The sequence below is a fragment of the Halomonas sp. OfavH-34-E genome (genome assembly GCF_024124525.1).
Classification (GTDB): Bacteria; Pseudomonadota; Gammaproteobacteria; order Pseudomonadales; family Halomonadaceae; genus Halomonas; species Halomonas litopenaei.
In genome coordinates this window covers 1-56,762 of the sequence record NZ_JAMXRY010000029.1, presented here as the reverse complement: position 1 = coordinate 56,762, position 56,762 = coordinate 1, and the positions used below count along the sequence as shown (strand labels likewise).

The window sequence follows — 56,762 nt, the reverse complement described above, 5'->3', positions numbered from 1 at the left end:
TTGATGAACTCGACGTCGTTTTCATCGAACCAGGCCACCGCCGCGTGCAGATCCGGCACCGCAAAGCAGATATGACCAAAGCCCTGGGGCTCGGCGTTGCCGTCGTGGTAGATCCGCCCTTCCTGCTCCTCGCTGCCCCAGTTGTGGGTAAACTCGAGCAGTCCGCGCTGCTGAAAGGTCCAGGTGGAGCGGGCGGCGGCGTCCTCGGGAACCTGATCATCCGCCTCGAGGTTGGCGAGAAAGTACAGCGAGAACTGCATTTCCTCGAAGTCCAGGCGCCTCAGCACGCTCATGCCGAAGACCCGCGAATAGAACGCCAGGGACACCTCGGGATCCTTGACCCTCAGCATGCTGTGATTGAGGCGAAAACCGCGCGTGGCCTCGGGGGCCGGCTCCACGCCGGGGTGCTGTTCGCCTTGGAAATTGTCGTGCATCTCGGTCTCCTTGGATGAGGGGTCGATTGTCGTTCAGGGGTCGTCAGATCGCCTGCTCGGCCATCTGCTGCGCGATATATTCTGCCTGACGCAGGGCCAGCGAGACGATGGTCAGGGTCGGGTTTTCCGACGCCGAGGTGGTGAACTGACTGCCATCGGAGATGAACAGGTTCGCCACCTCATGGGTCTGGCCGTAGCCGTTGCAGACGCCGTCCTCGGGGCGCTCGCTCATGCGGCAGGTACCCAGGTTGTGGGTCGAGGGATAGGGCGGCACCTCGTAGACATCCCGCGCCCCCACCGATTCGTACAGCGCCTTGCCCTGCTGATACCCGTGCTGCCTCATGGCCACGTCGTTGGGGTGATCGTCGTAGTGCACGTTGGCCACCGGCAGGCCGAAACGATCGGTCACCTCCGGGTTCAGGGTGATGCGGTTGCTGGCCTGGGGCAGATCCTCCCCCACCAGCCACATCCCGGCCATATGATCATACTGGTCCATCGCGCCGGCGAAACGCTCGCCCCAGGCGCCGGGATCGAGGAAGGCAGCCATGAACGGCAGCCCCAGCGACAGCGTCTCCATCTCGTAGCCACCGACAAAGCCCCGCGACGGATCATGGCGCGCCTCATCGGAGATGATGCCGGCCATGGTGGTGCCGCGATACATGTGCACCGGCTCGTCGAAGGTGGCGTAGACCGACCCCGTCATATGGCGCATGTAGTAGCGTCCGACCTTGTCTGCCCCATTGGCAAGCCCCTTGGGGAAACGACTGCTCATGGAATTCAACAACAGCCGCGGCGTCTCGATGGAGTTGCCGGCCACCGCCACCACCCGGGCCTTCTGTCGCTGTTCGCGGCCCTCGCTATCAAAGTAGACCACCGCCTTGGCACGACCCTCGTCGTCATGCTCGATACGCGCCACATGCGACTCGGGCCGCAGCTCCAGGTGTCCGGTGGCGATGCCTCTGGGCAGCTCGGTATAGAGCGTCGACCACTTGGCCTGGGTCTTGCAGCCCTGGAAGCAGAAGCCGCGCTGCTGGCAGGGCGCCCGGCCATCGCGGATCTCGCTGTTGATGGCCATATGGCCGGTGTTGCAGGAATAGCCGAGCTTCTGCGCCCCGGCGTACATCACCTTGAAATTGTTGTTGCCCGGCAGCCCCTTGTTGTCGTGGGTGCGGGTCACCCCCATGCGCGCCTCGGCACGATCGTACCAGGGTGCCAGTTCCTCGTAGGACAGCGGCCAGTCGAGCAGGTCAGCGCCGTCCACCGCGCCATAGTGGCTCAGCGCTTCGAACTCGTGGGGCTGGATGCGCAGGCTGGCACCGGCCCAGTGCACCGTGGTGCCGCCCACCGACTTGACGATCCAGGCCGGCAGGTTGGGAAAGTCCCGTGCCAGCCGCCAGCTTCCCGACGTGGTCCTCGGGTCCAGCCAGGAAAGCTGGTTGAAGGCACCCCACTCGTCGGCCAGAAAGTCCGAGGTGGTGTGCAGCTTGCCCGCTTCCAGTACCACCACGTCGATGCCCTGCTGGGCCAGTTCGTTCGCCAGGGTGCCTCCACCGGCCCCCGAGCCGATCACTACCACCACACTGTCATCGTCCAGCGCAAAGGTCTTCTGACTGTCGGTCATGGCCATGACGACGTCTCCTCATCGGTCCGTATTGTTCGTTGTTGTCTGTTGTTATCTGTAGCTGGCTGTTGTTGTCCGTGGCTGTGGCCAGCTCGCAACGACGCTCGTCTCACCCGGCGCCGCGACAGCGTCAGCCCGGTACTTCATGGGGCAGGTAGCCGCCCTCGGGCCGGGGCGGATCCGGCAGCCAGTCCAGGTCATTGAAGCCCTTCGTCAGGTAGCCGGGATTGCCCGCCTCACCCTCGTAGCCGAAGTGGGCGTAGGCCAGATCGTTGTCATAGAGCGAGACGACGGCGTCGCCGCGCACCAGTTCGAAGAATGGCGAGCCGGCCCGCGCTTCCAGCAAGGCGAAACGCTCGCTCGGCGACAGCGATAGCCAATCACCACCCGCCTCACGGTCGAGCACATCGATACCTTCGGCTACCAGGGCCGCGACCTGGGGATCGGCGGCCTTGGTGTCCAGACTCTTGACCACCAGGGCGTAGACCGCGTCTTCAAGGTCTGGGTGAGGGAAGATGTGACGCGTCATCGCCAGCAGCACCTGGCCCTGGCGACTGGTCAGGGTTTCAAGGGACATGGCCCAGCTACGACTGGGCGCCAGCAGGGCGATGGGACCGGAGGCCATCGCCAGTGTGCCCATCAGCACACCACCGCTGGCCTTGAGAAAGACACGACGAGAAAAAGCGCTACCCTTCATAGCAGGACTCCTTGCCCCAGGCCGTAGAATTCAGATTCGACAAGCGCCACATGCGACACTGCGTCTCTCCAAAGCCTATGTCGCCTCCGCCTACGGCGGGTAACACTGGGGTACTACGTCGACCATGGTCTAATGCTCCTTGACGCAAGAGCCAGGCAGGGTCAGAAGACGGCATCATCGATAACGACCGGACGCCAGCGAGAGGACCACGCCATGTGCCATATGTACGCCTCCACCGACCCTGCCAAGTACGAGTGCACCACCCGTTCCATCCGCCTGCAGGGCTCGGTGACCAGCGTCAGACTGGAAAACGAGTTCTGGGATATCCTCAACGAGATCGCCGCCGGCCAGAATCTGACCACGGTTCAGTTCATCAGCGAGCTGCATCAGGAGGTGATCGAGATCCGGGGTGAGGTGCCTAACCTGGCATCGCTGTTGCGGGTGGCCTGCGCCATCCACCAGCAGAATGCCATTCAGGAGAATGTCATCCAGGGGAATGCCGCCCAACAGAATGTCGCCCAACAGAATGCCGCCCAACCCGCTGTCGAACGCCTGTCTCGGGCATCGCTGGGCATAAACTGAAACGGCGCCGGGTAAAGGGGCTCACCGACACCTCGTTCGGCCTCACATGTCTGGCCTGAGGCGCCATTGAGAACAGCACCTTTCTTGATGCGACTAAAGTCTATATCTTTTTTCTCGAAAACTACGCCTTATCTCAATCTTTTCTCTACGCTCCTTGTCATACGCGGCAATTCGTGAAGAATGGCCTCCGCATTCCTACCCAATGGACAATTTGACATGGATTCCATCGCCACCTGGTTCAACGATGCCGTCTCCGTCGGCAACGGCCTGATCTGGGGTAAACTGCTCGTTTACCTGTTGATCGGCGCCGGTCTCTACTTCACCGTCATGACCCGCGGCATCCAGTTCCGCTTCTTCGGCCATATGTTCGCCCTGCTCAAGGGATCCCGTGATGGCGGCGAGGGCATTTCCTCCTTCCAGGCCCTGTCCACCAGCCTGGCGGCCCGCGTGGGTACCGGCAATCTGGCGGGTGTCGCCGTGGCCATCTATCTGGGCGGCCCCGGCGCCATCTTCTGGATGTGGATGACCGCGCTGGTCGGCATGGCCACCAGCTTCGTCGAGTCCACCCTGGCCCAGGCCTACAAGGTCGACCACGGCGACAAGACCTTCCGCGGCGGCCCGGCCCGCTACATCGAGCGCGGGCTCGGTCAGCGCTGGATGGCCATCGCCTTCTCGATCTGTCTGATCATCGCCTTCGGTCTCGCCTTCAACAGCGTCCAGGCCAACTCCATCGCCCAGGCCATGGAGCAGGCATTCAACATCCCGACCTGGATCGTCGGCATCGCCCTGCTGGTGGGGGTTACCCCGATCATCTTCGGCGGCCTGCGCTCCATCGCCAAGGTGGCGGAGCTGATCGTGCCGCTGATGGCACTGCTCTACCTGATCCTCGCTCTGGTGGTGGTGGCGCTGAATATCGATGAGCTGCCGAGCGCCATCGCGTTGATCTTCAACAGTGCCTTTGGCCTCGAAGAAGCCGCCGGCGGTGCCGTCGGCTACGCCGTGGCCCAGGCCATGATGCAGGGCATCAAGCGCGGCCTGTTCTCCAACGAGGCCGGCATGGGTTCCGCCCCGAACGTGGCCGCCACCGCCAGCACCCGACCGAACCATCCGGCGGCCCAGGGCTTTATCCAGATGCTCGGCGTGTTCTTCGACACCCTGGTGATCTGTACCGCCACCGCCGCGGTGATCATCCTGTCGGAGCCGGCGCTGCAGAGCGGTGATGCGCCCAACGGCATCCAGCTGACCCAGGTCGCGCTGTCCGAGCACGTGGGTGACTGGGGCGGCATGTTCGTGGCCATCGCCATCCTGCTGTTCGCCTTCACCTCGCTGATCGCCAACTACTCCTACGGTGAATCCAACATCGAGTACCTGGCGGGCTCGCGTCGCTCTGCGGGCGCGGTGTTCATCTATCGCCTGGCGGTGCTGGCGATGATCATGATCGGCTCGATCGCCCAGCTCGGCACCATCTGGAACTTCGCCGACCTGTCCATGGGCATGATGGCACTGATCAACCTGACCGCCATCCTGCTGCTCTCGCCGCTGGCCTTCGCCCTGTTCCGCGACTACGAGCGTCAGCTCAAGGCCGGCCAGGAGCCGACCTTCAACCCGGACGAGTTCCCCAAGCTCAAGGGCAAGGTGGACCCGAGCGCCTGGCCGAGCTTGAGCAACAAGGCCTCGCAGGCCTCCTCCTCTGAAGCGCCCAAGGGCAGCGGAAAGGACGCCTGATCAGGCGCTGGACCAGCAAGACCGCAGGGGCCGCTTGAGCCCCGGCACCAACAACGCCACGGCCCATGCCGTGGCGTTGTCGTTTCCGACGGCCGGACACGGGCCGTCTCGTCAGGCCAGGCACCGTTGCGCCCCGATCGTCCCTACGCCCTGGGCAGCGGCGCGTCCTCCTCGTCCAGGGCACCGTCGAGAAAGTCGAGCAGTGCCCGTACCGACGGTAACTGTCCGCGGCGGCTGGGGTAGACCGCGTGGATCAGTCCGGCCCGAGGCTCCCAGCCCGGCAACACGTCCACCAGACGCCCGGCGCACAGATCGGCGCCCGCGGCCACCAACGGCAAGCGTGCCACCCCCTGGCCATCGAGCACCGCCCGGTGCAAGAGCCCCACGTCGTCGGTCACCAGCCGAGGCCGATGCTCGATGATTCGCTCCTCGCCGCCGGGACCGTCCAGGCGCCAGCGATGGCGCCGGTCCGGTTCCTCGAAGTCGAGACTGGGCCAATCGCTCAAGGCTTGCGGCGCTTCCGGCATCCCCAGGCGCGCCACCAGATCCGGTGATGCCAGCAGCCGCTGGGGGCTGCGCGACAGCCTGCGCATCACCAGTTCGCTGTCTTCCAGCGGCGGATAGCGTACCCGGATCGCCAGATCGAAACCTTCTCGCACCACGTCGACGCGGCGACTGGTCGCCACCACGTCCAGGTCGATGCGGGGGCAGCGACGCAGGAACTCGGAAAACAGCGGCGTGAACAAGGTGGCGAGAAGGCTCGGCGGACAGCTCAGGCGAATGCGCCCGCGCGGTTCGGCCTGGTGGCGCTCGACCACCTCCACCGCCGCCTCGGCCTGCCACAGCATGGCCTGGCAATGCTGATAGAAGGCCTGGCCCAGTTCCGTGACCACAAACTGACGGGTGGAACGCTGAATCAGGCGGGTATCGAGGCGTGCCTCCAGCGCCGCGATACGTCGGCTGAGCCGTGACTTGGGCAGCCCCAGGGCGCGGCCCGCCGGAGCAAAACCGCCGTGGTCCACCACCTTGACGAAATAGAAGAAGTCGTTGAGATCCTGCACGGCTCGGGTCCTGTCGAGGGTGATTAAGCGCACCATCGTTCCACATATGCAACGATGCGTCCGAATTTTGCCTACTACCGCCTACATCGTCTCGATTCTATGCTGTCACCATGACGGATCGCCAACGATCCTTCCATGACAGGAGGTGTCCCATGAAGACCATCAACGCCGTACACGCTGCCCCTCGCGGTCACTGGGTGGGCGACGGCTTCCCGGTGCGCTCGCTGTTCAGCTACGACCGCCTTGGCGCCGAGCGCATCAGCCCCTTTCTGCTGCTGGACCACGCCGGGCCTCACCACTTCGCGCCCAGCGAGCAAAAGCGTGGCGTCGGCGTGCACCCCCATCGGGGCTTCGAGACGGTGACCTTCGTGCATCGCGGCGAGGTCAGCCACCGCGATTCCTCCGGCGGGGGCGGCACCATCGGCCCGGGCGACGTTCAGTGGATGACCGCAGGCGACGGCATCCTCCACGAGGAGTTTCACTCCGAGGACTTCACTCGCCAGGGCGGCGACCTGGAGATGGTCCAGCTGTGGGTCAATCTGCCGGCGCGCCACAAGACGACCCCGGCGGCCTACCAGAAGCTGACCCGTGACGAGATCCCGGTGGTGACACTGCCGGGCGAGGCGGGCCAGCTCAGGGTGGTGGCCGGCGAGTACCTGGAGACACGTGGCCCGGCGCGGACCTTTACCCCGATCAACGCCTGGAAGCTGGCATTGAACGAGGACGCTGAAACGACCTTGTCGCTACCCAACGGGCACACTAGCCTTCTGGTAGTGCTCGACGGCACCCTGCTGGTACAGGATCAGGAGGTCGTGCGCGGTGGCAGCGTGGTCGAGCTGTCCCGCGATGGCGAGACGCTGGCCCTGGCCGCCAACACCGCCGCCCGGCTGCTGGTGCTGACCGGTGAACCGATCGACGAGCCGGTGGTAGGTCATGGCCCCTTCGTGATGAACAGCGAGGCCGAGATCCACGCCTCCATCGACGCATTTCGGCGTGGCCGGTTTGGCCGACTCGATACCCAGAGTGTCGGCAGCTAGAAACAGGTTGCTGGCGGCTAGGCGTCTGCCCCTGCCGACTCACCCCTTCTCAATGCTTGGCAACTTCCCGGCGGCAGTCGCCGCCGGGACCCCACCTCCAGGCTGGATGCCGGAGGCATCTCCCAAGGAAGGTTTCCCCTGACAGGAGGAGAAACCCCATGACTCGCCCCTATGTTCGTCTCGACAAGGATGACGTCACCGTACTATTGGTCGACCACCAGGCCGGCCTCTTGTCGCTGGTGCGCGACTTCGAGCCCGACGCCTTCAAGAACAACGTGCTGGCCCTGGCCGACATGGCGAAGTTCTTCGAGCTGCCGACCATCCTGACTACCAGCTTCGAGGACGGCCCCAACGGCCCCATGGTCCCCGAACTCAAGGAGATGTTCCCGGACGCCCCCTATATCGCTCGCCCCGGCCAGATCAACGCCTGGGACAACGAGGAATTCGTCGCCGCCATCGAGAAGACGGGACGCAAGCAGCTGCTGATCGCCGGAGTGGTCACCGAGGTCTGCGTGGCCTTTCCGGTGCTGTCGGCCATCGAGGCCGGCTACGACGTCTTCGTCGTCACCGACGCCTCCGGCACCTTCAACCCGGTGACCCGCGAGGCCGCCTGGGATCGCATGAGCCAGGCCGGCGCCCAGTTGATGACATGGTTCGGGGTGGGTGGCGAGCTGCATCGCGACTGGCGCAACGACATCGAAGGCTTCGGTGGCCTGTTGGCGTCCCACCTGCCGGCCTACGCCAACCTGATGCAGAGCTATTCGCAGCAGACCCAAGGGTGAGCTTCAGGCCTGGGCGTACTGCGCCCAGGTCTTGTTCTTTCTGTCGATCCCAGCCAGGTACAGCCAAACCAGGTCTAGCCATAACCGCCCAGGAGGCCACCATGAGCCTGCACGAAACGCCCCATCGCCCATCATCTTCTTTGGACTGCCCGGTGGTCGATGGACGCCGTTGTATCCAGCGCATCGGTTCCCGGGAGGCCGACGTCGGCGGCCTGCCGATCCACCGCGTACTGCCCACCCGCGAGCGCCGCCTGATCGGCGCCTGGTGCTTTCTCGACCACGCCGGCCCCAGCATCCTGCGCGAGGGCCAGGCCATGCGGGTCGGCCCCCACCCCCACACCAGCCTGCAGACCTTCACCTGGATGCTTTCCGGCGAGGTCCACCACCGGGATAGCCTGGGCAGCGACCAGGTGATCCGACCGGGTGAGGTCAACCTGATGACCGCCGGCCACGGCATCAGCCATACCGAAGAGAGCCTGGCGGAAACCGACAGCCTGCACGCCGCCCAGCTATGGATCGCCCTGCCCCAGGACAAGGCCGACACCGCGCCACGCTTTGATCACTACGCCGAGCTGCCGCGCTGGCGCCGCGACGGCGCCGACTTCACCCTGCTGATCGGTGAAGCCGAAGGCCACCACGCCCCCACCCTGAGCTTTTCGCCGCTGGTGGGACTCGACGTTCAGGCCAGTGACACCACGAAGCTGGCGGTGCCCCTGCGTCCTGACTTCGAATACGGCGTGCTGGTGCTGGAAGGCGGCCTCGAGCTGGATGACGAGGCCTTCGCGGTGGACGAGCTGGGGTATCTCGGACGTGGGCGAGACAGCCTCGAGATGTCGCTGTCGGCGGGCAGCCGGATCCTGTTGATCGGCGGCGAGCCGATGCAGGACGAGATCCTGATCTGGTGGAACTTCGTTGGCCATTCGCGGGAAGCGATCATCCAGGCCCAGCACGATTGGGAAGCCGCCAGCGAGCGCTTTGGTGACATCCCCCAGTGGCAGGGAGCACGCCTGGAGGCGCCACCGCTGCCCTGGTCTTCCTGAAGGCCGCCTTGCCGACAGGCAAGGCATTCATCCAGACACCTTGTCCTCCTGCGCGTTCAGGCTGGCCCACCAGTCGGCGTAGGAGCTGTTGTGGGGTGCGCGTCCGGACTCATCCTCGGCGCCGTCGGACCACCACACCGGGCCACGCTCGCCCAGCGCCTCCTTGGCTGCCTGGACCTGGCGGCGCGCGGCCTTGAGCGCGTCGTCATCGTCGACCTTGTTGGCCTCCTTGACCGCGCGTCGGGCCGCCATCAGCGCCTTGACGTGGCGCTTGCGGGTGTCCTCGTCCAGGCCGGGATCGGTGCAGCGCCAGAGACGATTGCGGGCAACAAAGTAGCGCCCATCCGGCGTTGTGGGGTACTTCACATCGTCCTCCTTCTGCCATCTTGATGCGATATGTTGCAGGATGAATGCACAAGATCGGCGTTGGCAATGGCTGACAGAGCGTGCGCCATTGGCTATTGGTCCATGCCTTGCCCTTTTGCACTTCCGTTCACACCGCAGGAGAACCCCATGAGCGATACCCGCCCCCGTATCCTGGTCTTTGCCGGCAGCGCCCGGGAGGATTCCTTCAACAAGCGTCTGGCCAGACTGATGGCACAGCGCATCGACGCCCTTGGTGGTCAGGCCACCTTTGTCGACCTGCGTGACTTTCCCATGCCGATCTACGACGGCGACCTGGAGGCCGGCGAGGGTCTTCCCGAGCACGCCAGCCGCCTCAAGCGGATGTTCATGGAGCATCAGGGCCTCGCCATCGCCTCCCCGGAGTACAACGGCTTCATCACACCGCTTCTGAAGAACACCATCGACTGGGTCTCGCGCCCCGACGGCGACCTGAGCGCCCTAGAGCCCTACCAGCACAAGGTGGCGGCCATCGTCGGCGCCTCACCCGGCGGGCTGGGCGGGCTACGCGCCCTGCCGCTGCTGCGTCAGCTCTTGAGCAACATCGGCGTCACGGTACTGCCGGACCAGCTTGCAGTAGGCGGCGCCGGCAGCGCCTTCCATGAAGACGGCAGCCTGGCCGACGAAGGCAAGGCCAAGGCGCTGGACAACATTTGCCAGCGCCTGGTCACCACCCTGGCGCAGTCGTCACAATGACCGTCGTCGGCCCCTGACGGTCAAAGGGCTGAACGCCGGCGGACAACCGCCCGCCACCGGTCTCGTTTCAGGGCGGCTACCACAACGCTCCGATCATGATCGTCAGACACGCCAGCATGCCGATGGCGAAGACGATGGAGCGGGTCCACTGCCAGTTCAGGGCGTAGGCCAGCGGGTGGAGCAGACGTGAGGTGAGAAAGACCAGCGCCGGCACGTCGAGGCTTTCAAGCTCCACCCCTGCGCCGATGGCCACCACCGCGGTGGTGGCGTAGATGATCAGCGCCTCCCAGGCGTTGGACTGGGCCGCCTGCAGCCGCGCACCGACGCCTTCAAGACGCGCCTGCTGGGCACGCGGCTGGCGATTGTCCAGGTGGCCGAACTGGCGCACACGCCAGGCGGCGCCGATCCAGGCCAGCAGGATCGGCAGCAGGGAGGCAACAAAGAGGGTGACGAGAAAGATCGACATGGGAGGCTCCGAGGGCGAATTGTCCCCAGCATGGCACAGGGAATGGCTGACAGGCGAAGGGCCAGGCGTCAGCATGGCGGTAGTTGCCTGACACCGGGCAATACCGCATCCCCGAGGTTTCCTTCATGCCAGCGAGCCGAGCCCACGACGTCAACCACGCCCCCGATGTCCACCCTGCCCGTCATGCCGTGACCAGCCGCGCCCTGCACGCCTCGCTGGCGTTGACCATCGGTCTTCTCTACCTCACTGCTTACGGGCGCAAGTGGGTGAACACCCAGCTCGAGTCGGCCAACTGGTACCTGCTGGTGGTCCACGTCAACCTGGGGCTTTTGAGTGTGGCGCTGTCGCTCGGGCTGCTGGCGGCCCACCTGTGGCTGCCGCAGCCGCCACCCCTGGGTCTGCCACGGGTGACTCGCCTCGCCCACTGTGGCCTGCTCGCCGTGCTCCTGGCGCTGCCCGTGGCGGCCTATATCGGTACCGGCTTCGACCTCAGGGTGCTGGGCCAGTGGACACTGCCCGCGTTTCAGCGCCTGCCATTGGCAGACTCGCTCGCGGCCCTGCTCGAGGTGCCGTTGATCACCCTGATGGAGCCGTTTGGCCGCTTTCATCGGGACTGGGGCGCCGATCTGCTGCTGCCTTGCCTGCTTGGTGGCCATATCGTGGCAGCACTGTTTCACCATCTTGTGTTGAAGGACGGCGCCCTTGGCCGAATATGGTCACTGCGCCGTTGAGCGGCGCCCCATGCTCCTCGCCACCGCGGCAGACATGCGAAGAAGCCCGCGCAGTCACCTGCGCGGGCTTTTGTGCTTCGGCCTGGAGAGCGGTCTTCAGGCCTTGGCGGGCCCCTTGCGCAGCGGCACGTCCGGCACCGCCTCCATGCGCTCGCGCTCTTCGGTGATCAGCTCGAGTGCCTGGTCTTCGCTGAGCTCGGAAGCCGGGGTAAACAGACTGACCACAATACCGGCGGCCATGGCCAGGCCCACCGCCGGGATGCTCGGGTTGCCCCAGTACTCACTCCAGCTCTCCACCGAGATGACCGTCAGCGAGGTGGCGGACGCCACCACCAGCGAGGCAATCGCGCCCTGCCAGTTGTAGCGCGGCCAGAAGCGGCCCAGCACGCCGCACACGAACATGCCCGCCAGCACGGTCGCCACCATCTTGGTGATGTAGGCGATCACGTTGTCGGAGGTCAGGGCGAAGGCCAGCGCCAGGCCAATGGTGCCCACCAGGCCGACCCGCGACAGCATGACCACACTCTTGGCCGACGGCGCGCGGCCCTTGACCAGCACGTAGAGATCGCGGATCAGGGTGGTGACACCGGCGATGGCGTCACTGCTGGCGCTGGACATGGTCGCCGACAGACCGGCCACCAGCAGCAGCAGGCCCAGCCACAGCGGCAGTACTTCGGTGGCCAGATACGGGAAGGCGAAGTTGCTGTTTTCCAGGTTGGGGTTGAGGGCGTAGGTCGCCATGCCGATGATCGCCGGCACGATGGAGAACAGCATGTAAAGGCAGCCGGTCACCAGGAAGGAGCGGCGCACCGAGCCCACCGAGGCGCCGGAGTAGATGCGCTGGCGGAAGGACGGGGTCGCCAGCACGCCGACGGCGATCACCGTAATCAGCGACAGGGCGGGCACCAGGCCGACCTTGTCGATGGCCAGGAAGCTGGTCGCCGCGGCGTCCATGGAGGCGGTCATCTCGGAGAAGCCGCCCACCTCGACCACGGCCACCGCCGCCATCAAAAAGAAGCCGACAAACAGCACGATGGCCTGCACGGTGTCGGTCCAGACCACCGCCATGTAGCCGCCGATGACGCAGTAGACACCGAAGCCCAGGGCCACCACCATCTTGGCCTGCCAGGCGGGGATATCCGCCATCCACGCCAGATACAGGCCGCCACCGAGGATATGGGCGCCGAGCCAGCCGATACAGGCGACGTAGATGAACAATGCCACGACATTGCGCACCAGGCGGTTGGCCCCGACGTAGAACGACAACTCTTCGCTCATGGTCATGAAGCGGTAGCGGCGCACACCGGCGAAACACAGCGCCAGCAGCAGCACCCCGATCGAACCACCCAGACCATAGAGTGCGCCGCCCCAGCCGTTGGCGTAGCCGAAGCCTACCGCCCCCATGCTGGAACCTGTTCCCACCATGGTGGCCACGGTGGTACCGATGGTCAGGAATATCGGTACGCTGCGCCCGCCAAGGAGGAAGTCATCGCCGGTGCCGCGATCGTTCCGCGACATCCACCAGCCGAAGCCGATCATCAGGACGATGTAGACGCAAAAGGTAGCAAGGAAAAGATGACTGTTCATACAGACCTCTTATACTTGTCGTCTCGGTCGTTGCCGCGATCGAGACAGTGAACGTGAACGTTTGCTGTGCCTGGCGTCGGGTCCTTGCCGGGATCCGGCGCCTTCCTGTCGCTACGATGCGGGCATCCCTGCCCCGGTCGAGTTGCCGCTCGACGCAATATCCCTGGTTTAAGCGCGGTCGGCGCGGTAGCAGGTCAGGTCCACCTCGACCTTGCAGTCCACCACCAGATCCTGAACGCTGCAGATGCGCGCCGGCGGGTGATCCTTGAAGTACTCGGCGAACACCTTGTTGAACGACTGGAAGTAGCGCGAGTCAGTCAGCACGGCGGTGACGTGGACCACGTCCTCGATGTCGTAGCCCGCCTCGCGGGCGATGGTCAGGGCATTCTCGAAGGCCAGTCGGCTCTGCTCGACGATGCCGCCTTCCACCACTTCTCCATCGGTCATCGGGGTCTGACCGGACACCTTCAGCCAGCCGCCGGCTTCCACCGCGCGGGAGAAGGGAAGTTTCTGACCGCCGGTACCGACGCCGCCTTCGGCGCCATAACGCTTGATCGTCATGTCAATGTCTCCTGATAAAGGCTGATGCAATAAACGTGGCTAGAGTGGCGTGGCCGCAAGGCGCACGCTTCGGCGCAACATGCGCCCGGATCGTTGGCCCGACGCCTGACCGTTGGCGTAGGCCGTCGTGCCGTTGACCAGCACCCGAAGGATGCCGCTGGCGGGCGTCTTCGGCTGGTCATAGGTGGCGCTATCTTCCAGTCGTTCGAGATCCAAAAGGACCAGATCGGCGAAGGCGCCTGGACGAATCACACCGCGGTCTTCCAGGCCAAAGGTGGCGGCGGAAAGACCGGTCATCTTGCGTACCGCCTCGGCCGGCGGCATCAGTGCCAGGTCGCGGCTGTAGTGGGCCAGCACGCGGGGAAAGGCGCCCCACAGTCGCGGGTGCGGATGCGGGTCATTGGGTAGGCCGTCGGAGCCGACCATGGTCAAGGGGTGCGCCAGCACCTGGCGCATGTCGTCCTCGCTCATGTTGTGATAGACCGCGCCGGCGGGTTGCAGGCGCCTGGCCGCGTCCATCAGCGACAGCCCCCAGTCGGCGGCGATGTCGGCCAGCGGCCGACGCGCCTGCTCCGGATGCGGCTTCGACCAGGTGATGGTGATGTCGATCTCGTCGGTGACCTGCCCCAGATCCAGGGTCGAGGAACCGGCGGTATAGGGGTAGCAGTCGCAGTGAACACGCTGGCGGCTGGCGGCGTCGGTCAACTGCGCCAGGGCCCGTGGCGCCTGGCCCCAGTTACCGGCACCGGCGCACTTCAGGTGCGAGATCACCAGCGGTGCACGGGCTTCGGCGGCGGTGGCAAAGGCCTCGTCCATCGCCTCGGCCTGTGCGGCGAACTCGTCACGCAGGTGGGTGGTGTAGATGCCGCCCGCCTCGCTGACCGCGCGCACCAGGGCACCGACCTCGGCGCTTGGCGCCTGACGGGCGTTGCGATAGGCAAGCCCAGTGCTCATGCCGATGGCCCCCTCGGCCAGCGCCTGTTCCAGAGCAAGGCGCATGGCGGCGATCTCGTCGTCGCGGGCCGGGCGCTCGAAGTCATCCATCACCAGTGAGCGCAGGCTGGTATGCCCCACCAGCGCCGCCACATTGACCGCCGGGCAGGCCGTCGCCACGGCATCGGCGTAGGCAGAGAAGCTGGGATAGGCGAAATCCTCGGCGTCGCCCAGCAGGTTCATCGGGTCGGGCACCTCGCTGCCGCGCAGCCTGACCGGCGAGGCGCTGATGCCGCAGTTGCCGACCACCACCGTGGTCACCCCCTGGCTCAGCTTCGGCAGCATCTCGGGGGTGCGCACCACATTGGTGTCGTCGTGGGTGTGAACGTCGATGAATCCCGGGGTCAGCACCAGCCCCTCGGCCTGCACCACCTCGCTGGCCTCGTGCCCGGCGAGATCCCCCACCGCCACGATACGATCCCCCTTGATCGCGACATCCGCGATGCAGGGATCTGCGCCGGTGCCATCCAGCAGCGTGGCGCGACGAATCAAGAGGTCATGGTGCATGTCAGTCTCCCAGCGGCTGGCGATTGTCACCGCCGCGATGGTCATCAAGTGCAATCTTCAAACGCCTGAGCTTGGTGCGTGCCTGGTCGCGATGACGCATGGCCAGCTCCAGCGCCAGCACGTCGATGGCGGCCATCAACGCATAGCGCGACGCCGAAGGGTGAAGAATGAAATCGGTCTCCCGGGCGGCGATGGGCAGCACCACGTTGGCGGCGGCGGCAAGCGGAGACCCCACGGCGGTGATGGCGATCACCTGGGCTCCGTACTGACTGGCGATCTGGGCCGACTCGACCATCTCCGGCGTATAGCCGGACACCGACAGCACCACCACTACGTCCTCGGGCTCCAGGGTGGCGGCCACCATCCTCGGCAGCAGACCGTGAGGATAGGCGCTGACCGCATAGCCCAGGCGCATCAGGCGAAACTGCAGCTCCTGGCACATCACGCTGGAGCCGCCGCCACTGCCGAAGGTCAGGATCTGGCGGGCATTGTCGAGTCGCTCCACCGCGCCTTCGATATCGGCCTCGAACAGCAATTCGCGGTTGAGCGCCAGGGTCTGGGCGGCAACGTCGTAGACGATGCTCGATCCCCGGGCGGGATCGGCGTCCTCGATAAAGCGACGACCGGCCGCCAGGGCACGGGTCAGGCGCAGCTTGAGGTCACGCACGTTGTCGCAGTCCACCGAGCGGGCGAAGCGGGTCACGGTGGCGTCACTGACGCCTGATCGCCGGGCGATCTCGCTGATGCTGGCCTCTGCCACGAAGTCGATGTCGTCGAAGATCAGCTCCGCCACCTTGCGCTCCGACTCGCTCAGGGAGCGAACCACCGCGGTGATGCGCGACAGGATATCGATCTGTTGACTCACGGCTTGCCTCCCTCCGTTGCGACGTTGCCAGATCACGAAGCCTGTCCAGGGCCCTCGTCATCTGCGGTATCCTTACGCTATGTTAGTTTCTAACAACCATCCACCGTTTTTTGAAAATTTCCGACAATGGTCGTAGTCAGATCAATCTTCGAACATTGCCAATCGTCCAGCGCGGCGTAACATGAGCCGCGTTCCGCCTTCAGGAGAACTTCCATGGCCCACTCCCCCTCTTCCTCTTCCTTCGATGCCAAGGGCTGCCACAAGGGCACCCTGGAAACCGGCGACCGGCTGCTGGCCGACGTCAGCCTGCCGGCGGCGGTGATCCACCAAGCGCCGCTCGCCCACAATCTGGCATGGATGCAGGACTTCGCCCGCCGCCACGGCGCCGAGCTTGCGCCCCACGGCAAGACCACCATGACCCCGGCGCTATTCCGGCGGCAGCTAGAGGCCGGCGCCTGGGGCATCACCCTGGCCACCCTGCCCCAGTGCCGCGCCGCCTTCGCCGAGGGCGCGCAGCGACTACTGGTGGCCAACCAGATGGTCGGTCAGGCCAACATGGCCATCGCCGCAGACCTGATCCGCGCCGGCGCCGAGCTCTATGTCACCGTCGACAGCGCCGAGAACCTGGACCAATTAGGCGCCTTTTTCGGGGCGGCCGGCATCTCCCTGAATATCCTGATCGAGGTAGGCGTCGAAGGGGGAAGGTGCGGACTTCGCGATGATGACGAGGTAATGGCGCTGGCCCGCCGGGCGGCTACCCTGCCCGGCATAGCCCTGGCGGGTCTGGAGGGGTATGAGGGCGTGGTCCATGGCGACGATCCGGTGGCCGGTATTCGTCGCTACGCCCAGCGCCTGGTCGACGGCGTCAAGCGACTGGCCGACGAAGGCCTGGTCGATCGCGACAAGCCCATCGTCACGGCGTCGGGTTCGGCCTGGTACGACCTGATCGCCGAAGCATTCCGCGACGGTGGACTCGAAGGCCGCTTCACCCCGGTGCTGCGCCCGGGCTGCTACGTGGTCCACGACCACGGCATCTACCGCGAGGCCCAGGCCGGCGTGCTGTCCCGGCGCCAGGACCTGCACCAGGGGCTTGAGCCGGCGCTGGAGGTGTTCGCCCAGGTGCAGTCGCTGCCCGAGCCGGGGCTGGCCATCGTGGCACTGGGCAAGCGCGATATCGGCTTCGACCTGGCGCCCGAGGTGCTCAGGCGCTATCGCGAAGGCGGACAGGCCAGCGAGCAGCTGTCGGTGGAAGGCTGGCAAGTCGTCAAGCAGATGGATCAGCACACCTTTATCCAGCTACCGGACAGCGCCCGCGACGTGCGCATCGGTGACGTCCTGGCCTTCGGCGCTTCGCACCCCTGCATGACCTTCGACAAGTGGCGCCGGCTCCATCTGGTCGATGACGCGCTCAGGGTCGTCGATACCTGGGCGACGCGCTTCTAGACACTCTGACAAGCGAACGACCAAGGGGCGGGAGGAGGCCATCCACCCGCCCCGCTCCTGCAATCTTTGCCGCAGCGCTGACAGCACGACCGATCGACGCCCTTCGCCTCTGCGCTCAATTTTCCGGCCACGCCCCCGACATACACTGACAGCGACCACCGAGCTTCGCTCGGATCAAGAGGGCTGACAGCAAGGGAAGCCGATGGCCAAGAATGTCGCGCTGTTCTTCGATGGCACCTGGCAGGTGCCGGACATGGACCTGGAAGACGGTGACACCAACACCAACGTCAGCCGGCTCTACCAGGCGGTGGCCGACAACCCCATGGCCGAGGGCGGTACCGTCAAGCGCTACTACCATGGCGTCGGCAGTGACCTGCACTGGTACGACCGCCTGGTGGCAGGCGCCACCGGACTCGGGCTATCGGAAATTCTGGTCGAGGCGTACGTGGAGCTTGTCGAACTGTTGCGCCCGGAAGACCGGCTGTTCCTGTTCGGCTTCAGCCGAGGCGCCTACACCGCGCGCAGCCTGAGCGGGATGCTTCACACCAGCGGACTGCTGCACCCCGAACACCGGCAGTTGGCGGGACGCGCCTACGCGCTTTACCGCGATCGAAGGCGTGGCCCGCAATCCGCCGAGGCTCGACGCTTCGCCTAGCGCTACGCCTGGGTGCCGGAGATCCACATGATCGGTGTGTGGGACACCGTGGGCAGCCTGGGGATTCCACTCAGGAGCTTTGCCGCCTTCAACCGCCGCCGATTCGAGTTCCATGACACCCGCCTGAGTCCGCTGGTGCGCCACGCCTACCAGGCGCTGGCGATCGACGAGCACCGCAAGGCCTTCGCCCCCACCCTGTGGTCGCCGCAGACCACCACCGCCACCCTCGAGCAGGTATGGTTTCCCGGCGCCCACTCCAACGTCGGCGGAGGCTACCGGGACCGCGTGCTGTCGGACGTCAGCCTGGACTGGATGATGGGCCGCGCCTGCGAACAGGGGCTGCCGCTGCTGCCTGACAGCCGCCCCTTGCTTGGTTCACCACCGAGCGAGGACGACATCGTCGACTCCTACCAGAGGTTTCTTTCGCGCCTCTATCGACTGATCTCGCCCCGGCGCTATCTGCGGCGCATCGGCTTTGCCTCCTTCGGCAACGAGACGCTGCACCCGAGCGTTGCCACCCGTCGTCTTGCCCTGCCCGGCTATCGCCCCGCCATCCACCTCGACACCGACAGCCCCCGAGTGAGGGCGCGAGCGCCTGCCACGGATACGACAACGCCCACTCGCAAGGAGTGGGCGTTGTCGGTGGCCTGAGTCGCTCTCCCTCGTCGGGGGTCAGAGGCCGGCGCTGCGCTTGCAGGACGAGCCAGGCCTCGAGAGCGCGCTAGTTCGAGGGGAAGTTGAACTGCGCGCTTTCCCTGTCCTGGCTCCTCGGCCAGCGCTGGGAGATGGCCTTGCGCCGGGTGTAGAAGCGCACGGCGTCGGGGCCATAGGCATGCAGATCGCCGAACAGCGACTCCTTCCAGCCGCCGAAGCTGTGGAAGGCCACCGGCACCGGCAGCGGTACGTTGATGCCGACCATGCCGACCTCGATGGCGTCGGCGAAGCGACGCGCGGCCTCGCCATCCCGGGTGAACACGCAGGTGCCGTTGCCGTACTGGTGGGCGTTGATCAGCGCAATGGCCTCATCGTAGCTGGCGACACGCACGACGCACAGCACCGGCCCAAAGATCTCGTCGCGATAGACGCTCATCTCGGGCGTGACCCGGTCGAGCAGGCTCGCGCCCAGGAAGTAGCCCGGTGACGACTCGACCAGCGGATGCTCGCGCCCATCCACCACCAGCTCGGCCCCGGCGTCGACGCCCTGCTGGAGATAGCCCGCCACCTTGTCGCGGTGCCCGGCGTTGACCAGCGCACCCATATCCAGGCCGCGCTCGGTGCCGGCACCGATCTTGAGTTCCCGAGCCTCCTGCGAAAGCCGTTTCACCAGGGCATCGGCGGTGTCATCGCCGACACACACCGCCACGCTGATCGCCATGCAGCGCTCACCGGCACTGCCGTAGGCGGCCCCGATCAGGGTGCTGGCGGCGTTGTCCAGATCGGCATCGGGCAGTACCACGGCGTGGTTCTTGGCGCCACCGAGCGCCTGGACGCGCTTGCCATTCTCGGCGCCACGCTGGTAGATCGCCTTGGCCACCGGGGTCGAGCCGACGAAGGACACCGCCTTCACATCCGGCGCATCGATCAGCGCCTCGACCACCTCACGGTCGCCGTGGACCACGCTGAACAGGCCGTCGGGCAGACCGGCTTCGGTGAGCAGCTCGGCCATCTTGAGCGCCGCCGACGGCACCTGCTCGGAGGGCTTGAGGATAAAGGCGTTGCCGCAGGCCAGCGCCATCGGATACATCCACAGCGGCACCATGGCCGGGAAGTTGAACGGCGTGATCCCGGCCACGATGCCCAGCGGCTGATGATTGGACCAGGTGTCGATGGCCGGCCCGGCGTTGTGGGAATACTCCCCCTTGAGCAGCTCCGGCACGCCGCAGGCGTACTCGACGTTCTCGATACCGCGCTTGAGTTCGCCCATGGCGTCTTCAAGCACCTTGCCGTGCTCTTCGCTGACCAGCGCGCAGATCTCGTCGGCGTCACGCTCGAGCAGCGCCTTGAAGCGGTACATCACCTGGGCGCGCTTGGCCGGCGGCGTGTCGCGCCAGGCCGGCTGGGCGCGGCGGGCCGCCTCGATGGCACTCTCGACGGTAGCAGCGTCCCCCAGGGCGACACGACCGACCGGCTCGGCGGTGGCCGGGTTGATGACATCCAGATGGCGCTGCGACGGCTGTGACTCACCGCCGATCCAATGATTCACGTCTTTCATCAAAACTCTCGATATGACTTGCTGAAAAGGCGTCAGCGCCGGGCGGCCATCTCGCGTGGGGCCCGGCGCAGCATGGTACGCAGATGATGCGGCTCAGAACTGGCGGTCGAGCAGCGCCTCGTCGAAGGGATAGCGGGACAGCTTTTCCACACCGCTGTCGGTGATCAGCACTTCTTCTTCCAGCTTGACCCCGTCGGCGGCACCCACCTCGCCGATGTAGCTCTCCACGGACACCACCATGCCGGGTTCGAGAACGCCATCCTTGGAGAAGCGATCGAAGTCCATATGGTGGGCGACCAGCGGGGTTTCACCGTGCATGCCGACGCCGTGGATGATGGAGGGATAGCGACGGTCGAGGAAGCGCTCGGGGATCTTCCAGGCCTGCTCGGCGATCTCGCGATAGCTCATGCCCGGCTTCAAGATGCCCATGTTGTGGTGCACCTGGTCGTAGGCCATGCGATACAGCTCCTTCTGGTAGGCGCTGGGGCGATTGGGGCCGACGTGGAAGGTCCGCGAGAAGTCCGAATAGTAGCCGTGACAACCGATGGTATCGGTGTCCAGCGCCACCAGTTCGCCCGGACGAATGACCCGGTCACTGGCCTCATTGAACCAGGGGTTGGTGCGCGGGCCGGACGACAGCAGACGGGTCTCGATGAACTCGCCGCCCTGACGGATGACGTTGCCGTACATGATCGCGAACAGCTCGTTCTCGGTGATGCCCGGCTTGATCGCCGCCTCGACCTCGGCCACCGCAGCCTCGCTGCCGGCCATGGACTGGGCCAGACAGGCGATCTCCTCGGGGGTCTTGATGCGCCGGCAGTGCAGGGTGTCCTGCATGCAGTCGAAGACCTCGAGGCCCTGGGCCTCGAGTGAGCGCGCCAGGTTGAGCGCACAGCGATCCAGCCCGATCTTGCGGTTGCCGCGTCCGTGCTCTTCGATCAGTTCGGCGATCTCAACACCGAAGGGGTCCGAAGAGAGGTTGTCGCGCTGGTTGACGGCGGACCACACCACCTTGGACGTGCGCGATTCATCGATGGTCTCGAGCCAGGTAGAGACGTGGGCGCTGCCCGGGTACTCGAACAGGATCACCGGCCCTTCCAGGGGCACATAGATGTAGCGGGTCGAGTTGCGCAGGAAGTAGCCGAACATGTTGCGCGAACCGGTGGCATAGCGCTGGTTGTTGGGGTCGAACAGCACCATGGCGGCGTAGCCTTGCTCCGCCATCGTCGCGCGCAGCCGCGCCAGGCGCCCGGCGCGCAGCTGCCTGGGATCGAAGGCGGTGGGGATGCTGTCGCCGTTGGCCATCGGCGCAGAGGGCACGACCGGAATATGGTCCGGCTCGTTGTCGGTCAGGTTGTCGAAATCGACGATGCTCATGTCAGGGTCCTGTTCGCAGTCGCGAGGGTCACAAGATGTTCGGGCCGAGCATCTTCACGCTCGGCCCCGATGTGGTGTGTCAGGCTCAGTCGGCCAGGGAATCGCTGCGATTCATGCCTTCCTTCAACAGGGTCTCGTGAATCGGCGCCATGCGTCCGAAGATGCGCTGGGCACGCTCGGGGCGACCGATGAAGCCGGGTTCCTTGGCGTAGGCGAAGATCACGGTGTGACGCTCCTTCTCGCCTTCCACCGGCGTCACCCGGTGCAGCGAATAGCGGCCGAAGAATACCTGCAGGTCACCCGGTTGAAGGTCCAGCGCCTTGAGCCGCGAACGATCGCCGTCCAGCACCTGCTCGACCTCGTCGAAGTTCTCACCCTCGGGGCTGCGGATGCCCGGGGCATACTCGAACCGGCCACCGCCGTGGGACTGGCGGGTCATCATGGTGACGATGAACTCGTTGGTGTCGTAGTGCCAAGGATGCTGGCAGCCCTCTCTCAGCACGTTGACCACCAGGTCCGCCAATGGGTCGGCGTATTGATGAATCTCTTCCATGCCCACGACAGTGGCGATAAAGCGCTGGAAGTCCGGGTGCTGGTAGACCTGGCGAATGATGGTGTCTTCGCCGATGCGATCGCCGGCGACAAAGCCGTTGGTGCGATCGTCGAAGCGATTGAGCGGATGGCGGGCCGGGCGCTCGGGATCGCCGGCATTGTTGTAGGGGTTGGTCTCGGTCTGGTTGTAGTGCGCCTCGGGCGACAGCCGCTCGGTCTCGCGCTCCAGCCGCGCCAACGCCTCCTCGGGGACAAAGTTCTTGAGTACCACACAGCCATCGTCGGCCAGCTGTTCGTGACAGCGCTGGATCAGCGCCCGTCCGGACTCGCCGTCCAGGTCATGAATCGGGTAGTGCTCAAGGTCGATCAGACCGTCCAGCGAGGAAGTGGTGGGCGCATCGGTGGCCTGCATGAGGAACTCCTGCCTGTCTCAAGTGATGTTGGACAGGATAGAGAGCGCCTCTTCATAATAGAAATGAATGGTTGAGATATCACTTATTTCAAAGGCTCATCGATTATGGATACCGACCTGCTCCGCGCCTTCGTCACCGTGGCCGAGTGCCAGGGCTTCAGCGCCGCCGGCCGCGTGCTGCACCGGACCCAGTCCGCCGTCAGCCTGCAGATCAAGCGACTGGAGGACCAGATGCACAAGTCGCTGTTCGAGCGCACCAGCCGCAGCGTGCTGCTGACGTCCGACGGTGAACGGCTGCTGCCCTATGCGCGACACATGCTGACGCTGGAGGACGAGGCCAGGGCGGCACTCGGCGACCGCCAGCACGGCGAGAAGATTCGTATCGGCACCTCCGAGGAACAGGCCAGCGCCTACCTGCCGGAACTGCTGCCCCGGTTCGCCGAGGCCTATCCGCATACCCGCATCGAGGTCATCTGTGGCATCAGTGCCGACCTGGTGGACAGCTTCCAGCAGGGCCTGCTCGACGTGGTCCTGTCGATCCGCCACGGACCGACGCAATCGGGCCAGTTGCTCGGCTGGGAACCCATGGTGTGGGTCGCGGCAGAAGATGCCGATCCTACCCGTGGCAGCCGACTGCCCCTGGCACTGAATCCCGAAGGCTGCATCTTTCGCGCCCACGCCCTCGCCGCCCTGGGGCGTCAGGAACGCGCCTGGGAACTGCGTTACTCGAGCCAGTCCCCCACCGGCATCAACCTTCCGGTCCAGGCGGGGCTCGCGATCACCGTCAAGACACCCCGCAGCGTACCGGCGGGCTGTCGGATTCTCGGCGAGGAGCAGGGCCTGCCGGCGCTCGGCCAGGTGGAAATCGAGATGCACCGGCGCCCCGGACATGCGAGCGACGCCTTCAACACCTTCTGCCAACAGCTCGAGGAGGTCGTCACCCACAACGACGCAGTCGCCGTGCCCGAGTTTCAGGACCAGGCCTGAGCCTGGCTCGACCGCGTGTCGGTCGAATGCCTGAGTCGCAATATCATGATCGTGACGGATTAATGGTTTGATTACCTCGTCATTACAGGCGAACTACCCCCTGATCCCTATATCGCCACAAGGAGAGATACGCCACACTTCAATAACCAGGATTCTCCGATGGTCTCGCCTGCCCGGCGGTGCCCTTGTCCTGGTCCGGAGATGACAGTGACCACGCCATTTGACGACTCCCTCGAACCTCGGGCTTCCCAGTTTGCATCGGTTGGAATGGATGGAATGGAGCTCCTTGAACAGGAACTCGAACACCTCAGAGCTCGGCATCTAAAGCTTCGCGAAGAGGTCGCAGCCATTCGCCACTATGCCGGCGACAACCTGCCCGCCAAGGCCGGCCTCGTCATCGTAAAGATGCTGGAAGACGCCTTGAAATCCTGACCGTCTTCTCTTCCCGAGAACCAACATTCTTGCCGCTGCCAATGCATCTTCTTGCTCGTTTATCGGGGAAAGGGCCTCGACGACCTTGCCGCTTTGTCGCGCCTCGGGATTACCCGCCAGCGGGCAATAGTGCGCCTCTGGCCTCTCCTTTTCTTGCCGCTGCCATAAGGTATAGTCACGGCTATATGTCTTTGTTTTGGCTTAAACTTGCAGCCTAGGTAAAGAGTTGCATCTGTCAGCCTGCGCGCTAATATCGCCATGCAAATTCGCTATCGTGTCCATAGCCAACGCCCGGAATATCGGCCGTGACGCTGCGCACGAGGCTCTTTCAGCGACATCACGTATTTTCAACAGGCAACCGCCGGATTCGCACCTTCATGACGCCCACTTCGACCCTGCTGCTCGCCTTCTCGCTATCTTCCGATGCCTTTGCCGCCTCGGTCAGCAAGGGTGCCTGCGTGCGTCGGCTGCGTTTCGTGGTGGCCCTGCAGACCGGCCTGCTGTTTGGTCTGGTGGAAGCCACGACGCCAATTATCGGCTGGCTGCTCGGCACCAGCGCCTATGACACCATTGCCCACTGGGATCACTGGATCATCTTCTTCCTGCTGCTCGCCCTGGGCGGCAAGATGATCCACAGTGGCCTCGCTCCCGCCCCCAAGGACTGCGCCAGCTGCGATTGCGGCACGACCAGCGATCGCACCCGCTGGTGGCTGATCATCGCCACCGCGATCACCACCAGCCTGGACGCCATGGCGGTGGGCGTAGGTCTGGCGTTCATGAACGCCAACATCTGGGTGACGGCACTGGCGATCGGTGGCGCCACCACCCTGATGGCGACCCTGGGCATGCTGCTGGGACGCCGGCTCGGCAAGACGGTGGGGCCGCGTGCCGAGATCCTCGGGGGGCTGGTCTTGATCGCCATCGGCGCCACCACTCTGTATCACCACCTGCTCGCCTGATCCTCTTGCCCGGTCGACCCTGTCGCGATCCCGGGCAGGTTAACTGCCAATGACTCGCTCCTAGCGCTCATCCATGCCGGCAACACGCCTGCTCTAGCAAAGTTCGTCCACGATCTCGCCCGTTTTGTCGATAGTCTGGTGCACTATTGCCGGTATCAGACGGCTGGACACCTCATGATCCTCAAGCCCAGCGCACAGGCGGCTCGATTGCCACGATGGATAGCGGTAACCGTTCTGGCCGTTCTGCTGACCGGCTGCGCTGAGCACTCCCCTTTCTCGCCAGCAGCATCCGCCACCAGACCAGCCACCGAGATGACGTCAGCCCCCCTTGCGGGTCACGGCTTCCAGTCGTCGGTACAGATCGTTCAGCGTGATCAGATTTCAGGCGACCAACAGCACCTTTCGGCCAGCCCGGCGCTGCCCAGCGCCTCCCGTTCCGCCGAGCTGGTGGCCGGGGGGATCGGACGGATGACCGCCAACCAGCTCACGACTCAAGGAACCGCCGTGGCCCGTGCTGTCGGTGCCAACGGATGGGCCAGCGCTACCGAGTCCGCCCTGGCAAGCACCGGGGCCTACCTTGAGGGACCACTGGGGGGATCTCTGGAAGCGGTTGAGGGTGTGCTCGACAGCGTCGCTGCTCTGCCGTTACTGCATCGCTTCGATGACCGGCTGCAGCGGGTGCTGTCACTGGACCGCTATCGACGTCGCCTGACCAGCACGCTGGGCATCGGACAGCAGGAACTCGATCTCGAGGAGCCATGGGGCGATCTTGAGCAGTCACTGACCACCCGAGTGGCTAGCGCTATCCAGCTCGGCCTGGAACCGATCCTGATCACCTCCGACTCCTTGCTGTGGCCAAGCCTGGCGGCGGACCTGATCGTCGCCGGAGGCGATGCGCTGTCAGACGTCAGCGCCACCACCGGCAACGCCCTGGTCGACGCCTCCGCCAGTGGGCTGAGTCGTGCCGGCCAGTGGGTCGCCCTGGCCGGTCAGGTGCTGGGAGGCCAGCGTGATGAGACCAGCCTGCAAGGGGTGGCGGCGCGCACGGCGCTGCGCCATGGCGGGATCAGCCACAGCGGCATCCCCCGGCTGGATGAGCAGGCCGTCGTCGGACTGGTCGAGAGTATCGGAAACGATGAGCGCAGCACGCTCACGGCAGCGGCGGACCTGGGCCGAGGCAGCCTGAGTCAGATGCTGGCCACCGAGGCGGTGGGCCTGACCGGTGAGTTCGGCGTCATGGTCACGCGTCCCGGCGACATGCTCGACGACCGGGTGACACTCGCCCTGGCCCCGGCCCAGCAACTGGGCGACATGTCGGCCAATCTGTCATCGCTGGTAGGCGACACTCGCACCACCCTCGAGGAGGTCGGACGGCTGGTCGATGCCGGCCAGGACCTGTCCGGGCGTTTGCAGGGTCTGGTGCTGGCGGACAGCCTGGACAGTGGTGTCACGACCCTTGGGCGCGTCGATCAGGGCCTCGACAGGACCGGCAACCGGCTGCTGCCCCTGGCCGACACCCTGGTCGAGGGGCTGGCGCAGGCCGATACCCGCATCGAGACGCTGGCCGATCGCCTGGGAGGCACGCTTGACCCCGTCACCAGCGCCCAGCAGGACGGCGTCAACCGCCTGGCGGACGCCGTGGTGCAGGCGCCGATGTCCAGTCGCCCGTTAAGCGAACTGGGAGACGCCGTGGTCGCACTGGGCGACGGCATGCGCCTTGCGCCGATCGCCGCCGGGCTCGACTGGATGATGGTGGTGCCGGTACCCGGGCGCGAAGGCCCGCTCGCAGGCGACGCACCTGCCGACTCGCCAACCGCCGGCACAGACACCGACCGGAGTCCCGGCCACCCCACCGTCGACGGCCACACCCTCGCCGGCTCCCGCGCTGACCATATGCCCTGAGAAGCCGTTGCCTCCGTGGCCTGAGCACGCCGCCACGGCAGCGCCATCTTCGCTTCAAGCTCCCGGGCATCTCAGGCGACAGCAGCGGCTGCAGCACCGGCTACCCGATCGATTTCCTTTAAAGCAGAGCCTGTTGAAACGTTGCTCAGACAGGCCCTCTCCAGCACGACCCTGTCTGGATCAACCCTGCCTATATCAACCCACCCCAGGGCGAATGGGCCAGAGCGCTGGCCGGCGTCGGCGCCAGCGGCAGGAGGGGCAGCAGGGTCGCCTGAAAGGCGTGATAGATATCCGGCTTGCCTTCCGGCCAGTAGCGCGCGCGGGGCTGGCTGCTCTCGTCGAGTTCGTGAATCCAGCCCCCCCGGTCATGATCGATGATGTGGCGATCGATGTAGGCCCACCAGGTGGCGTACCAGTCGGCATACTGCTGACGCCCGGTGCGCACCAGCAGCGCATGCGCCGCCCCCACCGCCTCGCTGGTGACCCAGTGGCGACGGGCGGTGATCACCGGACGCTTGTCCCAGTCCAGGGTGTAGACGAAGCCCGGCTGCCCGTCAGCCTGCCAGCCATGCTTGGCGGCGGCGGCAAACAGCCCTTCGGCGTCCTCCAGCAGCCAGGCCGGCGCTGGTCGTCCGTGCCTCAGGCACGATGCCTCCAGATTGAGCAGCAGGCGCGACCATTCCAGCGAATGTCCGGGCGTCAGGCCGAAGGGCCGGAACTGATCGGCGGGCAGGTCCTTGTGAAAGTCGTAGAGCACCGTCATCCGGCAATCGAAGTGCTCGGGGACCAGGTAATCATGCTGGCGGGCGTGGGTGTGAATAAAGCGCTCGGCGATCGCCACCGCACGATCGAGCCAACGTAGCTCTCCGGTAGCGTCGCACAGCGCCAGATAGGCCTCTATCGAGTGCATGTTGCTGTTGGCACCGAGATAGTCGTCGAGCTGCGTCCAGTCCCGCTCGTAGCTTTCCAGGCACAGCCCCATGTCGTCCGACCAGAAGTGGCGGTCGATGACGTCGATGGCCCGATCCAGCAGTTCGCGGGTTTCGCGACTGCCCAGCGCCATATGCGCCGACGAGGCGGCCAGCGCCACGAAGGCGTGGGTATAGGCGTGCTTGATGGTGGCGGCGCCGGGCTCCTGCTGTCCCTGGTACCAGCCTCCGTGTTGCTCGTCGGCGAGCAGCCCAAGCCCGGCGATGCCGTGTTCGACCTTGGCGCGGGCGAAGGGCACGCCGAGGCGGTGGGCGAGCGAGAACACATGGGTGAGTCGCGCGGTCTGCAGGGTCGTTACCGGCCTCGCGGCGTCCAGCTTGCCCTCGATATCGAGCCAGCCGTAGCCGCCCTGGGGGTGTTCGGCGGCGGCGCCGAACTCGAGCAGGCGCATCCCGGTCTTGGCGAGCCAGCGGCGGTGTTCGTCCTTGCGCAATAGACAGTCGTCCGGTGCAGCGATGTAGGTGGGATGTGACATGGCGTCCTCCGGGGTGACGAATCAAGGTGGCGAGTCGAGATGAGACCAAAGTGCTATACGTCCAGGCCTGACAGCGCGCTTTCGCTACCCTAGTATGACTACCATACAAGTCATATCAGACCAAAGCTCAAAGGCCTGACGCCTTAACGGCTCAAGGCTTCAACGGCCTCAAGGCTCAGAAGCCGGAAAGCTGAAAAGTCGAAAAGCTGGAAAGACTGAAACGCTCAACAACAGGTAGGTGCCCCCATGCTGACCCCCGCAATCGCTGAACTCTGGGAACAGGATGCCGCCGGTGGATCGGTGCGTCAGCGGCTCTACCGCGTACTTAGACTCGCCATCATCCGGATGCAGTTCGCCCCTGGCCAGGCACTGTCCGAGAAGGAGATTTCCGACGCCTTCTCGGTCAGCCGACAGCCGGTACGCGAAGCCTTTATCCGCCTGTCCGAGGCAGGTCTGGTCGACGTTCGACCACAACGCGGCACCTATGTCGTTGGCATCTCGCAGAAGTCGGTGCGCGAAGCGCGCTTCGTCAGGGAGGCGGTCGAAACCGCCGTCAGCGCCTCCGCCGCCAGGCAAGGGCTCGCCGACAAGGTGATCTACGAGCTGCGGGATCTGATCGAACGCCAGATTCGCTGCGCCAGCAGCGGCCAGTATGACCAGTTCTTCATCCTCGACGAGGACTTCCACCGCGTGCTCGCCCTTGGCGCCGGACACGAGACCGCCTGGCGCGTCATCGAAGAGGTCAAGGCACAGCTCGACCGGGTGCGCTACCTCAGCGTGCCTGACACCACGCCCTTCGAAAAGCTGGTCCAGCAGCACGCCGACATTGTCGATGCCATCGAACAGAGAGACGAAGACAAGGCCCGCCAGGCCATGCTGGTGCATCAAAGCGAGATCCTGATCTCCCTGCCCCAGATGGTGCAGCGCTTTTCGTCGATCTTCGAGGACACCAACGGCTGATCGTTATCTACCCGGCAGACGTCTCTCATGGGCAAGGGCCAGCCGGCCCCTGCCCTGCGGCCTGCCGGGCCACTCCCCCGGAAGCAACTGCAACAGCAACGACAACAACTGAAGCGACAACAACAAGTGATAAGGAGACGCCCCATGTTCAAGAAGTCTGTCATTCTCGCCGCCGCTGTCCTCAGCAGCACCCAGGCCCTTGCCGCCTACGAACTGAACCTGTCCACCGCCCAGAGCAGCCAGGACCCCATGGTCAAGGCGATGGAAAACGCCGCCGAACGGATCGAGGAAAGAAGCGAGGGCGAAGTCACCCTGAACATCTTCTCCAGCAGCCAGCTCGGCGCCGACAACGACATGATCGAGCAGATCCGCAACGGCGCCAACATCGCGGTACTGACGGACGCAGGCCGCCTGTCCGAGTTTCAGCCTGAGCTCGGGATTCTTGCTGCGCCCTACCTGGTCGAGAGCCACGAGGACTACGACCGCATCACCTCTTCCGAGCCCTACCTCGAGTGGGTCGAGCTGCTGGCGGAAAACACCGGCATGCGCCTGATGAACTACAACTGGTTCCAGGGCACCCGCCAGATGTTCACCCAGAAGCCGATCGAAGGTCCCGAGGACCTCGACGGTGTGCGCATCCGCACCATCAACTCCCCGGGCTGGATCAAGACCATCGAAGGCATGGGCGCGACCCCGGTACCGCTGCCCTGGTCGGAAATCTACTCGGCCATCCAGCTCGGCACCATCGACGGCGCCGAGGCGCAGTTGACCGGCGCCCACGGCCTGCGGCTGCAGGAAGTGACCAGCAACGTCACCCTGACCAATCACATCCACCTGATGACGGGCCTGCTGGTTTCCGAGCGCTGGTACCAGGAGCTTCCCGACGAGCTGCGCTCCATGCTCGACGAAGAGCTCAAGAAGGCCGGTGACGAAGCCACCCAGATGACGGTCGACGCCCAGGCCGATGTGCGCAAGGAGATGGAAGAGGCCGGCGTCGAGTTCGCCGAGGTCGACACCGAACTGTTCAGCAGCCAGATGCAGGCGGTTTACGACGACATGGGCTGGACCGAACTGCGCGAGCAACTCGAGCCTGTGCTCAGCGCCGGCGAATAACCCCCCCTCAAGACCTGATCCAAGCGTCCACCGCTGCCGATGCCGGCAGCGGCTGGGGAGGACCCATGTGGAAGCACTATGACACTTTCGAGGAGTGGCTGGCCGTCGCGCTGCTGTTTCTCACCGCGGCCAGCATCCTGTTCAGCGCCACCACCCGGGCCATGGGCAACCCCATGCTCGGCGGCGCCGAACTGGCCCAGCTGTTCTTTATCTGGGCCTGCATGTTCGGCGCAGATATCACCCTGAAGAAAGGAGGCCAGATTCGGGTCGATGCCCTGCTGACCCGGCTGCCCCGATCAGGCCAGTGGCTGGCGAACCTGGTGACGGTGGGACTGATGATCGTCTTTCTGGCTTGCCTGGCACGCTATGGTTTCTCGCTGGCGTTCTCCAACTGGCAGCGTCCCCTCGGCTTTGCCGGGATCAGCTACGGCTACGTGACGCTGGCACTGCCCGTAGGCGCCGTTATGATGATCGTCTCGCTGGTCAGGCGGCTTGCCGCGGTCGGCATTGTTCAGGCGCTGGAGCCCGACAGCGACCAGCAGGAGCAGCTTCTGTGACGACACTCGCCATCCTGATTCTCGGCCTGGTACTGATGGCCATCGGCATGCCGGTCGCCTTCGCCATCGGCATGGCCGGTTTTACCTATTTCCTGTTGCCCGAGACCTTCCTGCCGACCAGCACGGCGGTACAGCGGATCGTCTCGGCCAGTCAGTCCTTTCCGCTGCTGGCGGTGCCGCTGTTCATCCTGATCGGGCACCTGATGAACGCCAGTGGCATTACCCCACGTCTGCTGCGCCTGGCCACCCTGCTGACCGGCTGGATGACCGGCGGTCTGGCCCAGTCGAGCCTTGCCCTGAGCGCTATGATGGGGGGCATCTCCGGCTCGGCGGTGGCCGATGCGGCGATGCAGTCCCGGGTGCTGGGCGGCAACCTGATCGCACGGGGCTATTCGCCGGGCTTCACCGCCGCCCTGCTGTCCATCGGCGGGCTGATCACCGCCACCATTCCGCCGAGTATCGGCCTGATCATCTACGGCTTCCTCGGTGAGGTGTCGATCGGCCGGCTGTTCATCGCCGGCGTGGTGCCGGGCATCCTGCTGCTGGTGGCGCTGATGATCGCCACCAGCGTGATGTCGCACCGGCGCGGCTACGTGCCAGAACTCGAGAAGGCGCCGTCGCTGGGCGAAGTCTGGCAGGCGACCAGGAGCAGCATCTGGGCGCTGCTGTTCCCGGTATGGCTGCTGGTGGGCATCCGCTACGGCCTGTTCACCCCGTCCGAGGCCGGCGCCTTCGCCATCGTCTACGCCATCGTGGTGGGCTGCTTCATCCACCGGGAGCTGACCCTGACGTCGATCATCGATGCCTTCCGTGCTGGTGTCCGCGACGTCGGCATGATCATGCTGATCATCATGTTCTCCGGCGCCATCAGCTACGTGGTGTCCTTCGAACGAGTACCGCAGACCATCACCGAGGTCACCCTCGGGGTGTTCGAAAGCCCCACCACCCTGCTGCTGGTGCTGTCGCTGTTGCTGATCGTGCTGGGCATGCTGCTGGAGGCGACGGTGGTGGTCATGCTGCTGGCCCCCATCCTGGTACCGGTGATCAAGGCCGCCGGCATCGACCCGGTGCACTTCGGCCTGTTGATGATGACGCTGGTGACCTTCGGCGGCATGACGCCACCCGTCGGGGTGTCGATGTACACGGTGTGCGGCATTCTGCGCTGCTCCTTCATTTCCTACACCCGGGAAATGCTGCCCTTTGCCCTTGCCGTGTTCGCCGTGGTGCTGGCCATCATCTTCTTCCCGCAGATCGTGCTGTTTCTGCCCGACTATCTGATGGGATAGCGGATGCACCAGGATGTAGTGAAGCGGACATGTCAGACACCGGCACCACACAACCGACCGAGCCTGCGGGCCTTCCTCCGGGACTGAGGTAGAGAACAAGATGACCCACTTCGTCGAAGCACCGAACTTCGCCTGCGACATCGGTATCGTCCACCTGGGACTCGGTGCCTTTCACCGTGCCCACCAGGCGGTCTATCTGGCGCGCTATCTCGAGCGCAGCGGTGACACCGCCTGGGGGCTGTGCAGCGCCAACCTGCGCTCCAGCGTCGGCCTGGTCGATGGGCTGCGTGCGGCGGGCCATCGCTACCATGTGGCCGAGTTCACCGATAGCGACAACGTCACGCTCAGAGAGATCGGCGTGATTCAGCAGACGCTGTTCACCGGCCGAGACAGCGAAGGCCAGCAGGGCCGGGATCTGGAAGCACTGCTGACGCGATTGACGTCTTCCAAGGTACGCATCGTGACCCTGACGGTGACCGAGAAGGGCTACTTTCTCAGCCCGACCAGCGGCGATCTGCTTGTCGACGATGCGATGATCAAGGCCGACATTGCCTCACCGAACACACCGCAGACCGCCCCCGGTATCCTGGTCGAGGCGCTGGCCCGCCGTCGCGCCGCCGGCCTGCCCCCCTTCACCGTGCTGTCCTGCGACAATATGCCGGACAACGGCCGCCGCACGCGCAACGCCATCGTGCAGCTCGCCGCCCTGCGCGACAGCGACCTGGCCGACTGGATCAGCGACCAGGTGGCGTTTCCCTGCAGCATGGTCGACCGCATCGCGCCGGCCATGACCGACGCCGACTTCGCCCGGCTGGGCGAGCTGGGAGTCGAGGATCCCAACGCGGTGGTGTGCGAGGCCTTTTCCCAATGGGTCATCGAGGATGACTTCCCCCAGGGCCGGCCCGACTGGGAAGCCGAAGGGGTCGAGATGGTCTCCGAGGTGGCCCCCTTCGAGACCATGAAGCTGCGCATGCTCAACGGCAGCCACTCACTGCTGGCCTACCTGGGCGCCATCGATGGCGTCGAGACGGTCTACGATGCGGTCAGCCGCCCCGAGTTCCGCGCCCTGCTGCGTCGTTACATGCTCAAGGAAGCGGCGACAACGCTGCACATGCCGGACGGGGTCGACCTCGAACGCTACGCCGACGAGTTGCTGGCCAGGTTCGCCAACGACAGTCTGCGCCATCGGCTGGCTCAGATCGCCATGGACGGCAGCCAGAAACTGCCCCAGCGCTGGCTTCACGGCGCCCTCGAGCGGCTGCAGGACGGCCACGAGGTACCCTGCACCGCACTGGGGCTGGCCGCCTGGGTACGCTACACCTCCGGCGTCTCGCTCGACGGCCAGCCACATGAGGTGAGCGACCCGCTGGCATCGCGCTTCATCGAGCTGCATGAACGTCACGGCGATGACCCTGAAGCGCTGGTGGCGGCCTTTCTGGCCCAGCAGGACATCGTCCCTGCGGCCCTGGCGGCGCAGCAGGGATTTGCCGATGCTGTCACCGATGGCTACCGCCGACTGATCAATACCGGGCTTGCGGCGTCACTGAGCACCCTCTAGCCGGGCCCGAGAAAAGGAGATTTCCATGCAACACACCTGGCGCTGGTTCGGCCCCAAGGACCCGATCCGACTCGAGGAGATTCGCCAGACCGGCGCGACCGGCATCGTCACCGCCCTGCACGAGGTGCCCAACGATGAGGTCTGGTCCCGGCAGGCCATCGCCGAGCGCAAGCAGATGATCGAGGACGCTGGCCTCGAATGGTCGGTGGTGGAGAGCGTGCCGGTGCACGAGGCGATCAAGAAAGGACTGCCCGAGCGCAACGCCCTGATCACCCGCTACTGCGACACCCTGCGCAACCTGGCGGCCTGCGGCATCGATACCGTGTGCTACAACTTCATGCCGGTGCTCGACTGGACCCGCACCGACCTGCGCTGGGCGATGCCGGATGGCGCCCTGGCGCTGCGTTTTGACCAGACAGCCTTTGCCGCCTTCGACCTGTACCTGCTCGCCAGACCAGGCGCCGAGAACGAGTACAGCGACGACGAGAAGACCGAAGCCAGGAGCTACCTCGATAGCCTGGACGCCGAAGCCCGCCAGTCACTGGTCGATACCCTGATCGCCGGCCTGCCCGGCGCCGAAGAGCACTACACCCTGGAGCGCTTTCGCGAGGTACTGGCCGGATACGCCGAGATCGACGCCGAGCGGCTGCGCGAACACCTCGGCTACTTTCTGAAAGCGGTCATCCCGGTCGCCGAAGAACTCGGCATCAAGATGGCGATCCACCCCGATGACCCGCCCCGGCCGCTGCTCGGCCTGCCCCGGGTGGTCTCGACGGCGGCGGACGCCGAGTGGATCCTTGAGGCCGTCGACAGCCCGGCAAATGGCCTGACGCTGTGCACCGGGTCCTACGGCGTGCTCGCCGCCAATGACCTGGCCGCCATGGTTCAGCGCTTTGGTCCCAGCATCCACTTCGTGCATCTGCGCTCGACCCGGCGCGAGTCCCCCGACCCTCGCTCCTTCCACGAGGCGCCGCACCTGGACGGTGACGTCGACATGGTCGCGGTCATCAGCGCGCTGGTCGCCGAGGAACGCCGTCGCGAGCGCGAAGGCGGCCGACGCTTGCCGTTGCGCCCCGACCACGGCCACCACATCCTCGACGATCAGCACCGCGCCACCGCCCCGGGCTACCCGCTGTACGGCAGGCTGCGCGGCCTGGCCGAGCTGCGTGGCGTCGAGACCGCGGTGCGCCAGCTCACCTGACGCCCTGGCGTTCCACCAGCCGCTGCGCTGGCGACGCCCGTCGCAGCGGGAGTGGTCCAGCGCAACGAAAACGACCAGACGGGGAGGCACGTTCCCCGCCTGGTCGGCTCAGGACACCTTCAGCCCGCCTGGTCGGCTCAGCGCAAAAACCCCGCGCCGAACACCACTCAGGTCGGCAGATACTCCTCGCTCCAGCTCTCCGACACGACGCCTTCGGCGATCAACCGATCGATCTCCTCGGGGCTGTGCCCCAGCTCTTCGAGCACCTGACGGCTCGAGCTGCCGTACTTCTCCGACGGCGCCAGCGGATAGATGCGACCTCGCTTGGGACGGATGGCGTACGGATCGAGCTGCGTGATGACGTGACCGCTGGGGTGCTCGTCGTAGACGGTGAAGGAGTAGCTGCCACGATCGATGCCCGGGGTGTTGTCCCAGCGCCGCGAGTTGTAGGAGCGCAGGGCCTCGATGTTCTCGCACACCGCCGCGGCGATGCCCGCCTTCTGCAGCCGTTCCACCCAGTCGGTGGCCACCGCATTGATAAAGCGAGGTGCCAGATAGGCCGCCCGCTCCTCCGGCGGAACATCGACCACCCCTTCGATCCCCGGCACCTGGGCGAACTTGTGCAGGTCCCGCTCGTAGGCGCTGATCAGCACCACCCCGTCGGCGGTAAAATAGAAGCGCGACAGATCGTCGTAGCCGTTGAGTTCACGGCCCGAGGGCTCGTCGAACAGGCCGCGTCGCTCGTAGTCGTAGCAGAACGGCATCTGGGCCAGGCCGCTGAGCGCCGACAGCGAGGTCTTGACCCGGCTGACCCGGCGGGTACGCAGCTTCTGGTACAGGGCGGTGGCGACACCAAGAGAGGCACCGAAGCCGCACATCACGTCGATGGTGCCGACGTGGGCGTGCTCTTCTGGCGTGTCCATGCTACCCCCGAAGCGCAGCATGATGCCGGTGGTGGCCTGCACCAGGTCGTCGTAGCCCAGGTAGTTGGTCCGGGGGCCCTGCTTCACCCCGCTGAAGCAGTCGAGCTGGCAGAAGATCGCCTCGGGATTGATGCGCTGCATTTCCGCCTCGGTCAGCCCCATCCGCTCCACCTGCCTGTCGGTGGCATTCCACACCACCACGTCGCTCTGGCGGATCAGCTCGTCGAGGATTTCACGCCCCCGAGGCACCTGGATATCGGTCAGCAAGGAGCGCTTGGAGCGCATATGCGACAGGCCGAAGATGACCGTGTTCCAGCAGTCGTAGAACGGCTTGGCGGGGTCCACCTTGATGATGTCGGCGCCGAAGCGTGCCAAAAAGGCCACCGAGTGGGGACCGGCGATGACGTTGCACAGATCCAGCACCTTGACGCCTTCGAGCCAACCGTCCTTGGCGTTGCGCGCACGAACCCGGGGCAGCTTGGTCTCGATGCGATGCAGCAGTGCCAGCGCCTGGTCGAACGACACCCAGCGGCGCGGCGTCGGGGTGAGCATCTCGTGGCCGCTGTCGTGCAGCCAGACCATCGGGCCGGGCTGGGTCATCAGGCCGAATTCGGGATCGTCCACTTCGATCATCAGCCCGGCGGTCTCGGCGTGGTCGTCGTGGATCCACTCCTGCAGCCAGCGCTGCGGCGCGCCAGGGAACTTGCCACGGCCGAAGATCTTCTCCCACTCCTTGGAGGTGCGGGTAAGGAACACCTCCTTCATGCGCGCGGCGATATGATCCGCCCAGCGCTTGGGCAGCGGGTAGACGCCTAGTGACACGTCACTCTGCCACTGGCTGGTGGGCGCATAGGTGTCGGGCTCTTCCACCAACCCTTCCTCCACCAGTTCGTCGTAGAGACCGAGCACCTTGAGACAGCGCTTGGCGTGCTCCTTGTGACTCGGGCAGACCACGTAGAACATGCGCCCGTCCTTGCACTTGTAGCTGCGATAGAAGGGATCGAGCAGTTCCTGCAGTTCGTCGTAGTCCAGGTTCATCGGCGCGCCTTCGATACGGCGACGCTCGATCTCCTTTTCGCGCTGGGTCTTGTAGCGCTCCGGCAGGCCCTCGATCTTGATCGAGTTGTAGCAGAGGCCTTCCATCAGGGCGCAGGCGATGGGCACTTCGATCTCGTCGCCGAGGCCGGTACGCTCACGCGCCTGCAGCGCCAGGGTGACGGCGGTGGCCGCCAGCATGGTGCCGTAGGCCGAGCCCAGCGGCAGCGGCGAGAAGGACGGATTGATGCCCATCAGCACCCGGTTGAGCCCCATGTCGGTAAACACCCCCGAGTGGGCGGCGATGACGCTCTCGAAGGCCCGCCAGTCACGGCGCAGCTCGTCGTTGGAGGCAAAGCCCGGCATCGACAGGGTGATCAGTTCCGGACGCTCTTCGCGCAGCGCGCTGAAGTCGATGCCCAGGCGCTGCATGACGCCGGGCCGGAAGCTTTCGATCACGATATCGGCCTCCTCGATCAGCGCCAGCGCCTGTTCGAGGCCCTCGTCGGTCTTGAGGTCGATCGTCACGATCAGCTTGTTGCGCTGCAAGGTGGCGTTGGCCGGTGACTCCCACATGGGCCCCGTGGGCGGGTCCACGTGAATGACCGTGGCGCCCAGGTCGGCGAGGATCATCGCCACCGCAGGGCCGGCCATGTACTGACCGAAGTCGATGACCTTGACGTCCTTGAGCGGCAGTTGGGAATGAGGATTCGGTGACATCGGGGTCTTCCTGTAGAGCAAGGGTGGCAACGTGAGGAGGCCGAAGCCTCCTCGGTGACGTCAGTGTTTGCCGTCTTCGATAACCAGGTGGGGTTCAAGGACCTTCTTGGCGAAGTCCTGGCGCAGCCAGCGCGGCAACGTGAGGAGGCCGAAGCCTCCCCGGTGAATCAGTGTTTTCCGTCTTCGATAACCAGGTGGGGTTCAAGGACCTTCTTGGCGAAGTCCTGGCGCAGCCAGCGCACCAGTGACCATGCCAGGATCGCCAGCACGGGAATCATCGGCAGCGCCACCACGATGGTGGAGGTCTGCACCGGCTTGAGCCCGCCAAGCTGGATCAACGCTACCCCGACGCCGGCGATCAGAAACGCCCAGATCAGGCGGATCTTGCGCTGCGGTTCCTGATAGCCAGACAACTTGCGCGAGGTCACCGACGCCAGCACGTAGGCGGAGCTGTCCAGGGTCGTCGCCAGGAAGATGAAGCACAGCAGCACGAACAGGGTGGTAATCACACCGGACATCGGCAGGGTGCCGAGGATCGCCTCGACCGCAGCGGGGATGCCTTCGGCCGAAAGAATGGCCGCCACGTCCAGGGTGCCGGAGATCTGCAGGTCCAGCGCATAGCCGCCCCACACCGCGAAGAACACCCAGCAGCCCAAGGAACCGAACACCATTTCGGCGATGATCAGCTCACGGATGGTGCGACCGCGCGAGATGCGGGCGACGAACAGGCCCATCATCGGGGCGTAAGCGATCCACCAGGCCCAGTAGAACACCGTCCAGTCGCGCCAGAAGCTGGAGTCCCCCACCGGGTCGGTCCACATGCTCATGGGCACGAAGTTGGAGACCATCTTGCCGAGGCTGTTGACCCAGCCCTCCACCATGAACAGGGTGTCGCCCACCACCAGGGTGAACACCAGCAGTACCCCCGCCAGCAGCACGTTGATGTCCGACAGGATCTTGATGCCCTTGGCCAGGCCGAACCACACACTGGCGGAGAAGATGGCGGTCCAGATCAGCAGCACCGCGATATCCAGCATGAACGACGGTGACACCCCGAGCAGACCGCTCAGCAGCTGCGATACCAGCGGCACCGCCAGCCCCAGCGAGGTACCGACGCCACCGACGATGCCGAAGACCACCACCGCATCGAGAAGCGCGCCCCACCAGCCGTCGGCATGACGCCCCATCACCCCGCGGGCGGCCACGGACAGCCTGACGCCCGGGCGGTTATGGACGAACATGGAGTAGGCGATCGGGATAGCCGGCAGGCAATAGAAGGCCCAGGGCGTGAAGCCCCAGTGGAACTGGCCGTAGGTCAAGGCCCACTCGGCCGCTTCCTGTGAGCTTGGCTCGACGCCGAAGGGAGGGCCGGTGAAGTAGTAGATGGGTTCGACCCAGGCCCAGTTGACGATGGCGATGCCGATACCACCGGCAAAGATCATCGCCACCCAGCTGAAGTAGGAGAACTCCGGCTTGTCATCGGGGCCGCCGAGCCGCACGTTGCCGTAGCGGCTGATGGCCAAGCCCACCAGAAAGACCACCACGGCGATGCCGGCGAGCAGATACAGCCAGCCGAATCGCCCGGTGGCGAAGGCAAAGGCCGCATTGACCAGTGCGGCCCCCGACTCCGGGAACACGATGATGGGCAGGATCAGGCCTGCGATGACCAGCACGGCGGGTACGAAGACCCGCAGGTCGAGTCGATCAGAATGGGACTCTGGCGCGTTCATCAGGGATACCTTTATCGTTTGTTGTTGTGACGCTTGCTGCGCAAGACACCGGCGCTCAGCCGGCGGCCTCGAGCATCCAGCCCGCCGCTCGCTCGGCGATCATCAAGGTCGGCGAGTTGGTATTGCCGCTGGTGATGGTCGGCATGATGCCGGCGTCCGCCACCCGCAGGCCCTGGATTCCCCTCACCCGCAGGCGTGAGTCGACCACCGCCATGGGATCGTCGGCCTGCCCCATCCGGGTGGTTCCGACCGGGTGGAAGATGGTGGTGCCAATGTCACCGGCCAGCCGCCACAGCTCTTCATCGGTCTGGTACTGGACGCCGGGCTTGACCTCCTCCGGTTCGTACCTGGCGAACGCCTTCTGCTCGGCGATCCTGCGGGTGACGCGCAGCGAGTCCGCCGCCACCCGCCGGTCCTCGTCGGTGCTCAGGTAGTTGGGGGCGATGGACGGCGCCTGGGCCGGATCGGCGCTCTGAATCCTGACGCTGCCGCGGCTGGTCGGATTCAGGTTGCAGACGCTGGCGGTGACCGCCGGATAGGGATGCAGCGGCTGGCCGAAGGCCTCCAGACTCAGGGGCTGGACGTGGTACTGGATGTTGGGGTGCTCGTGCTCGTCGCTGCTGCGGGTGAAGATGCCGAGCTGAGACGGCGCCATGCTCATTGGGCCTGTGCGCTTGAACACGTATTCCAGACCGATGCCGGCCTTGCCCCACAGGGAGCTGGCCATGGTGTTGAGGGTCTTGGCGCCCTTGACCTTGTACACCGAGCGTATCTGCAGATGGTCCTGCAGGTTCTCACCGACCCCCGGCAGTTCGTGGACGACTTCGATGCCGTATTGCTTGAGCAGTTCACCAGGCCCGATGCCGGAGAGCTGCAGGATCTGGGGCGAGCCGATGGCGCCGGCGGACAGCACCACCTCACGGCGCGCCCTGGCCAGCTGGGTGGTGCCCTCGCGCTTGACCTCGACGCCTTCACAGCGCTTCTCGCCATCGGGCTCGCCGCCGGCGACGATCAGCCGATTGACCTGGGTGGAGTGCCACAGCGTCAGGTTCGGCCGCTTGAGCGCCGGACGCAGGAACGCCTTGGCGGTGTTCCAGCGCCAGCCGGAGCGCTGATTGACCTCGAAGTAGTCGACGCCCTCGTTGCTGCCACGGTTGAAGTCCTTGGTCCGTGGGATACCCGCCTGGACCGCCGCCTCGGCGAAGTCGTCCAGCACCTCCCACTTGAGCCGCTGCTTCTCGATGCGCCACTCGCCGCCGTGACCGTGAAAGTCCCGGTGGGCGGCGTCGGCGTCACCGCCCTCGTCCAGACGATAGTGATCCTCGTGCTGGATGAAGGCCGGCAGGCAGTGCTCCCAGCGCCACTGGTCGTCACCGGTGACCTCGGCCCAGTGGTTGTAGTCCCGGGCCTGGCCGCGCATGTAGATCATGCCGTTGATGCTGGAGCAGCCGCCGAGGGTCTTGCCGCGCGGGTAGAGCAGCGAGCGCCCGTTGAGGCCCGCGTCCGGATCGGTGCGAAAGCGCCAGTCCGTGCGTGGGTTGTCGATGCAGTACAGGTAGCCCACCGGCACGTGGATCCAGTGGTAGTTGTCGCGACCACCGGCTTCGATCAGCAGCACCCGGTTGTTGGGGTCGGCGCTAAGGCGATTGGCCAGCAGGCACCCGGCGGTGCCTGCTCCGACCACGATATAGTCAAACTCGCTGTCGTATTGTTGTGCGGTTGTCATCGCAGGTCCCTCGATTCAGGGCGTTATTTGGCGGTCGGCATCACGAACTCCGCGCCCGCCTCGATGGAGTCAGACCAGCGCTGCATGATCGACTTCTGCTTGGTGTAGAAGCGCACGCCCTCTTCGCCGTAGGCGTGCATGTCGCCGAACAGCGAGCGCTTCCAGCCACCGAAGCCATGCCACGCCATGGGCACCGGAATCGGCACGTTGATGCCGACCATGCCCACCTGGATGCGACGGCCAAACTCGCGGGCCACCTTGCCGCTCTCGGTGAAGCAGCTGACACCGTTGCCGAACTCGTGGTCATTGATCAGCTCGATGGCGGTGGCCACGTCCGGCACGCGCACGCAGGCCAGCACCGGGCCGAAGATCTCCTCGCGGTAGATCGTCATCTCCGGGGTGACGTGATCGAACAGGGTGCCGCCCATCCAGAAGCCCTCGCTGCAGCCTTCACCGGTGTTGCTGCTGTCGAAGCCACGGCCATCGACCACCAGCTCGGCACCCTCCTCGACGCCCTTGTCGATGTAGCCGGTAATACGCTGATGGGCCTGGGCGGTGACGATCGGCCCCATCTCGGCGTCCAGCTGCATGCCGTCCTTGACCTTGAGACCCCGGGCGCGCTCGGCGACGCGTGCCACCACGTCATCGGCCACGTCGCCGACCAGCACCGCCACACTGATGGCCATGCAGCGCTCGCCGGCAGAGCCGTAGGCGGCACCGATCAGCGCGTCCACCGCCTTGTCGATGTCGGCGTCGGGCATCACCACCATGTGGTTCTTGGCGCCGCCGAGGGCTTGCACACGCTTGCCCAGGGCCGCGCCACGCTGGTAGATCAAGTTGGCAATGGGAGTGGAGCCGACGAAGGACAGCGCCTTGACGTCGGGGTGGTCGATCAGCGCGTCCACCGTTTCCTTGCCACCCTGGACCACGTTGAACACGCCGTCGGGCAGCCCGGCCTGCTTGAGCAGGTCCGCCATCATCAGCGAGGCGCTGGGGTCGGTGGGGCTGGGCTTGAGGATGAAGCTGTTGCCGGAGGCGATGGCGACCGGGAACATCCACATTGGCACCATGGCCGGGAAGTTGAACGGGGTGATGCCGGCGACCACACCAAGCGGCTGGCGCAGGGTCCAGTTGTCGATGCCGGTGCTGACCTGGTCGGTGAAGTCGCCCTTGAGCAGCTGCGGGATACCGCAGGCAAATTCGACGATATCGATACCCCGTGCCACCTCGCCCTGGGCGTCGGTGAAGACCTTGCCATGCTCACGGGTGATCGCCTCGGCCAGGGCGTCCTTGTTGGCATTGAGCAATTCGAGGAAGCGGAACATCACCCGGGCGCGGCGGATAGGCGGGGTGTCGGCCCAGCTCGGGAAGGCCGCCTTGGCCACCTCTACCGCCTTGTCGATCTCGCTGGCGGAGGCCAGCGCCACGCGGCCGCTGACCTGGCCGGTCGCCGGGTTGTAGACGTCCTGATGACCCAGGGAGGCGCTTTCGTCGATCTGGCCGCCGATGAAGTGAGGAATCGTCGAGGTCATGGGATGCTCCTTTATAAGCGTTGTTTAAGTCATTCGAGCGTGGCCGTATGAGGAAAGGTGCCCAGCCTGCTCGTCTTGTCGCTGTACAGCCTATCTCTGGTGGCGATCTGAGCAATTGAGTTATTTGAAACCCAGATATAAAGTTCTCAAATAACACGCTCTGTTGAAGGAAGGCGCCATGCAGGACTACCCCACGCTGCGAGCATTCGTCACGGTGGCGCACCTCGGCAGCGTCTCCCGCGCCGCCGAGGCGCTGCATCTCACCCAGCCGGCGGTTAGCCTAAAGTTGAAGCAGCTGCAGGCAACGCTAGGACTGACGCTGTTCCACCGCCGCCCCCAGGGACTGGAGCTGACGGCCCACGGTCAGGCACTGCTGCCCACCGCCGAAAAGGCCCTGGAGAGCGCCCGGGTGTTCGATCAGATGGCCCGCTCGCTGCACTCGACGGTGCGTGGGCTGTTGAGGATTGGCACCATCATCGACCCCGAGTTCATCCGTCTGGGCAGCTTTCTCAAGGTGCTGGTCGAGCGCGCCCCGGAACTCGAGACCGAGCTGCACCACGGCATGAGCGGTTACGCCCTGTCGCGAGTGGAGCGCGGCGAGCTGGATGCAGGTTTCTATCTGGCGCCCCCCGGAACAGGCAGCACCCACGCCGACGGCGCCGGCGAACTTGCGTTTGTCGAGCTGACCCACTTTCGCTACTACGTGGTGGCGCCCTCCGGTTGGGAATCGCGGGTCGAGGACACCCGCTGGTCGACGCTGGCCACCCTGCCCTGGATCGTCACGCCCCCCGACTCGGTCCACCATCGCCTGCTCAAGCGCGCCATGCAGGACAGCGGCGAGACGCCCCGGCGGGTCGCCCAGGTCGACCAGGAGGCCTGCATGCTCGACCTGGTACGCGCCGGGGTGGGGTTGAGCCTGGCCCGGGACTCGCTGGCCTTGACCGAGCGCCAGCGCAGCGGCCTGACCATCGTCGAGGGGGTGACGCTGGACTGCGCCCTGTGCTTTGTATGGAAGAAGGAACGTACCCGCGAGCCGCCGCTGCAGGCCGCGCTTGCCACCCTGGAGAGCGTCTGGCCCAACCGGCCTGAGTGAGGCTTCTAGGAAAAGTGCCTGCGCTCGGTGGCTTTTCGTACAAGACCCAGGGCCTGAGTCAGCCCGGGGTAGCCCCCGCTGATAGGCGCCCGAACCCGCCGATACGCGCCCGAACCCGCTTTGGCAGCAGCGCCAAATGCACCAGAGCTGCGCCTTTCTGCGCCTGGCGACGCTCGAATCCGTCGTCGGGTGCTACCCTCCAGACGTTGGCTGACGGCTTTCCCCGGTTCAGGTCAAGGGCGACGCCTGTCTCGATCGCTCCTTGCTCGCACCGTCAGTTCGTACTTCCAGCCACCAGATGTCAGCGTCACGCTCCCTTCGTTCTTCACCACAAGGAATGTCCCCATGACCGACCTTTCCCGCTTCCCCATCACTGCCAAGTGGCCGGCGACACACCCCGAGCGCCTGCAGCTCTATTCGCTGCCGACCCCCAACGGGGTCAAGGTCTCGATCATGCTGGAGGAAGTCGGGCTGGACTACGAAGCGCACCGGGTCAACTTCGATACCAGGGACCAGCACTCTTCCGAGTTTCTCTCGCTCAGCCCCAACAACAAGATTCCCGCGATCCTCGACCCCGACGGCCCCGAAGGCCAGCCGATCGGACTGTTCGAGTCAGGCACGATTCTGCTGTACCTGGCCGACAAGACCGGCCAGCTGGTACCCCAGACGCCCCAAGCCTACTACCAGGCCCTGCAATGGCTGATGTTCCAGGTCGGCGGCGTGGGCCCGATGTTTGGCCAGATCGGCTACTTCCACTTCTTCGCCGGCAAGGAACTCGAGGACAAGCGCCCTCTTCAGCGCTACGTGGACGAGGCCAAACGCCTGCTTGGGGTGCTGGACAAGCGCCTGGAACAGCGCGAGTGGATCATGGGCGAGGACTACTCGGTGGTGGATATCGCCATCCTTCCCTGGGTACGCAACCTGGTCTACCGCTACGACGCCGGGGATCTGGTCGAGTTTGCCAACTTCCCCCACGTCGACCGCACCCTCCAGGCGTTTCTCGAACGCCCCGCCGTGCAACGAGGCCTCAAGGTCCTGGCCTGAGGCGATATAGCAGGCGCTACCAGGGTGAAGGTGGCGATCGGTGAAGGTGGCAATCGGTAGAGGTAGAGCGAGACGAAACGAGGTGAGAGCCGCACGATCGACCCTCAGCCCACGGGTGACTCGCCGCCGGGTTCAGGCGATGATTGTGCCGGCACAGCAGACTCGGCTAGCCTCAAGGCGCACCGTCCTGTGCCTGTCCGCCTGCCCCGTGGCCCCAAGGCCCCGGGCAACACCCCCACACGACGGAATCACCGCTCATGCCCGTTCGCCCCGTTCATCTTCTGCCCCTCGTCTTCGCCGTGGGTACCACCTCCGCCCAGGCGGCCTCCGCGCCTAAAGACGCCGACCGGAGTACCGTCGAGCAGCAGAGTAGCCGATCCTGCGAAAACCCGACCATGGACCAGCAGATCGAGGCACTGATGGATCACCACGGCATCCCGGGGGTGTCGGTGGCACTGGTCGACCACGGCAACATCTGCCTGAGCCACTACGGCGCCGCCAGCCGGGAGACCTCGACCGGCGCCGCCGTGAACGACGACACCCTGTTCGAGATCGGCTCGGTCAGCAAGACCTTCACCGCGGCGCTGGGCGCCTGGGTGCAACAAGGCGGAGCCTTCTCCCTGAGCGACAGCGCGGCCAGCATCGAGCCCGACTTCGAGGGTCATCCAGTAGGCGAGGTCAGCATGGTAGAGCTTGCCACCTACACCGCCGGCGGCTTCCCGCTGCAGTTTCCCGCGGGCGTCGACGACGCCACCCTCCACGACTACTTCGTGAACTGGCAGCCGGACTTTGCCGCCGGCACCAAGCGCCTGTACTCGAACCCCAGCATCGGCCTGTTCGGCCTGCTCGCGGCCCAGAGCGAAGGCTCAAGCTTCGCTGAGCTGATGCAGGACAGCGTGCTGCCCACACTTGGCCTCGATGCCACCTGGCTTACGGTGCCCGACGACCAGGCCCGCCACTACGCCCAGGGCTACAACGGCGATGACCAGCCTGTGCGCGTCAATCCGGGCCCGCTGGACACCCAGGCCTACGGCATCAAGACCACGGCACGGGACCTGGCACGCTTCGTTCAGGCCAATATCGACGCCTATCAAGGCAGCCAGGACGACCAGCGCATGGCACAAGCCCTGCTGGCCACCCACCAGGGCTACGCCGCCGTCGGCGAGATGCAGCAGGGACTCGCCTGGGAAAGCTACGCCCTGCCGACGACCCTCGATACGCTGCAAAACGGCACCACCGCAGAGATGGCGCTGGAGCCCCAGCCTGTCACCATGCTCGAGCCGTCAGGCGAGCCACAGCCCCAGCGCTGGTACCACAAGACCGGCTCCACCGGCGGCTTCGGCGCCTACGCCGCCTTTATGCCGGCGCATGAACTGGGCATCGTCATCCTCGCCAACAAGCGCTACCCCAACGGCGAGCGCGTCGAAGCCGCCTGGCGGATACTGGAGACATTGGAGCAGTAAGAACGAAAAGTGCTTGAACCCGGTGCCGCCCGGAGCAATGAAGCAAGGGCGAAGCACGGGGCTGTGCAAAGGCAATACATGGGGCAGAGAAGCGTCTACGACCGGTGGTAGGCACTAACCGAGCCAACCAATGAAACCAGACGGCCTGGGCGCTGGATTCTCCAGCCCTCAGGCCCTGAAAGCCGCAGCACAAGCACCGGGGGGAAGCGCTTGGAAAAGACGATAGCTTGTCTGAATCGCAGAAAGCGTCAGGGAGCGTCGGCTCGCAGCGTGAAGCCAAGGGCATTCATGACCTTCATGACTGTCGCAAAACTTGGGTTCCCATCGGCCGAAAGCGCCTTGTAAAGCCCTTCGCGGGTCAGGCCGGTATCGCGCGCCAGTTGCGTCATGCCTCGCGCTCGAGCGATATCGCCAAGCGCCGCCACGACGAGTGCGGGATCACCTTCTTCAAGGCAGGCCTCAAGATACAAGGCCATGTCTTCTTCCGTCTGCAGATGGTCAACGACATCCCATTTCTGAAGTGTGCTCATGGTGCCTCCGTCAACTCCCTCGCCAATCGCTTGGCGAGTTCGATATCTCTGGCCTGGCTGGACTTGTCGCCGCCTGCCAGCAAAATGATCAGTTCGTGCCCCTTCTGGACGAAATACACTCGGTAACCAGGCCCGTAATGGATCCTAAGTTCCGAGACCCCCTCACCGACAGCCTCACAGTCACCGACGTTACCCAGTTCAACGCGCCGTAGCCGAGCCAGTATCCTGGCCTTGGCCCTGGGATCTCGCAGCTTGGCGAACCAGGCAGCATAGGACTGCGTCTCGCGGATCATATTCATACCATCAAGTGTTAACCATAGTTAACACCTTGACAAGTTTTTTGCTCGGCGTACCACGGCCTTATCCCAACGACCTAAACGCCCCCTTGGGGCTGGTACACTACGCGCCCTCTCCTGCCCGACCTCTTGATGCCGATGACTGACCGAGATCCCCTGGCCCAGGCCCGCCGATTTTCCGTGGCGCCGACGATCGGTCGGAGGTAAAGCCCACAGTCACGGGCTTTCCCGGTATCGTGCGCCAAAAATGCACCAGCAAGAAACAGTGGCACGGATCCTACCGCTGAAGTTGCGCTTGTCGGTGAGACAGGCGCGAGCATGGATGTGACGAACGCATACGTGCGCATTAGAGGCGGCCCCGCTGACCTTCCCCTGACATATCGCCTTTCCTTGCAGGAGGCTATTGAGCCCCCTTATCGAAACGCGCACAGTCGGATGTGCTCGACTCAATTCTCCTCATAGGCATCAGCCACCGCACGCTCGATAAGTTCCGGAGCCACACCGCGAGCCTTCAACGCCTCCACCAAACGCCGCACACCATCATCGAGATAGCGAGCCTCATCGCGACGCAGTCCCTCGCTGACGTAGGCTTTCAGCAGCGTCTGGTAGCCTTGAAGCCCCTTCAGCGGCGCTATCGCCTTCAGCGACTCCACCACATCAACCGGCACCCGCAGCGTCACTGTCGTCATGGGACGGTCCTTCGCCAATCGCCTTTTCAAGGTCTCATTGAGCATAAATCGCCTCCTCTCGCCTGGTGGCCCGTCGCGCCGAGATGATGCGCAATCCCTCGTCGGTACCACGATACTCGCGTCGCCGGAAGGCCAGCGCCAGCAGTCCTCCATCTGCAAAGTTTTCCTCGCTGCTCCAATTTGGCGGTAGAACGCAAGGCCAGGGGCAGACTGCGAAGCACCTCTGCTCCGACTCGTACCCGCCGCACAGTCACCACACCAACAATGAAAACGCCCCCTTGGGGCTGGTACACTACGCGCCCTCTCCTGCCCGACCTCTTGATGCCGATGACTGACCGAGATCCCCTGGCCCAGGCCCGCCGCTTCTCTGTGGCGCCGATGATGGATCGGTAGTAAGTCCCGCCATACTGGGCCTCACAGCGGTTGGGTACCAAATAAGTTCCTTCTGATTCTCCCTCCTCACCCTTCACTCTACCCCTGAATGGTCTCGAGTCTGCTGCGCGGTGAAGAGCCGTGAGTGATGTGCACGACGCGTGCGTGTGCGCCTGTCGCGCGGCAATCTCAGAATCCCTGGGGGGCTCGGAAAAAGGTAACAAAGGTACTGCCTTGCCAGAATCTCGCCTAACATCATGAATAAAAAGGGATTCGAGCAGTCGTTCAAAAGGTAACAAAAAGGTGATGCAAAGGTAATGCGTTACCTTTTTAAGAGGTCACAGAGAGAAATATCCATATACTTTAAAAACAGCATCTTGCGAGCGCGTTACCTTTTGCATTACCTCACATTACCTTTTAGGGGTAACAATAAAGTCGACTAGAATCAGATATTTGCCCCTTGATTCACCCCCTTGTGACCGATGTTACCTTTTTCCGAGGCCCCCTCTCCTTCTCAAGACGCCACCCCCTCCTGTGCTTCCTCACCACCCGCTCTGGGCGCTGCTCGATTTCGCATGATTCCGCATGACTGATCGCCCTCTGTCACCCGCCTCGAAGCCCCACAGCCCGGCTGTATGGACCGTCCTGCACAAGTGCGTGAAAAGCGATAGGTTTAGCGCGCAGGCGGGGCGGGGTGTCGACGGCGCGCCGCGGGGTGCCGCGGGCTAGGTAGCCGGGCAGCCCGTCGAGCGGGCGAGAAAAAGCCGCCCAGGAGCTGGGCGGCTGATGGAGCTGAGCTGGGTGCGGTCAACGGTTGCTGATGATGAGCTCTCCGCGCTTCCCGGTGGCTTGTTTGCCGACGGTGTAGTTGATGTGGGTGGTGTGGATCTGGAGGCCCTCGAATGTTCGCCGCATCTCCGGGATGTCGTTGACGCTGATGACGACCTGCCCTTTCGCCTCCCGTGCCAACTCGGCCATCCGCTCGTACTGCTCGAGGCCAAAGTCGGTGCCGTAGCCGGCGGTCTCCCAGTACGGCGGATCCAGGTAGAAGAGCGTCTCGGGGCGATCATAGCGCGTCACGCACTCCGCCCAGTCCAGGTGCTCGATCACCGTGCGAGATAGCCGGAGGTGAGCCTGGCTCAGATCCTCCTCGATGCGCATCAGGTTGAGGCGCGGCGGGCTGGTGGCTGACGTCCCGAAAGTCTGGCCATAGACCTTGCCCCCGAAGGCCAGCTTCTGCAGGTAGAAGAATCGCGCCGCACGCTGCACGTCCGTGAGGTGGCGCGGATTCACCTCACGCTGGGTCAGGTATTCTTCCCGGCTCACCAGGCTCCAGCGGAACTGGCGCACCAGCTCGTCGGGGTGGTGCTTGACGACACGATAGAGGTTCACCAGCTCCCCGTGGGCGTCATTGATCACCTCCACGGGGCTTGGCTCCTTCAAGAAGAAGATGGCCGCTCCCCCGCAGAAGGGCTCCACATAGGTTCTGTGCGGCTGGAACTGGGGGATGATGGCCTTCGCAAGGCGGCGCTTGCCTCCCATCCATGGGAGGATCGGTTTCATGGTCATCCTGACACCTGTTTATTTATCCAGTATTTGATATGCTTGCGGTGTCTTTGGATGCGCCAGGAAGGCGTTGATGATCAGGGACGATCACGGCGATGCATGCCCGGGGCCTATGGTCCCGGGCTTTTTCGTGTCAGGCGGGTGCCGATTCGCTGGCCGCCTCTAACGTGTACGGCCGGAAGCGCACGACCTCCTGGCCCACGTGGTCGTTGATCTCGCTGAGGATCGCCTGCAGCGGTTCGAGCTCGTTGGTCACGAAGACCCTGGCCGCCTTCTCGACGTCGCCAAATCCCCCGGTGTTGTTGGGGATCACCCCCATCAGCTGCGGCGGGATCCGGTGACCGGCGAGCTGGTCGTCGCGGGTGATGTTCTTGATCGAGGCGAACTCGTCCTTCGCGGCCACCTCCGAGATCGGGATGATCTGGATGCCGTCCTTCTTGCCCTTCGGGCTGTAGAGGAACAGGTTGCGGAAGTTGCCGACGCCCTTGGACTCCTTCAGGGCCGAGCGCATGGCGTCGATGTCTTCCTGGTTCTGGGCCTCGTCGGAGACGTACATCACAAACCCGGCGTGGGAGCCGTTGAGGTAGTACTTGCGCCGGAATAGCGTGGCGTTCTCGTTGAGGTAGATCGACTGCAGCGCGCCCAGGTAATCGGGCACGCCATAGACCTCCTGGTTGATGTCCGGCTCCAGCAGGTGGATCAGGCTGCCCGGGGCGAACTCGCTGCGCTCGCTCCAGTTCGGCACCCAGAAGTAGCGCTCCAGGTCCGCCCCGCGGCGCACGTACTTGGCCCGGGCCGGACGTAGCGCGAGCAGCTTGCCCAGCCGGCCGAAGATCCGCTCGAGGTAGCAGTTGCCGAACACCAGGTAGTCGGTGACCAGGGCGCTGAAGGCCTGCCGGCTGAGTAGCGGATGGGGAATGAACGAGCCCACCAGGATATTGCGCTTCACCTGGAGCGCGCTGCCGTGGTGCGCGGTCGCCCGGTAGGTCTGGGCCAGCGCCGGGAAGTCCACCGGCGGCTCGTACCACTCGCTGCCCAGCATCCAGCAGCCGGTGTAGAAGAAGTCGTAGCCGTCGATCACCGGTACCGGATCGCCGAAGCTGAACGCCTCGGCCTTCGCCGGCGCCGGAGCCTGCTGGTCGGCATCCGCCTCGATCAGGTAGGCCGGCACTCGCACCCGGGGCTTGGCTGCTGCGGGCTCGCTCATTCAAACATCTCCATCAGGGATCGGCGGGTGCCGTGATCGACCGGCCCGTCGAGGGGTTCGTTGTGCAGGGCGTGCATGGTCGCCCAGGCCAGGTCGGCGTGACCGGTCTGGTTGTTGCGTCCCGCGGTGTAGGTGAACTGGCGCCCGGAGGCGGTGAGCTCGCGCCGGATCGCCATGAACGACTGGGCCAGGTCCATCCAGCCGGCATCGAATTCGAGGCGGCCCTTATTGATGATCTGCTGGGCCTGCATGACCAGCTGCGCCTTGACCTCCGGCGTGTAGCGGTAGCGGGTCACGGTGGGGAAGAACTTCGCCACCAGCTGGGCGACGGCCTCGCCCAGCCCGGAGGTGTCGATGCCGATGAAGGTGACGTTGTAGCGGCGGGTCAGCTCACGGATGAACTCCGACTGGGCCTCGTAATCGCGGCCCTTCAGGCGTTGGCGCTCGAGCAGCCGGTGCTTGCCGGTCATCGAACGCGGAGGCGCCACCACGACCAGCCCTGCCCCGTCCCCACCTTCGCCATCGCCGGCCGGGTCGTAGCCGATCCACACCGGGTGCTCGCCGTAGGGGCGCGGCGCGAACGGCTTGAGATCCCGCCAGACGTCCCAGCTGTCGACCATGCACTTCTGCATCATCCCCAGCGGGAAGGCCGACTGGGTGTCATCGACGAACTCACACATCAGCAGGTTGGCGAACTCGTCGTCGGAGTACTCCAGGCGCAGCTGGTCGATGTCGAACAGGTCGCAGCCGCCGGCGATGGCGTCTTCGATCGTGACGATCTGGCGCCACTGGCCGTCCGGCCCGCGCGCCCCGCCCTTCAGCGCGGCGTGGCTGACGTCGATCGACACCCGGTCGGCCTTCTTCTGGCGCTTGTTGAAGCGCTCGCCGGTCCAGAACGGGTAGGCCTCGTGGGCCACGCTCGAGGGCGTGCTGAAATACGTCTGCTTCCACTTCTTGTGCATCGCCATCCCGCTGGTCACCTTGCGGAACTGCTCGAAGCCGTGGATCCAGAAGTATTCGTCGAGGAAGGTATCGCCATGGTAGCCCTGGGCCGTCTTGGCATTCGTGCCCAGGAAGTGGAGCTCGGCGCCATTGGCCAGGATGATCGGATCCCCCTTCAGCTCGACGCCGGTGATCTCCTTCACGAACTGCACGATGTAGTGCCTGAAGATGTGCGCCTGGGCCTTCGAGGCGCTCATGAAGATCTTGTTCTTGCCGGTCTCCAGGGCGTCGGCGATCGCCTCACGGGCGAAGTACCAGGTGGCACCGATCTGTCGCGACTTGAGCAGGTTGCGGATCCGCTCGTGCTGACCGGCGCGGTACCAGATGCGCTGATAATCGAACAGCGAGGCCTCGAACGCCTCGACGATCTGGATCACGCCTTCGTCGCCCACATCGTTGCGTGCCGGCTTGCGTTTCTCGCCGGCATTGCGCCGTTCGATCTTCGGATTCAGGTCGGTTTCGCGCCCAGATTCCTGGTACTTGTGCACCCGGGCCAGCCGCTCGATCTGCCGGCCCAGCAGGTCCAGTTCCTTGAAGTCCTTGCCTTCCTTCTGCTCCTTCCAGATGAGCTCCACCATGCGCGCTTCCAGCGCGCCTTCCACCCGTTGAGTCGGCGTGGCGGCGTCCCAGTCGTCGCGTTTTTTCCAGCTGTCGATCGTGGCGCGGGGGATGTCCAGGAACTCGGCAATGCGCGCGATGCGCCACCCCGTCCAGTAGAGGTGCCGGGCGGAAAGCCGGTAGTGATCGTCGTCGATATGGGCGTGCGGTGTCATGCCGCCAGCGTACCCGCGCGCGCATGGGCAACGCCGGGCATGTCGGTGTGATTCGTCCCACTTACACCGCCAGCGCGTTGAGCCATTCCCCGTGGGCGCGGAACCTGACGGCAATCGCTACCCGCCCATTCAACCGAGGCTTCCTCCATGCCCTGGCATCGTATCGGAACCGAAGGCGCCACGACCGACGGTCGCGTCATCAGCGCCGAATGGCTCACTCAGATGGCCGAGAATTTCGACCCAGCCACCTATGGCTGCCGCGTCAATCTGGAACACATCAAGGGCGTGCTGCCGGACAGCCCGTTCAAGGCTTATGGCGACGTCACCGCGCTCAAGGCCGAGAAAGGCGACGACGGCAAGATGGCGCTGTTCGCCGAGATCGACCCGACCGACGAGCTCAAGGCCATGGTCGAGAAGCGCCAGAAGGTCTACACGTCGATGGAGATCGACCTCGATTTTGCCGGCAGCGGCGAGGCCTATCTGGCCGGGCTCGCAGTCACCGACTCCCCCGCCTCGCTCGGCACTTCCATGCTTCAGTTCAGCGCCCAGCAGGGCAACGAGTCGCCGCTCGCCGGTCGCAAACTGCGCCCTGACAATCTCTTCTCCGCCGCGGTCGAGACCGAGCTGACCTTTTCCGACAACACCGGCGACAAGGGGCCGTCCCTGGCCGAGCGGGTCAAGGCGCTGTTCAAGAAGCACGACGCCCAGACCGAGGCCGGTTTCGCCGCCTTCCGCACCGAGCTCGAGCAGACGATGGAGCTGTTCGTGCAGAAGCACGCCGATCTGGCCGCCGCGGTCAACAAGCGCCCCTCCGAGACCGCCTTCAACGAGCTCAAGGACGCCCACGAGACGCTGAAGGGCCGCTTCGACGAGCTGTTCACCCGGCTCGACAACGAGCCCGGGCGGCAACACCAGCGCTCACGCGCCACCGGCGCCGACACCGCCATCGAAACCGACTGCTAAGGGACGCCCCGACTCATGCGCAACGATACCCGCATCCTCTTCAACCAGTTCGCCGGCCAGGTGGCGAAGCTCAACGGCGTCCCCGATGCGACCCAGAAGTTCGCCGTCGAGCCGACCATCCAGCAGCGTCTGGAGAAGCGCATCCAGGAGTCCAGCGACTTCCTGGGCCGCATCAACATGATCGGCGTCGATGAGCTGAAGGGCGAGAAGCTCGCGCTCGGCGTCTCCGGGCCGATCGCCGCCCGCACCGACGTGTCCAGCCAGGACCGCAAGACCCGCGACCTCTCCACGCTGGACGCCCAGGGCTACGAGTGCCGGATGACCGAGTTCGACACCCATGTCGGCTACGCCAAGCTGGACGCCTGGGCCAAGTTCCCCAACTTCCAGGCGCTGATCCGCGACGCCATCGTCCAGCAGCAGGCCCTGGACCGCATGATGATCGGCTTCAACGGCACCTCGGCGGCGGTGCAGACCGATCCGGTCGCCAACCCGATGCTCCAGGACGTGAACATCGGCTGGCTGCAGCACTACCGCACCCAGGCCCCGGCCCGGGTGCTGAAGGACGGCAAGACCGCCGGCAAGATCCTGATCGACCCCACCAAGACCACGGACGCCGAGGGCAACGTCACTGGCATCGTCGGCGACTACGCCACCCTCGACGCCCTGGTCTACGATGTCGTAAACAGCCTGATCGAGCCCTGGTATCGCCGTGCGCCCGGCCTGGTGGTGATCGTCGGCCGCAGCCTGATGGCCGACAAGTACTTCCCGCTGCTCAACCAGAACCTGCCCAGCGAGCAGATGGCCGCCGACCTGGTGATCAGCCAGAAGCGCATCGGCGGGCTGCAGGGCATGGACGTCCCCTACTTCCCGGACGACGCCATCCTGGTCACCACCCTCGACAACCTCTCGATCTACTGGCAGACCGGCGCCCGCCGCCGCCACGTCGCCGAGAACCCCAAGCGCAACCGCATCGAGAACTACGAGAGCAGCAACGACAGCTATGTCGTCGAGGACTTCGGTGCCGGCTGCCTGGTCGAGAACATCGAGATGTCACCGGCCGCCCTCAACGGTTAAGTAAGGAGCGCCATGAGCACCCTCGCCCGACGTCACTTCCAGCGCGTGTCGGCCGCCCAAGCGGCCGAGGCTTCCGGCGACGCCCCGATGCAGGGCGACGCCTACCAGCTGATGCAGGCCGCGCTGTTCGAAGACTACCGACGCCTCAAGTCGACCCAGTCGATGGAGCGCAAGGCCGAGATCAAGCGCGAGATCCTGCCCAAGTACGCCGACTACGTCGACGGCGTGCTGCAGGCTGGCCGCGGCGCCCAGGACGACGTGCTGATGCGCGTGATGCTGTGGCGGATCGACGCCGGCGACATCGCCGGCGCGGTGGCCATCGCCCGCTACGCGCTGCAGCACGGCCTCACACCGCCCGACCAGTTCGAGCGCGGCACCGCGGCGATCATCGCCGAGGAAGTCGCCGACCAGGCGCTGCGGCTGATCGAGGCCGAGGACGCCGATACCCCTGCCCTGCTCGAGCAGCTCGAGACGGTCGAGGGCCTGACCCGCGACGCCGACATGCACGACCAGGTGCGCGCCAAGCTCTACAAGTCGCTCGGCTACGCCCAGCGCGATGCCCAGCGTCTCGAGCCGGCCCGAGCCAGCCTGGCCCGCGCCCTGGAGCTCAACGACCGGGCTGGCGTGAAGAAGGACCTGGAGCGCCTCGAGCGGCAGCTTCGCCAGAGCCACGCCAATCAGCATAACGATGCCGATCAGGCCAACCCGGCCTGATCGGTGCAACCGAGTCGCACGCCGACGTCAGGGGGCGCGACGGTAGAGGTTAGCCCGAGGGCTCCCGCCTCGATCCGTCGCCCACCCCCTTCAAACAGGGGCATTCTCCAAGGACACCGCCGATGAGCAGCTTCGTCTCCGCCGGGACCGCGGCCACCACCACCGCCGAGCCGATCGCGAACAACGGCTTCTGGCCGGATCTCGCGCCGGCCGACTTCCGGGAGCGCCACCGTCTCGATGGCACCGTCACCGACGGGCGGCTGATGGAAGCCCTGGAAGCCGCCATGGCCCACATCAACCGGGTGCTGCGCCACTGGCAGGCCGACCAGGTCGATGCCGGCCATCCGACCGTCGACGACATTCCTGTGCCGATCTGGCAGGCCCCCGGGGTCTACCGGGCGCTGTATCTGCGCGCGGTCATGTCGATGGCTCACGCAGGGCTCGCCGAGCGCTATGCCGACTACGACGCCACCAATTCGGCCCGTGAACGTGGCCTGGAGCTCGAGGATCCCGCAGAGGCCTACCGCCGCGACGCCCACTGGGCCGTCGCGGAGATCGAAGGCCGGCCTCACACCACCGTCGAGCTGATATGAACAACGTCCCTGTCGTTCACCCAGCGGGCCAGCGCTGCGCGCTGTTCCCATCCTCTCCCGGAAGATGGGTCTGATGCCACGCACCGTCCGCGCCCGCCAGCGCGACACCGTCGACGCCATCTGCTACCGCGCCTACGGCCGCACCCAGGGCGTCACCGAGCAGGTGCTGAAGGCCAACCCCGGGCTCGCCGATCTGGGCCCGGTCCTGCCCCACGGCACACCCGTCACCCTGCCCGACATCGTTCAGCCGCCCAGCCGCGAACCCACCATCCTGCTCTGGACCTGAGGACATCATGGCCGAACCCAGCACCGCCGCTGCCGCCGGCACCGCCACCCTCACCGCCGCCGTCATCGGCATGCTGCCCGGCATCGATGCCAACGCCGTGGTGGGGGCCTTCTGCGGCGCCACCCTGTTCGTGATCAGCGCCAAGGACCTGGGGCTCTTCGAGCGCTTCGCCTACCTGCTGATCTCGTTCGCCATCGGCTACCTGGGCGGGCCGGCCCTGCTCGGCGACATGCTGGAGCAGAGCGCCGTGTCCGCCTTCATCGCCGCCGCCGTCACCGTGACCGCCGGGCTGCGGGCCATCGAGGGCGTGAAGACGCTCGACATCAAGGCCTGGCTGGGAGGGAGGAAATGACCGTGTCCGGTCTCGTCACCGTGATCGCCGCCCTGGTGATCATCCTGCGCCTGCTGACCTACCGCCGTCGCGGCAGCCGCTACCGGCCCGGGATCGGCGTCGCCGCCTGGGCCAGCATCGCCGCCTGCGCCGTGGCGATCGCCGAGGTGCTGGCCACCGGCGCCCCGCGGGATGCCTGGCTGGCCATCCTGCTGCCGGCCTTCGCCGTGATGCTGCTGCTC

52 protein-coding genes and 1 pseudogene (1 of these 53 running past the window's edge) are annotated in these 56,762 nt (G+C 65.2%); 29 read left to right on the top strand and 24 right to left on the bottom strand.

Annotated elements, in window-relative coordinates:
• The 3 genes from gloA to NH448_RS13830 form a co-directional block, all read right to left on the bottom strand.
• On the bottom strand, positions 1-434 hold the 5' portion of the coding sequence (gene gloA / locus NH448_RS13840) for a lactoylglutathione lyase (protein WP_045995063.1). Its footprint begins 109 nt before the window's first position; 434 of the gene's 543 nt are visible here — the first part of the coding sequence; its start codon is at positions 432-434; its stop codon lies off the left edge, out of view.
• 43 nt (positions 435-477) lie between these two features.
• On the bottom strand, positions 478-2,061 hold the full coding sequence (locus tag NH448_RS13835; protein WP_157033148.1) for a GMC family oxidoreductase: 1,584 nt from the start codon (positions 2,059-2,061) through the stop codon (positions 478-480).
• Between the two features lie 124 nt (positions 2,062-2,185).
• The gene (locus tag NH448_RS13830; protein ID WP_045995064.1) at positions 2,186-2,752 is read right to left on the bottom strand and encodes a tat (twin-arginine translocation) pathway signal sequence; all 567 of its coding nucleotides are present in this window, start codon (positions 2,750-2,752) and stop codon (positions 2,186-2,188) included.
• A gap of 213 nt (positions 2,753-2,965) precedes the next feature.
• On the opposite strand from NH448_RS13830, the gene NH448_RS13825 reads away from it, so the two are divergent.
• Positions 2,966-3,334 (top strand): ribbon-helix-helix domain-containing protein, encoded by a 369-nt coding sequence (locus NH448_RS13825; protein WP_083970678.1) that lies wholly within the window; start codon positions 2,966-2,968, stop codon positions 3,332-3,334.
• A gap of 216 nt (positions 3,335-3,550) precedes the next feature.
• Positions 3,551-5,059 (top strand): sodium:alanine symporter family protein, encoded by a 1,509-nt coding sequence (locus NH448_RS13820; RefSeq protein ID WP_045995065.1) that lies wholly within the window; start codon positions 3,551-3,553, stop codon positions 5,057-5,059.
• A 143-nt stretch (positions 5,060-5,202) separates the two neighbouring features.
• On the opposite strand, the gene NH448_RS13815 is transcribed toward NH448_RS13820, so the two are convergent.
• Entirely contained in the window at positions 5,203-6,120 is a 918-nt protein-coding gene (locus tag NH448_RS13815) for a LysR substrate-binding domain-containing protein (RefSeq protein ID WP_045995066.1), read from the bottom strand.
• Positions 6,121-6,272: 152 nt separating this feature from the next.
• Between NH448_RS13815 and NH448_RS13810 the strand changes: the two genes are divergently transcribed.
• The 3 genes from NH448_RS13810 to NH448_RS13800 all read left to right on the top strand — a co-directional run bounded on the left by NH448_RS13810 (position 6,273) and on the right by NH448_RS13800 (position 8,979).
• Entirely contained in the window at positions 6,273-7,157 is an 885-nt protein-coding gene (locus tag NH448_RS13810; protein ID WP_045995067.1) for a pirin family protein, read from the top strand.
• Between the two features lie 158 nt (positions 7,158-7,315).
• Positions 7,316-7,939, top strand: a complete 624-nt coding sequence (gene ycaC, locus NH448_RS13805; RefSeq protein ID WP_253028899.1) for an isochorismate family cysteine hydrolase YcaC — start codon at positions 7,316-7,318, stop codon at positions 7,937-7,939.
• A 101-nt stretch (positions 7,940-8,040) separates the two neighbouring features.
• The gene (locus NH448_RS13800; protein ID WP_045995069.1) at positions 8,041-8,979 is read left to right on the top strand and encodes a pirin family protein; all 939 of its coding nucleotides are present in this window, start codon (positions 8,041-8,043) and stop codon (positions 8,977-8,979) included.
• Positions 8,980-9,006: 27 nt separating this feature from the next.
• On the opposite strand, the gene NH448_RS13795 is transcribed toward NH448_RS13800, so the two are convergent.
• A complete protein-coding gene (locus NH448_RS13795; RefSeq protein ID WP_045995070.1) occupies positions 9,007-9,345 on the bottom strand; it encodes a hypothetical protein in 339 nt (112 codons plus the stop codon).
• Positions 9,346-9,492: 147 nt separating this feature from the next.
• On the opposite strand from NH448_RS13795, the gene NH448_RS13790 reads away from it, so the two are divergent.
• A complete protein-coding gene (locus NH448_RS13790; RefSeq protein WP_253028898.1) occupies positions 9,493-10,077 on the top strand; it encodes an NAD(P)H-dependent oxidoreductase in 585 nt (194 codons plus the stop codon).
• Between the two features lie 76 nt (positions 10,078-10,153).
• Here the strand turns inward: NH448_RS13790 and NH448_RS13785 are convergent, their stop codons facing one another.
• The gene (locus NH448_RS13785; RefSeq protein WP_045995072.1) at positions 10,154-10,543 is read right to left on the bottom strand and encodes an MAPEG family protein; all 390 of its coding nucleotides are present in this window, start codon (positions 10,541-10,543) and stop codon (positions 10,154-10,156) included.
• Between the two features lie 125 nt (positions 10,544-10,668).
• Here NH448_RS13785 and NH448_RS13780 point away from each other — a divergent pair, with 125 nt between their 5' ends.
• The gene (locus NH448_RS13780) at positions 10,669-11,274 is read left to right on the top strand and encodes a cytochrome b/b6 domain-containing protein (protein WP_052704551.1); all 606 of its coding nucleotides are present in this window, start codon (positions 10,669-10,671) and stop codon (positions 11,272-11,274) included.
• Between the two features lie 96 nt (positions 11,275-11,370).
• Here the strand turns inward: NH448_RS13780 and NH448_RS13775 are convergent, their stop codons facing one another.
• From NH448_RS13775 to NH448_RS13760, 4 genes are all read right to left on the bottom strand, one after another.
• Positions 11,371-12,861, bottom strand: coding sequence for a sodium:solute symporter family protein (locus tag NH448_RS13775; RefSeq protein ID WP_045995073.1), 1,491 nt, complete (start codon positions 12,859-12,861; stop codon positions 11,371-11,373).
• 168 nt (positions 12,862-13,029) lie between these two features.
• Entirely contained in the window at positions 13,030-13,422 is a 393-nt protein-coding gene (locus tag NH448_RS13770) for a RidA family protein (protein ID WP_045995074.1), read from the bottom strand.
• Between the two features lie 39 nt (positions 13,423-13,461).
• Positions 13,462-14,922 carry a D-aminoacylase gene (locus NH448_RS13765; RefSeq protein ID WP_045995082.1) on the bottom strand — a complete coding sequence of 487 codons (1,461 nt, stop codon included), beginning with the start codon at positions 14,920-14,922 and terminating at the stop codon, positions 13,462-13,464.
• A gap of 1 nt (position 14,923) precedes the next feature.
• On the bottom strand, positions 14,924-15,787 hold the full coding sequence (locus tag NH448_RS13760) for a MurR/RpiR family transcriptional regulator (protein WP_045995075.1): 864 nt from the start codon (positions 15,785-15,787) through the stop codon (positions 14,924-14,926).
• A 213-nt stretch (positions 15,788-16,000) separates the two neighbouring features.
• Between NH448_RS13760 and NH448_RS13755 the strand changes: the two genes are divergently transcribed.
• Together NH448_RS13755 and NH448_RS13750 are read left to right on the top strand one after the other, a co-directional pair.
• The gene (locus NH448_RS13755; RefSeq protein WP_083970679.1) at positions 16,001-17,230 is read left to right on the top strand and encodes an amino acid deaminase; all 1,230 of its coding nucleotides are present in this window, start codon (positions 16,001-16,003) and stop codon (positions 17,228-17,230) included.
• Between the two features lie 202 nt (positions 17,231-17,432).
• Positions 17,433-18,536: pseudogene (locus NH448_RS13750) on the top strand (DUF2235 domain-containing protein).
• A gap of 70 nt (positions 18,537-18,606) precedes the next feature.
• On the opposite strand, the gene NH448_RS13745 reads toward NH448_RS13750, so the two are convergent.
• From NH448_RS13745 to NH448_RS13735, 3 genes are all read right to left on the bottom strand, one after another.
• Entirely contained in the window at positions 18,607-20,097 is a 1,491-nt protein-coding gene (locus NH448_RS13745; protein ID WP_253028897.1) for a CoA-acylating methylmalonate-semialdehyde dehydrogenase, read from the bottom strand.
• Positions 20,098-20,190: 93 nt separating this feature from the next.
• Positions 20,191-21,474 carry a Xaa-Pro peptidase family protein gene (locus NH448_RS13740; protein WP_045991823.1) on the bottom strand — a complete coding sequence of 428 codons (1,284 nt, stop codon included), beginning with the start codon at positions 21,472-21,474 and terminating at the stop codon, positions 20,191-20,193.
• Between the two features lie 85 nt (positions 21,475-21,559).
• Positions 21,560-22,438 (bottom strand): hypothetical protein, encoded by an 879-nt coding sequence (locus NH448_RS13735; RefSeq protein WP_045991824.1) that lies wholly within the window; start codon positions 22,436-22,438, stop codon positions 21,560-21,562.
• A 105-nt stretch (positions 22,439-22,543) separates the two neighbouring features.
• On the opposite strand from NH448_RS13735, the gene NH448_RS13730 reads away from it, so the two are divergent.
• The 4 genes from NH448_RS13730 to NH448_RS13715 all read left to right on the top strand — a co-directional run bounded on the left by NH448_RS13730 (position 22,544) and on the right by NH448_RS13715 (position 26,718).
• Positions 22,544-23,425: a LysR substrate-binding domain-containing protein gene (locus NH448_RS13730; protein WP_045991825.1), complete on the top strand. Its 882-nt coding sequence runs from the start codon at positions 22,544-22,546 to the stop codon at positions 23,423-23,425.
• Positions 23,426-23,632: 207 nt separating this feature from the next.
• Positions 23,633-23,857, top strand: coding sequence for a hypothetical protein (locus tag NH448_RS13725; protein ID WP_157033011.1), 225 nt, complete (start codon positions 23,633-23,635; stop codon positions 23,855-23,857).
• A 377-nt stretch (positions 23,858-24,234) separates the two neighbouring features.
• The gene (locus NH448_RS13720; protein WP_045991826.1) at positions 24,235-24,816 is read left to right on the top strand and encodes a manganese efflux pump MntP family protein; all 582 of its coding nucleotides are present in this window, start codon (positions 24,235-24,237) and stop codon (positions 24,814-24,816) included.
• Between the two features lie 312 nt (positions 24,817-25,128).
• Positions 25,129-26,718: a hypothetical protein gene (locus NH448_RS13715; protein ID WP_045991827.1), complete on the top strand. Its 1,590-nt coding sequence runs from the start codon at positions 25,129-25,131 to the stop codon at positions 26,716-26,718.
• Positions 26,719-26,908: 190 nt separating this feature from the next.
• On the opposite strand, the gene NH448_RS13710 is transcribed toward NH448_RS13715, so the two are convergent.
• Positions 26,909-28,183 carry an AGE family epimerase/isomerase gene (locus tag NH448_RS13710; RefSeq protein WP_045991828.1) on the bottom strand — a complete coding sequence of 425 codons (1,275 nt, stop codon included), beginning with the start codon at positions 28,181-28,183 and terminating at the stop codon, positions 26,909-26,911.
• Positions 28,184-28,429: 246 nt separating this feature from the next.
• Between NH448_RS13710 and NH448_RS13705 the strand changes: the two genes are divergently transcribed.
• From NH448_RS13705 to uxuA, 6 genes are all read left to right on the top strand, one after another.
• Entirely contained in the window at positions 28,430-29,143 is a 714-nt protein-coding gene (locus NH448_RS13705; protein WP_045991829.1) for a GntR family transcriptional regulator, read from the top strand.
• 144 nt (positions 29,144-29,287) lie between these two features.
• Positions 29,288-30,256, top strand: coding sequence for a C4-dicarboxylate TRAP transporter substrate-binding protein (locus NH448_RS13700; protein WP_045991830.1), 969 nt, complete (start codon positions 29,288-29,290; stop codon positions 30,254-30,256).
• 65 nt (positions 30,257-30,321) lie between these two features.
• Positions 30,322-30,813, top strand: a complete 492-nt coding sequence (locus tag NH448_RS13695) for a TRAP transporter small permease (RefSeq protein ID WP_045991831.1) — start codon at positions 30,322-30,324, stop codon at positions 30,811-30,813.
• Positions 30,810-32,099, top strand: a complete 1,290-nt coding sequence (locus NH448_RS13690) for a TRAP transporter large permease (protein ID WP_083970262.1) — start codon at positions 30,810-30,812, stop codon at positions 32,097-32,099. The genes NH448_RS13695 and NH448_RS13690 overlap by 4 nt, the downstream gene beginning before the upstream one ends.
• A 100-nt stretch (positions 32,100-32,199) precedes the next feature.
• Positions 32,200-33,657 carry a mannitol dehydrogenase family protein gene (locus tag NH448_RS13685; RefSeq protein ID WP_045991832.1) on the top strand — a complete coding sequence of 486 codons (1,458 nt, stop codon included), beginning with the start codon at positions 32,200-32,202 and terminating at the stop codon, positions 33,655-33,657.
• Positions 33,658-33,682: 25 nt separating this feature from the next.
• A complete protein-coding gene (gene uxuA / locus NH448_RS13680) occupies positions 33,683-34,858 on the top strand; it encodes a mannonate dehydratase (RefSeq protein WP_045991833.1) in 1,176 nt (391 codons plus the stop codon).
• Between the two features lie 167 nt (positions 34,859-35,025).
• Here uxuA and NH448_RS13675 read toward each other — a convergent pair whose 3' ends face one another.
• From NH448_RS13675 to NH448_RS13660, 4 genes are all read right to left on the bottom strand, one after another.
• Positions 35,026-37,536 (bottom strand): CoA transferase, encoded by a 2,511-nt coding sequence (locus NH448_RS13675; protein WP_045991834.1) that lies wholly within the window; start codon positions 37,534-37,536, stop codon positions 35,026-35,028.
• Between the two features lie 167 nt (positions 37,537-37,703).
• Complete coding sequence (locus tag NH448_RS13670; RefSeq protein WP_045991835.1) at positions 37,704-39,266, bottom strand: BCCT family transporter; 1,563 nt, start codon at positions 39,264-39,266, stop codon at positions 37,704-37,706.
• Positions 39,267-39,321: 55 nt separating this feature from the next.
• The gene (locus tag NH448_RS13665; protein WP_045991836.1) at positions 39,322-40,992 is read right to left on the bottom strand and encodes a GMC family oxidoreductase N-terminal domain-containing protein; all 1,671 of its coding nucleotides are present in this window, start codon (positions 40,990-40,992) and stop codon (positions 39,322-39,324) included.
• 23 nt (positions 40,993-41,015) lie between these two features.
• Entirely contained in the window at positions 41,016-42,524 is a 1,509-nt protein-coding gene (locus NH448_RS13660; RefSeq protein ID WP_045991837.1) for a CoA-acylating methylmalonate-semialdehyde dehydrogenase, read from the bottom strand.
• Between the two features lie 178 nt (positions 42,525-42,702).
• Here NH448_RS13660 and NH448_RS13655 point away from each other — a divergent pair, with 178 nt between their 5' ends.
• The 3 genes from NH448_RS13655 to ampC all read left to right on the top strand — a co-directional run bounded on the left by NH448_RS13655 (position 42,703) and on the right by ampC (position 46,124).
• Positions 42,703-43,617 carry a LysR family transcriptional regulator gene (locus tag NH448_RS13655; protein ID WP_045991838.1) on the top strand — a complete coding sequence of 305 codons (915 nt, stop codon included), beginning with the start codon at positions 42,703-42,705 and terminating at the stop codon, positions 43,615-43,617.
• Between the two features lie 345 nt (positions 43,618-43,962).
• Positions 43,963-44,661 carry a glutathione binding-like protein gene (locus NH448_RS13650; protein ID WP_045991839.1) on the top strand — a complete coding sequence of 233 codons (699 nt, stop codon included), beginning with the start codon at positions 43,963-43,965 and terminating at the stop codon, positions 44,659-44,661.
• Positions 44,662-44,918: 257 nt separating this feature from the next.
• Positions 44,919-46,124: a class C beta-lactamase gene (ampC, locus tag NH448_RS13645; RefSeq protein WP_253028896.1), complete on the top strand. Its 1,206-nt coding sequence runs from the start codon at positions 44,919-44,921 to the stop codon at positions 46,122-46,124.
• A 248-nt stretch (positions 46,125-46,372) separates the two neighbouring features.
• Here ampC and NH448_RS13640 read toward each other — a convergent pair whose 3' ends face one another.
• The 6 genes from NH448_RS13640 to NH448_RS13615 all read right to left on the bottom strand — a co-directional run bounded on the left by NH448_RS13640 (position 46,373) and on the right by NH448_RS13615 (position 52,559).
• Positions 46,373-46,654: an addiction module antidote protein gene (locus NH448_RS13640; protein ID WP_045991840.1), complete on the bottom strand. Its 282-nt coding sequence runs from the start codon at positions 46,652-46,654 to the stop codon at positions 46,373-46,375.
• Positions 46,651-46,947 carry a type II toxin-antitoxin system RelE/ParE family toxin gene (locus tag NH448_RS13635; RefSeq protein ID WP_239452513.1) on the bottom strand — a complete coding sequence of 99 codons (297 nt, stop codon included), beginning with the start codon at positions 46,945-46,947 and terminating at the stop codon, positions 46,651-46,653. The genes NH448_RS13640 and NH448_RS13635 overlap by 4 nt, the downstream gene beginning before the upstream one ends.
• 449 nt (positions 46,948-47,396) lie before the next feature.
• Positions 47,397-47,684, bottom strand: coding sequence for a hypothetical protein (locus NH448_RS13630; protein ID WP_045991842.1), 288 nt, complete (start codon positions 47,682-47,684; stop codon positions 47,397-47,399).
• A gap of 1,134 nt (positions 47,685-48,818) precedes the next feature.
• Complete coding sequence (locus NH448_RS13625) at positions 48,819-49,574, bottom strand: DNA adenine methylase (protein WP_253028895.1); 756 nt, start codon at positions 49,572-49,574, stop codon at positions 48,819-48,821.
• A 136-nt stretch (positions 49,575-49,710) separates the two neighbouring features.
• Entirely contained in the window at positions 49,711-50,784 is a 1,074-nt protein-coding gene (locus NH448_RS13620) for a phage portal protein (RefSeq protein ID WP_253028894.1), read from the bottom strand.
• Positions 50,781-52,559, bottom strand: coding sequence for a terminase family protein (locus NH448_RS13615; RefSeq protein ID WP_253028893.1), 1,779 nt, complete (start codon positions 52,557-52,559; stop codon positions 50,781-50,783). Before NH448_RS13615 ends, NH448_RS13620 begins: the two co-directional genes overlap by 4 nt.
• A 147-nt stretch (positions 52,560-52,706) precedes the next feature.
• Between NH448_RS13615 and NH448_RS13610 the strand changes: the two genes are divergently transcribed.
• The 7 genes from NH448_RS13610 to NH448_RS13580 form a co-directional block, all read left to right on the top strand.
• Complete coding sequence (locus tag NH448_RS13610; protein WP_253028892.1) at positions 52,707-53,522, top strand: GPO family capsid scaffolding protein; 816 nt, start codon at positions 52,707-52,709, stop codon at positions 53,520-53,522.
• 15 nt (positions 53,523-53,537) lie between these two features.
• Entirely contained in the window at positions 53,538-54,596 is a 1,059-nt protein-coding gene (locus NH448_RS13605) for a phage major capsid protein, P2 family (RefSeq protein ID WP_253028891.1), read from the top strand.
• A gap of 12 nt (positions 54,597-54,608) precedes the next feature.
• Positions 54,609-55,310: a phage terminase small subunit gene (gene gpM / locus NH448_RS13600; protein ID WP_253028890.1), complete on the top strand. Its 702-nt coding sequence runs from the start codon at positions 54,609-54,611 to the stop codon at positions 55,308-55,310.
• Positions 55,311-55,432: 122 nt separating this feature from the next.
• Entirely contained in the window at positions 55,433-55,903 is a 471-nt protein-coding gene (locus NH448_RS13595; protein WP_253028889.1) for a head completion/stabilization protein, read from the top strand.
• A 73-nt stretch (positions 55,904-55,976) separates the two neighbouring features.
• Entirely contained in the window at positions 55,977-56,189 is a 213-nt protein-coding gene (locus tag NH448_RS13590; protein ID WP_253028888.1) for a tail protein X, read from the top strand.
• A gap of 7 nt (positions 56,190-56,196) precedes the next feature.
• Entirely contained in the window at positions 56,197-56,541 is a 345-nt protein-coding gene (locus tag NH448_RS13585) for a putative holin (RefSeq protein WP_253028887.1), read from the top strand.
• 2 nt (positions 56,542-56,543) lie between these two features.
• The coding region (locus tag NH448_RS13580) for a phage holin family protein (RefSeq protein ID WP_253028886.1) at positions 56,544-56,762 on the top strand (219 nt) is incomplete at its 3' end.

What these genes read in the sequence shown, in the direction of transcription:
- NH448_RS13835 (WP_157033148.1), bottom strand. Translation starts at nt 2,061, where the DNA reads ATGGCCATGACCGACAGTCAGAAGACCTTTGCGCTGGACGATGACAGT.
- NH448_RS13775 (WP_045995073.1), bottom strand. Translation starts at nt 12,861, where the DNA reads ATGAACAGTCATCTTTTCCTTGCTACCTTTTGCGTCTACATCGTCCTG.
- NH448_RS13665 (WP_045991836.1), bottom strand. Translation starts at nt 40,992, where the DNA reads ATGACAACCGCACAACAATACGACAGCGAGTTTGACTATATCGTGGTC.
- NH448_RS13705 (WP_045991829.1), top strand. Translation starts at nt 28,430, where the DNA reads ATGCTGACCCCCGCAATCGCTGAACTCTGGGAACAGGATGCCGCCGGT.
- NH448_RS13615 (WP_253028893.1), bottom strand. Translation starts at nt 52,559, where the DNA reads ATGACACCGCACGCCCATATCGACGACGATCACTACCGGCTTTCCGCC.
- NH448_RS13780 (WP_052704551.1), top strand. Translation starts at nt 10,669, where the DNA reads ATGCCAGCGAGCCGAGCCCACGACGTCAACCACGCCCCCGATGTCCAC.
- NH448_RS13620 (WP_253028894.1), bottom strand. Translation starts at nt 50,784, where the DNA reads ATGAGCGAGCCCGCAGCAGCCAAGCCCCGGGTGCGAGTGCCGGCCTAC.
- ycaC (WP_253028899.1), top strand. Translation starts at nt 7,316, where the DNA reads ATGACTCGCCCCTATGTTCGTCTCGACAAGGATGACGTCACCGTACTA.
- gpM (WP_253028890.1), top strand. Translation starts at nt 54,609, where the DNA reads ATGAGCACCCTCGCCCGACGTCACTTCCAGCGCGTGTCGGCCGCCCAA.
- NH448_RS13695 (WP_045991831.1), top strand. Translation starts at nt 30,322, where the DNA reads ATGTGGAAGCACTATGACACTTTCGAGGAGTGGCTGGCCGTCGCGCTG.
- NH448_RS13790 (WP_253028898.1), top strand. Translation starts at nt 9,493, where the DNA reads ATGAGCGATACCCGCCCCCGTATCCTGGTCTTTGCCGGCAGCGCCCGG.
- NH448_RS13825 (WP_083970678.1), top strand. Translation starts at nt 2,966, where the DNA reads ATGTGCCATATGTACGCCTCCACCGACCCTGCCAAGTACGAGTGCACC.
- NH448_RS13720 (WP_045991826.1), top strand. Translation starts at nt 24,235, where the DNA reads ATGACGCCCACTTCGACCCTGCTGCTCGCCTTCTCGCTATCTTCCGAT.
- NH448_RS13670 (WP_045991835.1), bottom strand. Translation starts at nt 39,266, where the DNA reads ATGAACGCGCCAGAGTCCCATTCTGATCGACTCGACCTGCGGGTCTTC.
- NH448_RS13625 (WP_253028895.1), bottom strand. Translation starts at nt 49,574, where the DNA reads ATGAAACCGATCCTCCCATGGATGGGAGGCAAGCGCCGCCTTGCGAAG.
- NH448_RS13820 (WP_045995065.1), top strand. Translation starts at nt 3,551, where the DNA reads ATGGATTCCATCGCCACCTGGTTCAACGATGCCGTCTCCGTCGGCAAC.
- NH448_RS13635 (WP_239452513.1), bottom strand. Translation starts at nt 46,947, where the DNA reads ATGATCCGCGAGACGCAGTCCTATGCTGCCTGGTTCGCCAAGCTGCGA.
- NH448_RS13800 (WP_045995069.1), top strand. Translation starts at nt 8,041, where the DNA reads ATGAGCCTGCACGAAACGCCCCATCGCCCATCATCTTCTTTGGACTGC.
- NH448_RS13830 (WP_045995064.1), bottom strand. Translation starts at nt 2,752, where the DNA reads ATGAAGGGTAGCGCTTTTTCTCGTCGTGTCTTTCTCAAGGCCAGCGGT.
- NH448_RS13700 (WP_045991830.1), top strand. Translation starts at nt 29,288, where the DNA reads ATGTTCAAGAAGTCTGTCATTCTCGCCGCCGCTGTCCTCAGCAGCACC.
- NH448_RS13755 (WP_083970679.1), top strand. Translation starts at nt 16,001, where the DNA reads ATGGCCCACTCCCCCTCTTCCTCTTCCTTCGATGCCAAGGGCTGCCAC.
- NH448_RS13730 (WP_045991825.1), top strand. Translation starts at nt 22,544, where the DNA reads ATGGATACCGACCTGCTCCGCGCCTTCGTCACCGTGGCCGAGTGCCAG.
- NH448_RS13810 (WP_045995067.1), top strand. Translation starts at nt 6,273, where the DNA reads ATGAAGACCATCAACGCCGTACACGCTGCCCCTCGCGGTCACTGGGTG.
- NH448_RS13590 (WP_253028888.1), top strand. Translation starts at nt 55,977, where the DNA reads ATGCCACGCACCGTCCGCGCCCGCCAGCGCGACACCGTCGACGCCATC.
- NH448_RS13675 (WP_045991834.1), bottom strand. Translation starts at nt 37,536, where the DNA reads ATGTCACCGAATCCTCATTCCCAACTGCCGCTCAAGGACGTCAAGGTC.
- NH448_RS13660 (WP_045991837.1), bottom strand. Translation starts at nt 42,524, where the DNA reads ATGACCTCGACGATTCCTCACTTCATCGGCGGCCAGATCGACGAAAGC.
- NH448_RS13740 (WP_045991823.1), bottom strand. Translation starts at nt 21,474, where the DNA reads ATGAGCATCGTCGATTTCGACAACCTGACCGACAACGAGCCGGACCAT.
- NH448_RS13765 (WP_045995082.1), bottom strand. Translation starts at nt 14,922, where the DNA reads ATGCACCATGACCTCTTGATTCGTCGCGCCACGCTGCTGGATGGCACC.
- uxuA (WP_045991833.1), top strand. Translation starts at nt 33,683, where the DNA reads ATGCAACACACCTGGCGCTGGTTCGGCCCCAAGGACCCGATCCGACTC.
- NH448_RS13735 (WP_045991824.1), bottom strand. Translation starts at nt 22,438, where the DNA reads ATGCAGGCCACCGATGCGCCCACCACTTCCTCGCTGGACGGTCTGATC.
- NH448_RS13630 (WP_045991842.1), bottom strand. Translation starts at nt 47,684, where the DNA reads ATGCTCAATGAGACCTTGAAAAGGCGATTGGCGAAGGACCGTCCCATG.
- NH448_RS13715 (WP_045991827.1), top strand. Translation starts at nt 25,129, where the DNA reads ATGACGTCAGCCCCCCTTGCGGGTCACGGCTTCCAGTCGTCGGTACAG.
- NH448_RS13595 (WP_253028889.1), top strand. Translation starts at nt 55,433, where the DNA reads ATGAGCAGCTTCGTCTCCGCCGGGACCGCGGCCACCACCACCGCCGAG.
- NH448_RS13655 (WP_045991838.1), top strand. Translation starts at nt 42,703, where the DNA reads ATGCAGGACTACCCCACGCTGCGAGCATTCGTCACGGTGGCGCACCTC.
- NH448_RS13650 (WP_045991839.1), top strand. Translation starts at nt 43,963, where the DNA reads ATGACCGACCTTTCCCGCTTCCCCATCACTGCCAAGTGGCCGGCGACA.
- NH448_RS13640 (WP_045991840.1), bottom strand. Translation starts at nt 46,654, where the DNA reads ATGAGCACACTTCAGAAATGGGATGTCGTTGACCATCTGCAGACGGAA.
- NH448_RS13785 (WP_045995072.1), bottom strand. Translation starts at nt 10,543, where the DNA reads ATGTCGATCTTTCTCGTCACCCTCTTTGTTGCCTCCCTGCTGCCGATC.
- NH448_RS13710 (WP_045991828.1), bottom strand. Translation starts at nt 28,183, where the DNA reads ATGTCACATCCCACCTACATCGCTGCACCGGACGACTGTCTATTGCGC.
- NH448_RS13685 (WP_045991832.1), top strand. Translation starts at nt 32,200, where the DNA reads ATGACCCACTTCGTCGAAGCACCGAACTTCGCCTGCGACATCGGTATC.
- ampC (WP_253028896.1), top strand. Translation starts at nt 44,919, where the DNA reads ATGCCCGTTCGCCCCGTTCATCTTCTGCCCCTCGTCTTCGCCGTGGGT.
- NH448_RS13585 (WP_253028887.1), top strand. Translation starts at nt 56,197, where the DNA reads ATGGCCGAACCCAGCACCGCCGCTGCCGCCGGCACCGCCACCCTCACC.
- NH448_RS13610 (WP_253028892.1), top strand. Translation starts at nt 52,707, where the DNA reads ATGCCCTGGCATCGTATCGGAACCGAAGGCGCCACGACCGACGGTCGC.
- NH448_RS13605 (WP_253028891.1), top strand. Translation starts at nt 53,538, where the DNA reads ATGCGCAACGATACCCGCATCCTCTTCAACCAGTTCGCCGGCCAGGTG.
- NH448_RS13745 (WP_253028897.1), bottom strand. Translation starts at nt 20,097, where the DNA reads ATGAAAGACGTGAATCATTGGATCGGCGGTGAGTCACAGCCGTCGCAG.
- NH448_RS13770 (WP_045995074.1), bottom strand. Translation starts at nt 13,422, where the DNA reads ATGACGATCAAGCGTTATGGCGCCGAAGGCGGCGTCGGTACCGGCGGT.